At 69.9% G+C, this 53,220-nt stretch carries 56 protein-coding genes, 2 rRNA genes and 1 pseudogene (1 of these 59 only partly in view); 30 read left to right on the top strand and 29 right to left on the bottom strand.

Going from position 1 to position 53,220, the window contains the following annotated elements; all coding sequences use genetic code 11:
• Together Q8A52_RS07005 and rrf are read left to right on the top strand one after the other, a co-directional pair.
• Window positions 1–106 (top strand): 23S ribosomal RNA (locus Q8A52_RS07005); the annotation flags it as partial.
• A gap of 86 nt (window positions 107–192) precedes the next feature.
• A 5S ribosomal RNA gene (gene rrf / locus Q8A52_RS07000) occupies window positions 193–309 on the top strand.
• Between the two features lie 108 nt (window positions 310–417).
• Here rrf and Q8A52_RS06995 read toward each other — a convergent pair.
• On the bottom strand, window positions 418–978 hold the full coding sequence (locus Q8A52_RS06995; protein ID WP_316749933.1) for a cysteine hydrolase family protein: 561 nt from the start codon (window positions 976–978) through the stop codon (window positions 418–420).
• Window positions 979–1,067: 89 nt separating this feature from the next.
• Here Q8A52_RS06995 and Q8A52_RS06990 point away from each other — a divergent pair, with 89 nt between their 5' ends.
• On the top strand, window positions 1,068–1,631 hold the full coding sequence (locus Q8A52_RS06990) for a GNAT family N-acetyltransferase (protein ID WP_316749931.1): 564 nt from the start codon (window positions 1,068–1,070) through the stop codon (window positions 1,629–1,631).
• A 9-nt stretch (window positions 1,632–1,640) separates the two neighbouring features.
• Here Q8A52_RS06990 and Q8A52_RS06985 read toward each other — a convergent pair whose 3' ends face one another.
• From Q8A52_RS06985 to Q8A52_RS06955, 7 genes are all read right to left on the bottom strand, one after another.
• Complete coding sequence (locus Q8A52_RS06985; RefSeq protein WP_316749929.1) at window positions 1,641–3,140, bottom strand: type VI secretion protein; 1,500 nt, start codon at window positions 3,138–3,140, stop codon at window positions 1,641–1,643.
• A 10-nt stretch (window positions 3,141–3,150) separates the two neighbouring features.
• On the bottom strand, window positions 3,151–4,563 hold the full coding sequence (locus tag Q8A52_RS06980) for an ATP-binding protein (RefSeq protein WP_316749927.1): 1,413 nt from the start codon (window positions 4,561–4,563) through the stop codon (window positions 3,151–3,153).
• A 9-nt stretch (window positions 4,564–4,572) separates the two neighbouring features.
• A complete protein-coding gene (locus Q8A52_RS06975; protein WP_408649177.1) occupies window positions 4,573–6,114 on the bottom strand; it encodes an SCO6880 family protein in 1,542 nt (513 codons plus the stop codon).
• Window positions 6,115–6,128: 14 nt separating this feature from the next.
• Window positions 6,129–7,469: a hypothetical protein gene (locus Q8A52_RS06970; RefSeq protein ID WP_316749925.1), complete on the bottom strand. Its 1,341-nt coding sequence runs from the start codon at window positions 7,467–7,469 to the stop codon at window positions 6,129–6,131.
• Window positions 7,459–8,283 (bottom strand): hypothetical protein, encoded by an 825-nt coding sequence (locus Q8A52_RS06965; protein WP_316749924.1) that lies wholly within the window; start codon window positions 8,281–8,283, stop codon window positions 7,459–7,461. Before Q8A52_RS06965 ends, Q8A52_RS06970 begins: the two co-directional genes overlap by 11 nt.
• Window positions 8,284–8,461: 178 nt before the next feature.
• Window positions 8,462–8,770 carry a hypothetical protein gene (locus Q8A52_RS06960; RefSeq protein WP_014673544.1) on the bottom strand — a complete coding sequence of 103 codons (309 nt, stop codon included), beginning with the start codon at window positions 8,768–8,770 and terminating at the stop codon, window positions 8,462–8,464.
• A gap of 920 nt (window positions 8,771–9,690) precedes the next feature.
• On the bottom strand, window positions 9,691–10,293 hold the full coding sequence (locus tag Q8A52_RS06955; protein ID WP_316749922.1) for a TetR/AcrR family transcriptional regulator: 603 nt from the start codon (window positions 10,291–10,293) through the stop codon (window positions 9,691–9,693).
• 89 nt (window positions 10,294–10,382) lie between these two features.
• Between Q8A52_RS06955 and Q8A52_RS06950 the strand changes: the two genes are divergently transcribed.
• The 5 genes from Q8A52_RS06950 to Q8A52_RS06930 all read left to right on the top strand — a co-directional run bounded on the left by Q8A52_RS06950 (window position 10,383) and on the right by Q8A52_RS06930 (window position 15,242).
• Window positions 10,383–11,309: an oxidoreductase gene (locus Q8A52_RS06950; RefSeq protein WP_316749920.1), complete on the top strand. Its 927-nt coding sequence runs from the start codon at window positions 10,383–10,385 to the stop codon at window positions 11,307–11,309.
• A 74-nt stretch (window positions 11,310–11,383) separates the two neighbouring features.
• Window positions 11,384–12,148, top strand: a complete 765-nt coding sequence (locus Q8A52_RS06945; protein ID WP_316749918.1) for an SDR family oxidoreductase — start codon at window positions 11,384–11,386, stop codon at window positions 12,146–12,148.
• A gap of 201 nt (window positions 12,149–12,349) precedes the next feature.
• Window positions 12,350–13,123 (top strand): trypsin-like serine peptidase, encoded by a 774-nt coding sequence (locus Q8A52_RS06940; RefSeq protein WP_316749916.1) that lies wholly within the window; start codon window positions 12,350–12,352, stop codon window positions 13,121–13,123.
• Between the two features lie 242 nt (window positions 13,124–13,365).
• Window positions 13,366–14,310, top strand: a complete 945-nt coding sequence (locus Q8A52_RS06935) for a C40 family peptidase (RefSeq protein ID WP_316749986.1) — start codon at window positions 13,366–13,368, stop codon at window positions 14,308–14,310.
• Window positions 14,311–14,531: 221 nt separating this feature from the next.
• Window positions 14,532–15,242, top strand: a complete 711-nt coding sequence (locus tag Q8A52_RS06930; protein ID WP_316749914.1) for a phosphatase PAP2 family protein — start codon at window positions 14,532–14,534, stop codon at window positions 15,240–15,242.
• 34 nt (window positions 15,243–15,276) lie between these two features.
• Here the strand turns inward: Q8A52_RS06930 and Q8A52_RS06925 are convergent, their stop codons facing one another.
• Window positions 15,277–16,860: an FAD-binding oxidoreductase gene (locus tag Q8A52_RS06925; protein ID WP_316749912.1), complete on the bottom strand. Its 1,584-nt coding sequence runs from the start codon at window positions 16,858–16,860 to the stop codon at window positions 15,277–15,279.
• Between the two features lie 345 nt (window positions 16,861–17,205).
• Between Q8A52_RS06925 and pstS the strand changes: the two genes are divergently transcribed.
• From pstS to pstB, 4 genes are all read left to right on the top strand, one after another.
• Window positions 17,206–18,333 (top strand): phosphate ABC transporter substrate-binding protein PstS, encoded by a 1,128-nt coding sequence (pstS, locus tag Q8A52_RS06920; RefSeq protein ID WP_316749984.1) that lies wholly within the window; start codon window positions 17,206–17,208, stop codon window positions 18,331–18,333.
• Window positions 18,334–18,440: 107 nt separating this feature from the next.
• On the top strand, window positions 18,441–19,451 hold the full coding sequence (gene pstC, locus Q8A52_RS06915) for a phosphate ABC transporter permease subunit PstC (protein ID WP_316749910.1): 1,011 nt from the start codon (window positions 18,441–18,443) through the stop codon (window positions 19,449–19,451).
• Window positions 19,448–20,512 (top strand): phosphate ABC transporter permease PstA, encoded by a 1,065-nt coding sequence (gene pstA, locus Q8A52_RS06910; RefSeq protein ID WP_316749909.1) that lies wholly within the window; start codon window positions 19,448–19,450, stop codon window positions 20,510–20,512. Before pstC ends, pstA begins: the two co-directional genes overlap by 4 nt.
• A 65-nt stretch (window positions 20,513–20,577) precedes the next feature.
• Window positions 20,578–21,354 carry a phosphate ABC transporter ATP-binding protein PstB gene (pstB, locus tag Q8A52_RS06905; RefSeq protein ID WP_316749907.1) on the top strand — a complete coding sequence of 259 codons (777 nt, stop codon included), beginning with the start codon at window positions 20,578–20,580 and terminating at the stop codon, window positions 21,352–21,354.
• Between the two features lie 360 nt (window positions 21,355–21,714).
• On the opposite strand, the gene Q8A52_RS06900 is transcribed toward pstB, so the two are convergent.
• Window positions 21,715–22,713 (bottom strand): inorganic phosphate transporter, encoded by a 999-nt coding sequence (locus tag Q8A52_RS06900; RefSeq protein WP_316749905.1) that lies wholly within the window; start codon window positions 22,711–22,713, stop codon window positions 21,715–21,717.
• Between the two features lie 7 nt (window positions 22,714–22,720).
• On the bottom strand, window positions 22,721–23,341 hold the full coding sequence (locus Q8A52_RS06895; protein ID WP_053759661.1) for a DUF47 domain-containing protein: 621 nt from the start codon (window positions 23,339–23,341) through the stop codon (window positions 22,721–22,723).
• Window positions 23,342–23,529: 188 nt separating this feature from the next.
• Here Q8A52_RS06895 and Q8A52_RS06890 point away from each other — a divergent pair, with 188 nt between their 5' ends.
• Window positions 23,530–23,868: a metal-sensitive transcriptional regulator gene (locus Q8A52_RS06890; protein WP_316749902.1), complete on the top strand. Its 339-nt coding sequence runs from the start codon at window positions 23,530–23,532 to the stop codon at window positions 23,866–23,868.
• Between the two features lie 76 nt (window positions 23,869–23,944).
• Here Q8A52_RS06890 and Q8A52_RS06885 read toward each other — a convergent pair whose 3' ends face one another.
• Both Q8A52_RS06885 and Q8A52_RS06880 read right to left on the bottom strand, forming a co-directional pair.
• Complete coding sequence (locus Q8A52_RS06885; RefSeq protein WP_316749901.1) at window positions 23,945–24,121, bottom strand: hypothetical protein; 177 nt, start codon at window positions 24,119–24,121, stop codon at window positions 23,945–23,947.
• Between the two features lie 94 nt (window positions 24,122–24,215).
• A complete protein-coding gene (locus tag Q8A52_RS06880) occupies window positions 24,216–25,070 on the bottom strand; it encodes a hypothetical protein (RefSeq protein ID WP_316749899.1) in 855 nt (284 codons plus the stop codon).
• A 144-nt stretch (window positions 25,071–25,214) separates the two neighbouring features.
• On the opposite strand from Q8A52_RS06880, the gene Q8A52_RS06875 reads away from it, so the two are divergent.
• A complete protein-coding gene (locus tag Q8A52_RS06875; protein ID WP_316749897.1) occupies window positions 25,215–25,388 on the top strand; it encodes a hypothetical protein in 174 nt (57 codons plus the stop codon).
• Window positions 25,389–25,402: 14 nt separating this feature from the next.
• Here the strand turns inward: Q8A52_RS06875 and Q8A52_RS06870 are convergent, their stop codons facing one another.
• The 8 genes and pseudogenes from Q8A52_RS06870 to mshD form a co-directional block, all read right to left on the bottom strand.
• Entirely contained in the window at window positions 25,403–25,825 is a 423-nt protein-coding gene (locus Q8A52_RS06870) for an NUDIX hydrolase (RefSeq protein WP_316749895.1), read from the bottom strand.
• Window positions 25,826–25,853: 28 nt separating this feature from the next.
• Window positions 25,854–26,915, bottom strand: coding sequence for a CHAD domain-containing protein (locus tag Q8A52_RS06865; RefSeq protein WP_316749894.1), 1,062 nt, complete (start codon window positions 26,913–26,915; stop codon window positions 25,854–25,856).
• On the bottom strand, window positions 26,896–29,250 hold the full coding sequence (locus Q8A52_RS06860) for an RNA degradosome polyphosphate kinase (RefSeq protein ID WP_316749892.1): 2,355 nt from the start codon (window positions 29,248–29,250) through the stop codon (window positions 26,896–26,898). The genes Q8A52_RS06865 and Q8A52_RS06860 overlap by 20 nt, the downstream gene beginning before the upstream one ends.
• Window positions 29,251–29,417: 167 nt before the next feature.
• The gene (locus Q8A52_RS06855; protein WP_316749890.1) at window positions 29,418–30,275 is read right to left on the bottom strand and encodes an ABC transporter permease subunit; all 858 of its coding nucleotides are present in this window, start codon (window positions 30,273–30,275) and stop codon (window positions 29,418–29,420) included.
• The gene (locus Q8A52_RS06850; protein WP_316749888.1) at window positions 30,272–31,291 is read right to left on the bottom strand and encodes an ABC transporter permease; all 1,020 of its coding nucleotides are present in this window, start codon (window positions 31,289–31,291) and stop codon (window positions 30,272–30,274) included. The genes Q8A52_RS06855 and Q8A52_RS06850 overlap by 4 nt, the downstream gene beginning before the upstream one ends.
• A 392-nt stretch (window positions 31,292–31,683) precedes the next feature.
• Window positions 31,684–32,181: pseudogene (locus tag Q8A52_RS49420) on the bottom strand (ATP-binding cassette domain-containing protein); the annotation flags it as partial.
• Window positions 32,178–32,564, bottom strand: coding sequence for a GntR family transcriptional regulator (locus tag Q8A52_RS06840; protein ID WP_316749884.1), 387 nt, complete (start codon window positions 32,562–32,564; stop codon window positions 32,178–32,180). The pseudogene Q8A52_RS49420 and the gene Q8A52_RS06840, both read right to left, overlap by 4 nt.
• Before the next feature lie 89 nt (window positions 32,565–32,653).
• Complete coding sequence (gene mshD / locus Q8A52_RS06835) at window positions 32,654–33,634, bottom strand: mycothiol synthase (protein ID WP_316749882.1); 981 nt, start codon at window positions 33,632–33,634, stop codon at window positions 32,654–32,656.
• A 157-nt stretch (window positions 33,635–33,791) separates the two neighbouring features.
• Here mshD and Q8A52_RS06830 point away from each other — a divergent pair, with 157 nt between their 5' ends.
• The gene (locus Q8A52_RS06830) at window positions 33,792–35,594 is read left to right on the top strand and encodes a bifunctional metallophosphatase/5'-nucleotidase (RefSeq protein ID WP_316749880.1); all 1,803 of its coding nucleotides are present in this window, start codon (window positions 33,792–33,794) and stop codon (window positions 35,592–35,594) included.
• A gap of 31 nt (window positions 35,595–35,625) precedes the next feature.
• Here Q8A52_RS06830 and Q8A52_RS06825 read toward each other — a convergent pair whose 3' ends face one another.
• From Q8A52_RS06825 to Q8A52_RS06800, 6 genes are all read right to left on the bottom strand, one after another.
• Window positions 35,626–37,086, bottom strand: coding sequence for a sensor histidine kinase (locus Q8A52_RS06825; protein ID WP_316749878.1), 1,461 nt, complete (start codon window positions 37,084–37,086; stop codon window positions 35,626–35,628).
• Window positions 37,083–37,817 (bottom strand): response regulator transcription factor, encoded by a 735-nt coding sequence (locus Q8A52_RS06820; RefSeq protein ID WP_316749876.1) that lies wholly within the window; start codon window positions 37,815–37,817, stop codon window positions 37,083–37,085. The genes Q8A52_RS06825 and Q8A52_RS06820 overlap by 4 nt, the downstream gene beginning before the upstream one ends.
• A gap of 149 nt (window positions 37,818–37,966) precedes the next feature.
• A complete protein-coding gene (locus Q8A52_RS06815; protein ID WP_316749874.1) occupies window positions 37,967–38,179 on the bottom strand; it encodes a hypothetical protein in 213 nt (70 codons plus the stop codon).
• 32 nt (window positions 38,180–38,211) lie between these two features.
• Window positions 38,212–39,408 carry a S1C family serine protease gene (locus Q8A52_RS06810; protein WP_316749870.1) on the bottom strand — a complete coding sequence of 399 codons (1,197 nt, stop codon included), beginning with the start codon at window positions 39,406–39,408 and terminating at the stop codon, window positions 38,212–38,214.
• A 156-nt stretch (window positions 39,409–39,564) separates the two neighbouring features.
• Entirely contained in the window at window positions 39,565–40,587 is a 1,023-nt protein-coding gene (locus tag Q8A52_RS06805; protein WP_316749869.1) for a LacI family DNA-binding transcriptional regulator, read from the bottom strand.
• A gap of 86 nt (window positions 40,588–40,673) precedes the next feature.
• Window positions 40,674–41,453, bottom strand: coding sequence for a winged helix-turn-helix transcriptional regulator (locus tag Q8A52_RS06800; RefSeq protein WP_316749867.1), 780 nt, complete (start codon window positions 41,451–41,453; stop codon window positions 40,674–40,676).
• A gap of 165 nt (window positions 41,454–41,618) precedes the next feature.
• Between Q8A52_RS06800 and Q8A52_RS06795 the strand changes: the two genes are divergently transcribed.
• From Q8A52_RS06795 to Q8A52_RS06765, 8 genes are all read left to right on the top strand, one after another.
• A complete protein-coding gene (locus tag Q8A52_RS06795) occupies window positions 41,619–42,455 on the top strand; it encodes an alpha/beta hydrolase (RefSeq protein ID WP_316749865.1) in 837 nt (278 codons plus the stop codon).
• 53 nt (window positions 42,456–42,508) lie between these two features.
• On the top strand, window positions 42,509–42,763 hold the full coding sequence (locus Q8A52_RS06790) for a MoaD/ThiS family protein (protein ID WP_316749863.1): 255 nt from the start codon (window positions 42,509–42,511) through the stop codon (window positions 42,761–42,763).
• A gap of 3 nt (window positions 42,764–42,766) precedes the next feature.
• The gene (locus tag Q8A52_RS06785) at window positions 42,767–44,041 is read left to right on the top strand and encodes a hypothetical protein (protein ID WP_316749861.1); all 1,275 of its coding nucleotides are present in this window, start codon (window positions 42,767–42,769) and stop codon (window positions 44,039–44,041) included.
• A gap of 98 nt (window positions 44,042–44,139) precedes the next feature.
• Window positions 44,140–44,877: an LmeA family phospholipid-binding protein gene (locus tag Q8A52_RS06780; RefSeq protein WP_316749860.1), complete on the top strand. Its 738-nt coding sequence runs from the start codon at window positions 44,140–44,142 to the stop codon at window positions 44,875–44,877.
• Window positions 44,878–45,078: 201 nt separating this feature from the next.
• Window positions 45,079–45,159, top strand: a complete 81-nt coding sequence (locus tag Q8A52_RS48965) for an Ms5788A family Cys-rich leader peptide (RefSeq protein ID WP_350751515.1) — start codon at window positions 45,079–45,081, stop codon at window positions 45,157–45,159.
• A gap of 131 nt (window positions 45,160–45,290) precedes the next feature.
• Window positions 45,291–46,136, top strand: coding sequence for a sulfurtransferase (locus tag Q8A52_RS06775; RefSeq protein ID WP_316749858.1), 846 nt, complete (start codon window positions 45,291–45,293; stop codon window positions 46,134–46,136).
• 41 nt (window positions 46,137–46,177) lie between these two features.
• Window positions 46,178–46,465 (top strand): DUF1416 domain-containing protein, encoded by a 288-nt coding sequence (locus Q8A52_RS06770; protein WP_020122955.1) that lies wholly within the window; start codon window positions 46,178–46,180, stop codon window positions 46,463–46,465.
• Between the two features lie 122 nt (window positions 46,466–46,587).
• A complete protein-coding gene (locus Q8A52_RS06765) occupies window positions 46,588–46,845 on the top strand; it encodes a DUF3099 domain-containing protein (RefSeq protein WP_263210269.1) in 258 nt (85 codons plus the stop codon).
• A gap of 43 nt (window positions 46,846–46,888) precedes the next feature.
• On the opposite strand, the gene Q8A52_RS06760 is transcribed toward Q8A52_RS06765, so the two are convergent.
• Window positions 46,889–47,251 carry a DsrE family protein gene (locus Q8A52_RS06760; protein ID WP_263210268.1) on the bottom strand — a complete coding sequence of 121 codons (363 nt, stop codon included), beginning with the start codon at window positions 47,249–47,251 and terminating at the stop codon, window positions 46,889–46,891.
• A 148-nt stretch (window positions 47,252–47,399) separates the two neighbouring features.
• Between Q8A52_RS06760 and Q8A52_RS06755 the strand changes: the two genes are divergently transcribed.
• From Q8A52_RS06755 to ygfZ, 6 genes are all read left to right on the top strand, one after another.
• A complete protein-coding gene (locus tag Q8A52_RS06755) occupies window positions 47,400–48,167 on the top strand; it encodes a hypothetical protein (protein ID WP_316749852.1) in 768 nt (255 codons plus the stop codon).
• Window positions 48,164–48,982, top strand: a complete 819-nt coding sequence (locus Q8A52_RS06750; RefSeq protein ID WP_316749850.1) for a hypothetical protein — start codon at window positions 48,164–48,166, stop codon at window positions 48,980–48,982. The genes Q8A52_RS06755 and Q8A52_RS06750 overlap by 4 nt, the downstream gene beginning before the upstream one ends.
• On the top strand, window positions 48,979–49,872 hold the full coding sequence (locus Q8A52_RS06745; protein WP_316749848.1) for a hypothetical protein: 894 nt from the start codon (window positions 48,979–48,981) through the stop codon (window positions 49,870–49,872). The genes Q8A52_RS06750 and Q8A52_RS06745 overlap by 4 nt, the downstream gene beginning before the upstream one ends.
• A gap of 218 nt (window positions 49,873–50,090) precedes the next feature.
• On the top strand, window positions 50,091–50,666 hold the full coding sequence (locus tag Q8A52_RS06740) for an FABP family protein (protein ID WP_316749846.1): 576 nt from the start codon (window positions 50,091–50,093) through the stop codon (window positions 50,664–50,666).
• Between the two features lie 16 nt (window positions 50,667–50,682).
• Window positions 50,683–51,120: a Fur family transcriptional regulator gene (locus Q8A52_RS06735; protein WP_316749844.1), complete on the top strand. Its 438-nt coding sequence runs from the start codon at window positions 50,683–50,685 to the stop codon at window positions 51,118–51,120.
• Between the two features lie 10 nt (window positions 51,121–51,130).
• The gene (gene ygfZ / locus Q8A52_RS06730) at window positions 51,131–52,096 is read left to right on the top strand and encodes a CAF17-like 4Fe-4S cluster assembly/insertion protein YgfZ (RefSeq protein ID WP_316749843.1); all 966 of its coding nucleotides are present in this window, start codon (window positions 51,131–51,133) and stop codon (window positions 52,094–52,096) included.
• Window positions 52,097–52,115: 19 nt separating this feature from the next.
• Here the strand turns inward: ygfZ and dtd are convergent, their stop codons facing one another.
• Window positions 52,116–52,541, bottom strand: a complete 426-nt coding sequence (dtd, locus tag Q8A52_RS06725; protein ID WP_316749841.1) for a D-aminoacyl-tRNA deacylase — start codon at window positions 52,539–52,541, stop codon at window positions 52,116–52,118.
• Window positions 52,542–52,699: 158 nt separating this feature from the next.
• On the opposite strand from dtd, the gene Q8A52_RS06720 reads away from it, so the two are divergent.
• A protein-coding gene (locus tag Q8A52_RS06720) for an RsiG family protein (protein WP_316749839.1) crosses the window boundary here: on the top strand, window positions 52,700–53,220 show its 5' portion. 127 nt of this gene lie beyond the right edge of the window; 521 of the gene's 648 nt are visible here — the first part of the coding sequence; it begins with the start codon at window positions 52,700–52,702; its stop codon lies off the right edge, out of view.

Here is a 53,220-nt window from a genome sequence, read left to right as displayed (position 1 = left end):
CTTGATGGGGTAAGGCTCCCAGTAGACGACTGGGTTGATAGGCCGGATATGGAAGCCAGGTAACTGGTGGAGTTGACCGGTACTAATAGGCCGAGGGCTTGTCCTCAGTTGCTCGCGTCCACTGTGTTGGTTCTGAAACCACGAACAGCCCCGCCCGTGATGGGTGGTGCGGCGTTCACAGTTTCATAGTGTTTCGGTGGTCATAGCGTGAGGGAAACGCCCGGTTACATTCCGAACCCGGAAGCTAAGCCTCACAGCGCCGATGGTACTGCAGGGGGGACCCTGTGGGAGAGTAGGACGCCGCCGAACAAATCTTGAGAGAGAGCCCCAACTCCGGTTGAAAAACCGTGAGTTGGGGCTTTTTCGCATTCACGCCATGGTCATGGCCACGTCACCTCGGTTCCCTGACTGACGGTGTCAGTCGGCCGCGGTGAAGGTCACCTTCGCGGTGTCGACGGTCCCGCCCCGGCGACCGGGTGCGCTCTGCCACTTCCAGTAGAGGTTGGTGTGGGCGATCACCTGCTCCGGGGCGGGTGCCCCGTATGCGGAGAGATCCTCCGTGGTGTGGGCGTCGGCGACCAGCGTCGCGTCGTACCCGCGGACGATGGCACCGTGCAGGGTGGAGCGGATGCACGCGTCCGTCTGGGCGCCGGTGACGACGAGCCGGCCCACGCCGCGCTCGGCCAGGACGGACTCCAGGTCGGTGTCCTCGAAGGAGTCCGGGTAGTTCTTGTGGACGAGGGGCTCGGTGTCGTGACGCTTCAGCTCCGGGACGTACTCCCAGCGCTCGCTGCCGGACTCCAGCTGTTCGTCGGAGTGCTGCACCCAGATCACGGGGACGTTCTCGGCGCGGGCCTTGTCGATCAGGACGTTGATGTTCGCTATGACGCAGTCACGGTTGTGGGAGCCCTCCACCACCCCGTTCTGGACGTCCACGATGAGCAGTGCGGTGTTCGGCCGGTTCTGCAGAGTCGTCATGGCGACCACGGTAGACCGCGGCACTGACAACGAGCCCGGCACGCCTATTTCAGGTGAGCGGTCCGGTGGGCGGGTACTAGCGTGGCCGCATGAGCAGCTTGATCAGCGACGATTACGTGATCCGGGCGATACGGGCCGACGAGTGGCAGGCCGCCAAGCGGCTGCGGCTGGACGCGCTGCGGGACCCCGTGGCGCACCTGGCGTTCCTGGAGACGTACGAGAAGGCCGCGGCCGAGCCGGACGCCTTCTGGCAGGGGCGGGCCGAACGGTCCGGTGAGGGGGCGGCCGGTGCCCGGCAGTTCATCGCCGAGGGGCCGGACGGTACGTGGGTCGGCACGCTGACCGTGCTCGTGGAGGAGGCGGGTTCCACCGACTGGGCCGGCTTCGCGGTCGACCGGAAGCAGGGGCATGTCGTAGGGGTGTTCGTGCAGCCCGGGCACCGGGGGATCGGGCTGACGGAGGCTTTGTTCGCGGCGGGGCTGGAGTGGGCCTGGGGGGTCGGGGCCGAGCGGGTGCGGCTGATCGTCCACGAGGACAACGGGCGGGCCCAGGGCTTCTACCGCAAGGTGGGGTTCGCACCGAGCGGGGTCACCGTGCCGTTGGAGCAGGCCTCCGGGGAGTCCGAGTTGGAGTTCGTGCTCGAAAAGTCGTAACGAGGCTTCTCAGACCGGCAGTTCGTGGTGCGGCCAGCGGGCGCGGCCCTGTTCCCGGGAGCGGAGCAGGGCCAGGGCCGGCAGGCCGCGGTCCGCTCCGCCGGTCAGCAGCTCGGGAAGCTGGGGGAGCGGGGCGACGGCCGCGATGTCGTCGAGGACGAGGGTCAGTGGTGGGTCGAGCCGACCGGAGGATGACCGTTCGGCCATGCGCCGGCCGTGCTCGACCACGCTTGAGACAAGTGCCGTCAGGAGGGGCATCGCACCTGGATTGGTCCTGGGATCCTCGATGGATTCACCCAGCACATAAAGCGTGCCCCCTTCGTCGACGAAGGAATCCAAGGCAAGCGCATCAGTTCGGTTCGGAGTGCATGCCTCGCGGATGTTGACCGTGGAGAGGGCGGCCAGTGCGCGGCTCGTCAACTCCTGGGCGATGTCACGGCGTTCGGGGTGCCCGGTGAGCGCGGCTTCCAGTTCGCCCGCGGCGCCGGGGGCCGCCTTGGGGTTCGTACGGAGGGTTCGTACCGCGTCCTGGATCTGGGCGCCCTGGGTCCAGCGGTGGACGTGGCGGATGGTGCGGCCGTCTATGGCGGCGGCGTGCAGATAGCTGCGGAGCAGGGTTTCGGCGGTGTCCGCGAGAGCCTGGTCGATCTTGGCTGTCGGTCTGACCGGGGCCAGGAGGGCCGTGGCTCGTTGTGCCGCCGTCTGCTTGTCCTCGCAGCCCGCCGTGGGGGACCAGTGGAGGCGGGCCGGGGTGTCGCACAGGTGGGTGGGGTCGTAGAGGAGGACGGGGCCGAGCTTGGCCCTCGCGTCCTTGGTCTCCGACCAGAGGGTGGGGTTCGAGGTGACGACGAGCGCGGGGCCTTCCGCGTCTCGGATGGCCCGGGCCGCGGTTGCCCGGCGGGCCGCGGGTGGGGCGTAGAGCACCGCGCCTTCGGCGCGGTTCGCTTCCCACCCGCCCACCGGTTTGCTGTCGGCCAAGAGGCCCGGCCCCTCCGCGGGCCCGGACTCGGTACGAGGTGCCGGCACCTCATGCGCCGGAGCGGCCGTCGCCGCCTCATACGCCCCAGGGGACGCCGGAGCCTCCGCCGCGCCCGCAGCCGAGGCCGCCTTCGCCTTGGCCGCCCCCTTGTCGAAACTCCGTCTGACTTTCCCCGCCCGCCACCGCGCCAGCGTTCCCATCACGAACACGGTCAGGACGAACAGCACCATCAGCTGGCCGATGAACAGGCCCCAGAACAGCCCGTACCCGGAGAGCTGCCCGGCCGGTGTGTCCGGCCAGGCGCCCGTGATGTCGTGCGGTTCGCCGATGAGGTGCCGCATGGCCGGCGGGGTGCGGGTGAAGGTGACCGCGGACGGCCACGAGCCCTGGGCGAACCAGCCGGCCAGTCCCGTCGCCGTCCACACCAGCAGGGTCATGCCGAGGAGGAACGCGAGTATGCCGATCAGCAGTCCGTCGGGAATACCGCCCTGGTTATCCCGCCGGGGGTCTCGGTGGTCGTCGGGTCTCACGGGTTCCTCCCTACGCCACCGTCGATTCGGAGTCGCCGAGGTGCTGTTCCACGAAGGCCGCCGCGCGCTCCTCCGCCTCCAGCTCGGCCGCCCGCAACGCGTCGTCGGACTCCAGGTCCCGGGACGACTCGGTCATCGCGCGGTCGGTGAAGACCAAGGGGCGTTCCGTCTCCGTCACCAGGTGCTTGACCACCTGGACATTGCCGTTGACGTCCCACACCGCGATGCCCGGGGTGAGCGTCGGGATGATCTCCACGGCCCACCTGGGCAGACCCAGCACCCGGCCCGTCGCCCGCGCCTCGTCCGCCTTCTGGGCGTAGATGGTCCGCGTCGAGGCCATCTTCAGGATCGCGGCCGCCTCCTTCGCCGCCGCGCCGTCCACGACGTCGGACAGATGGTGGACCACCGCCACGAAGGACAGACCCAGCCGGCGCCCGAACTTCAGCAGCCGCTGGAACAGCTGCGCCACGAACGGGCTGTTGATGATGTGCCAGGCCTCCTCGACCAGGAAGATGCGCTTCTTCCGGTCGGGGCGGATCCAGGTGTGCTCCAGCCACACGCCGACGATCGCCATCAGGATCGGCATGGCGATGGAGTTCCGGTCGATGTGGGACAGGTCGAAGACGATCAGCGGGGCGTCGAGGTCGATGCCGACCGTGGTGGGGCCGTCGAACATGCCGCGCAGGTCACCGTCGACCAGGCGGTCGAGGACCAGCGCCACGTCCAGGCCCCAGGCCCGTACGTCGTCTATGGCGACGTTCATCGCCTCGGCCGACTCCGGCTCCGGGTGCCGTAGCTGCTCGACGATGTCGGACAGCACCGGCTGGCGCTCGACGATCGTCTCGTTGACGTACGCGTGCGCCACCTTCAGCGCGAAGCCGGACCGCTCGTCGAGGCCGTGCCCCATCGCGACCTCGATGATCGTGCGCAGCAGCGCCAGCTGGCCGGTCGTCGTGATCGAGGGATCGAGCGGGTTGAGCCGGATGCCGTGGTCCAGGGCCGCCATCGGGTCCAGCCGGATGGGAGTTATCCCCAGCTCTTCCGCGATGAGGTTCCATTCGCCGACCCCGTCCTCGCCCTGTGCGTCCAGGACGACGACCTGGCGGTCGCGGAAGCGCAGCTGGCGCAGGACGTACGTCTTCTCCAGGGCCGACTTGCCGTTGCCGGACTCGCCGAGGACCAGCCAGTGCGGTGCCGGGAGCTGCTGGCCGTACAGCTGGAACGGGTCGTAGATGTAGCCCTTGCCGGAGTAGACCTCGCGGCCGATGATCACGCCGGAGTCGCCGAGGCCGGGGGCGGCGGTGGGGAGGTAGACCGCCTGGGCCTGGCCCGTGGACGTGCGCACCGGCAACCGGGTCGTCTCGACCTTCCCGAAGAGGAAGGCCGTGAAGGAGTCGGTGAGGACGGACAGCGGATCCCGCATGTATGGCCCCTACCTTCGAATACCGGTGGCGAACGGGAGGGTGTTCACGAAGGCCCGGTGGTGCTCGCGGTCGCACCACTCCAGCTTCAGATACGACTTTCCGGCCGAGGCCCTTATGGTCCGCTTGTCGCGGTTGAGTGCCTCCGGTGAGCGGGAGGACACGGTGATGTAGCCCACGAGGTTGACCCCGGCCGCGCCACTGGCCAGGTCCTCGCCGCGCTGGTCGAGACGGTTGTGGGCGGCGATGTCGCGCGGGTCGACGGTGCGGTTCATCTTGGCGGCGCGGCTGGCCTCGGCCTCGTCGTTCGTCTTCTCGGTCAGCATGCGCTCGATGGCGATCTCGGTGGGTTCGAGGTCCATCGTCACGGCGACCGTGCGGATGACGTCCGGGGTGTGGACCAGCAGGGGCGCGAGGAAGTTGACCCCGACCGGCGTCATCGGCCACTCCTTCACCCAGGCGGTGGCATGGCACCAGGGCGCGCGGGTGGAGGACTCCCGGGTCTTGGCCTGGAGGTAGGTGGGCTCCATGGCGTCGAGCTCGGCCGGCCAGGCATTGCGTTTCGTCATCGCCTGGATGTGGTCGATCGGGTGGTCCGGGTCGTACATGGAGTGGATGAGGGAGGCGAGCCGGCCCTGGCCGAGCGGCTGGCGCACCCGCATGTCCGCCTCCTGGAGGCGCGAGCAGATGTCTGTCAGCTCGCGCGCCATGACGACCGCGAGCCCGGCGTCCCGGTCCAGCTTCCGGCCGGCCTGCGGCCGGGCGGCCCGGGCCATGGCCTGTGCCTCGGAGGCCAGCTCGCGGGTGTAGTGCATGCAGGCGACGAGGTAGGCGCGGTGCTGCTCGCTGCTGGTGGACACCATCGACTGCAGCTGGTCGTACGAGCGCGCCAGCCAGTCGGGCGCCTTCTCGTCCCCGCGCAGCGCGACGTCCTTGGCGTGGGCGTCCGGGTCGGCGGGGAGGGTGCGGGCGAGCATCTGGAGCCGGGTGACGAAGCCGTCGCCGTTGGCCACGTGCTTGAGCAGCGTGCCGAAGCGGTCGACGAGGGCCTCCTGGTCCTCGGAGTCGCGCAGACCGACGCCGGGCCCCTCGATCTCGATGGCTGCGGTGACGGTACGGCGGTCGGCGTGCAGCAGGACGGCGATCTCGTCCGGCCCGAAGGGTGCGGCCAGCCAGTTGATGCGGCCGATCCCCGGCGGCGGTCCGATCTCGATCTCACGCCCGTCGAACCGGGTGCCGGCTTCCATCGCCCCGCTGCGGTAGACGGTGCCCCGCCGCAGGGTGCGCTTGTAGCTGCGGTTGATCTCGAACCACTTGTAGAACGTACGGCGCTTGTACGGCACGTACACCGCCATCAGCGCCAGCAGCGGGAAGCCCATCAGCAGCACGATGCGCAGCGAGAGGACGGGAACCAGGAGCCCGCACATCATGCCGAGGAACGCGCCCGCGATGATCAGCGCGATCTCGCCGGACTCACGGTTCCGTCCGACGATCGCGTTCGGCCGGGCGCGGCCGATGAGATACGTACGGCGGGGCGTGACCGGATGGGACATGTGGGACTCGGTCGTCAACGCCCTTCACCTCCCGAGCGATTGCTGCTGTTGCGTGTGTTGCTGGCGTGCGGGCTGTTCGTCGGGCTGGGCGCGCGCGGCGCGGGGGTGGTGGAGGGGACGGATCCGCCGCCACCTCCGTTCGAGCTGCGCGAGCTGTGCGCGGCGACTCCGCCCTGGGCCGGGTTGGCCGGGCGGGGGGTGTTGGAGCCGCCGGACTGGCCGCCCCCTCCGTTGTTGTCGGCGCGGGCGCTGTGTGTCTTGATGCCCTGCGCGACCAGGGTGGCCGGGGAGCTGATGACCGCGGCGGCCTTGCCCTCGGCGCCCTGCATGATGCGGTTGTTGCGGCCGTTGGCGATCTCGTCGCCGAAGCCCGGGACGAAGCGGTAGATCATCGCGCTGGCGAAGATGGCGAGCAGGATGATGGCGAGGCCGGAGACCACGGCGGAGAAGGCGTTGGGCCCGTTGTCGCTGGACAGGGCCCCGGCGAGGCCGAGCACGATGACGATCACCGGCTTGACCAGTATGACGGCGATCATGATGCCGGCCCAGCGGCGTACGTGGCCCCAGAGGTTCTTGTCGACGAGGCCCGCGTAGACGACGGTGCCGAGGAGGGCGCCGACGTAGAGAAGGGCGGCCCTGATGACGAGCTCCAGCCACAGGATGCCGGCGGCGAGGATGCTGACCAGGGAGACGACGATCAGCATGATCGGGCCGCCGCCGATGTTCTCGCCCTTGTCGAGGGCGCCGGAGAAGGTGCCGAAGAAGGTGTCGGTCTGGTCGCCGGTGGCTTTTGCGAGTACGTCTGTGACGCCGTCGGTGGCGGAGACGACCGTGTAGAGGATCAGCGGGGTGAACGCCGACGCGAGCACGGTCAGCCAGAGGAAGCCGATCGCCTCGGAGAGGGCGGTGGTGAGGGGGACGCCGCGCACCGCGCGCTTGGCCACGGCCAGCAGCCACAGGAGGAGCGTCAGGATCGCCGACGCCGCGAAGACCACCGCGTACTGCTGGAGGAACTTGGCGTTGGTGAAGTCGACGTTCGCGGTCTCCTTCACGGCGCCGCTGAGCTTGTCGATGGTCCAGGAGGCAGCGTCCGCGCAGCCCTTGGCGAGCGAGGAGAGGGGGTCGAGGGTGGAGAGGGGGTCTTTGGGGGTGCCGGTGGATCCCTTGGAGCCGCTGTCTCGTTCGCAGTACTGCTTCGCGGGCCCGATCAGCAGGTCACACGGGTTGTTGCTCTTCGACGGAGACGGACTTGGAGTTGGTGCGGCGATGGCGCGGGTTGCCAGCAGCACGGCCGTTGCCTGTACGGCGGCCACCAAGCCGGTGAGCTTGAGTACGCGACGCGGGTTACCGGGCATACGTGAACCCTCCGTACTCCTCGATGGCTTTGCTGATCTCGTCAGAGCTGGCGGCCTTGTCATCACCGGGAACCGGCGCCGGGCCGTCCTGCTGGGTGTCCGCGGTGATCTTCCAGTCGCCGTCGGCCCATTGCAGGTCGAAGGTCCAGGTCTTCCAGGTCGAGCTCACGGGGTCGGTCGAGTTCTCCGACGACATACCGATGAGGCCCATGTACCAGACGGCGACCTTCGTGGTGCTCCCGCTGTACTGCTCGACCTTGGTGCCCACTGGGACGGTTCTGGACACGAAGGTGCTGCCCTGTGGCGGATTGCCGTTCGCGTCGAGACCCATCTTGCCGAGGAAGCTCGCCGAGTAGGCGGTGTCCATCGCGCTCTGGAGCTTGGCTGCCGCAGCTGCCGTGTAGATGCGGTCGACGATTCTGTGCCGGTTGTCTTTGTTGAACATACCGGTCGAGCCCAGCGTCACCGCGTAGTTAGCCGCCGCACTCTCCGCCCCCTGCCGACTATGCGCAAACCCCGCCGGAATCCCCCCCGCCTTCGACTCCACCGGCTTCGTCCCGCTTGCCGCTGTCGATGACGTGGCCGGCTTGTCGGTGGTGTTGTCGGTGGACGACGCCTCGTCACCCCCACGGTTCGCAAAGGCGATCGCGGCGATCAGGAGGACCACCACGCCGACGACCGTGACCAGGCTCCGGGAGGACGAGCGGCCGCCGCGCCGGGCGCCGCCGTAGGGGTCGCCCTCGGGGAGTCGCGTGCGTGTCTGACCCGTGTCGGCGTACCCGCCGGAGGAACCGTGCTCGTCTCCGAGACTCATGCCGCGTTAGCCCCCTCGTACCGGACCGCGTAGGTATACGACGGTAGCCGTGCTGGTTCCCGCGCGGGCGCGGTGTGGTGACTCGACATCAGGGAAACGCAACCTCAGCCGGTGGGCACGACGGGCGGGTGGGGTGGGGGGAGACGACAGGGCCGGACCGGGCGCGCCCGGGGCGCGGTTACACGGCCATTCCGTACACGATGGTGAACAGCGTGCCCAGGGAACCGATGATGAAGACTCCCGTCAGACCGGCGATGATGAGGCCTTTGCCCTGTTCGGCGCTGAAGGTGTCCCGGAGGGCCGTCGCGCCGATGCGCTGCTTGGCCGCACCCCAGACCGCGATGCCGAGGCAGAGCAGGATGGCCACGGCCATCACCACCTCGATCATCACCTTCGCCTCGTTGCCCAGGCTGCCGAAGGGGCCCCAGTCCGGAGCGATCCCGCCGATGATGGTGTTGATGTCTCCCTTGTCGGCCGCAAAGAGCATGTAAGTCACCGCCCCTGGTGGGTAGTTCTGAGAGGCCCCTGCGGTGTGCAGAGGTCACGCCTCATTCTCGCCGAGAATGTCGCTGTCGTATGTCGACTTGGCGTCATTGCTTGGCGGGTTTCGTACGAATGGCACGTACGGTCACTCTGTGTATCACGGCAGGTCACGCCGGGCAACGAGGCCTGAGCGGAACCTGTCGTGTGGTTCCGTCGTTGACCCCTATTACGACCTGGCACGGTTTCTGACGGCTGGTCGGGTGAGCCCTCGAGACGATGTTCTCACGGTACGCATGACGAACGGGCCCCGGCTGCGGCCGGGGCCCGCGCCATCTGCCGTGTACCTCCGGTCCGTTCGCCCGGGCAGGAAGAACGGGCCGCGGCCGGCTGCCGTGGCCCGTTCCCTTTCCGTGCCGCCGAGGGGACCCCACGTCCCCCTCACCGTGGCGGCTCCCCGTGACCCGACGGGGACGTCATGCCGTCCAAGTTGCCGTGGGAGAAGGGGACTTCGTGTCTGCGGACGGGGTGGCATGCGCCTGGACGGCGGTGCCCAAGCCTGAGAGGAGGAGTGCCGCCGTGGCCGTGGACGCGGAGCCCATGCGGCGTCATCTGCCGTGTATGTGGGGGGTGGTGGGGGGCGTGGGCAACGTACGGCCTCCTGGGAGTGGGTGGCAGAGGCCTGTGCGTGGGGGGCCGCCGGTGTGTGCCGGTGGGGGCTGCGGCCTGGAACAACCCTCGCTTGTTGAGTACGCGACAACAAGGCAGGTGGCGGAATTCTGACTTCCGCGTTACTGAAACGGCCGCCGGGCTTACCCGTCATTGGGGGCCGGATGGTGCCGGGGTGGGGGCGGCTTGACCCGGCGCACAGGCCGGGCACAGGCCGGGGGCAGGGCGGGTACGGCCTGACCGGCCGTGTTTCTCGGCTCAGCGGGGCTTGAGTCCGTGCAGCAGGTGGTGCACATGCTCGTCCAGGCCGGCCAGGGCCTGGTCCGCCGGGATCGAGCCGTTGGCGGCGAAGGAGGCGAGCCCGTGCATGCTCGCGGCCGCGACGAGGGTGATGCGCTCCGGGTCGCCCGCGACGATCTCGCCCCGCGTCTGCGCATCCGCGACCAGCCGCATGAAGGACCCGACGGACCGGTCCACCTCGGCGGCGAGCTGTGCGGAGGCCTCGGGGTCGTGCTTGCGCGTGAACATCAGCTCCAGCAGCGCGGCGTTCTCCGCGGCGAACCCGACGTACGCCTTGGCCAGCGCGCACAGCCGCGGCTCCAGCGCGAGCGCGGGATCGTCCGCGGACTCCAGCGCCTGGGCCAGTCGCTCGTACCCGGCCAGGGCCAGGGCGTCGAGCAGTGCCTGCTTGTCCTTGAAGTGGCGGCCGGGGGCGGCGTGGCTCACCCCGATCTCGCGGGCCAGTTCGCGCAGGGACAGCGCGCCGGCGCCCCGGTCGCGCAGGGTGCGCTCGGCGGCCTCGAGGAGGGCGGCGCGCAGGTCTCCGTGGTGATAGGGGCGGCTCTCGGGCATGCGGACCATCGTATCGGGGTGTAGACGGCGGCAGCATTGTTGGCGACGTCACCATTGTTGTCATTGACAGCATTGTAGGCGACGCCTACATTGAAGCCATGGCTGACAAGAACGACGCGCTCAAGGCGCGCACATGGAACGCGACCCACCTCCCCGACCTCCGTGGCCGTACGGCCGTCATCACCGGCGCCAACAGCGGCATCGGCTTCGCCGCGGCCGACGCGCTGGCCCGTGCGGGAGCCCATGTGGTGTTCGCCGTACGAGACCTCGAGCGCGGCCGGGCCGCCGCAGTGAAGGTGACCGGCAGTACGGAGGTACGCCGCCTGGACCTGGCGGACCTCGCCTCCGTACGGGAGTTCGCCGAGGCGTGGCAGGGTCCGATCGATCTGCTGATCAACAACGCGGGCGTGATGATGCTCCCGGAGCAGCGGACGAAGGACGGCTTCGAGATGCAGTTCGGCACGAACCACCTCGGCCACTTCGCCCTGACGAACCTGCTGCTGCCCCACGTCAGGGAACGGGTGGTGACGGTCTCCTCCGGTGCCCACCGCATGGGCGACCGCGCGATCTCCTTCGAGGACCCCAACCTCACGGGCCGCTACACCCCGCAGCGCGCCTACTCCCAGTCCAAGCTGGCGAACCTCCTGTTCACCCTGGAGCTCCAGCGCCGCCTGACCGAGTCCGGCTCGCCCGTCCGTGCCCTCGCGGCCCACCCCGGCTGGGCCGCCACCAACCTGCAGAGCCACGCCGCGAACCCGGTCGCCCGTGGTGTCATGCTCGTCGGCAACCGATTCCTGGCCCAGGACGACCGGGCGGGCGCGTTGCCCACCCTGTACGCCGCGACCCAGGACCTGCCAGGGGCCAGCTATGTCGGCCCGGACGGCCTGGGCGAGATGCGCGGCGCGCCGACCCTGGTGGGCCGTATCGCGGCGGCGAGCGACCCGGCGGCCGCGCAGCGGCTGTGGGCCCTGTCCGAGGACATGACCGGCATCAGGTGGGGTCTCAAGATCGCCGAGGCGGTGTGACAGGGGCTGTCCGAATGGCGTGAAGAGGCGGCGGCTACCGTGAGCGGAATCAATCGCTTCAGGGAGGTGGCCGGATGGACGCAGACCCCGTGGACTTCACGCTCGGCGGCCGTACGGCCCTGGTCACCGGCTCGGTACGCGGCCTGGGCCTGGAGATGGCCCGAGGGCTGGCCGGAGCCGGCGCCCGAGTGATCCTCAACGGGCGCGACCCCGCCGCCCTCGACGCCGTGGTCGCGCAGCTCCGTGAGGACGGGCTGGATGTGCTGGCCGCCGCCTTCGACGTCACCGACCGCCGGGGCACCGACGAAGCGGTGGCCGCCCTCGGCGACATCGATGTCCTGGTGAACAACGTGGGCCACCGCGAACGGCGGGGCATCGAGGATCTCACCCCCGACGAACTGGCCCATACCCTCGACGTCCATCTGACGTCGGCATACGCCCTGAGCCAGACGGTCGCCCGGGGCCTGTCCGAGCGCGGCACTCCCGGCCGCGTCATCAACGTCTGCTCGGCCGTCGGCCGGCTCGGCCGGGCCGGGCACGTCTCCTACACCACCGCCAAGGCAGGTCTGGACGGTCTCACCCGCGCCCTCGCCGCGGACCTCGGCCCCACTGGTACGACCGTCAACTCGCTGGCACCGGGCACCTTCGCGACCGACGGGAACGCGGACCCGGCCGATGACCCGGACCGGGACCGCTGGCTGCGCACCCGAACGGCCCTCGGCCGCTGGGGCCGACCGGCCGAGATAGCGGGCATCGTCGTCTTCCTGGCGAGCGATGCGGCGTCCTTCATCACCGGGCAGACGATCGCGGTGGACGGCGGGATGACGACGACGTTCTGACCGGGGCGGCTGCTGGTCAGCAGGTTGGCCCAACGGGAGCGGTACGCACGAGGCGGGGGAGAGACCCGCACAGTACGGTGGTCTCGAACCGGACTTGAGCCGGCCGGGGTGCGGTGGTCCGGAGCCGACAGGGCGGTTCACAGAAAAATCTCAGTGAAGTCGGGAACCGTTTCTCACCTTCGTGGGACAAAGTGGGGCCTGATGAAGCGCTTCTCACGCATCTCAGGTACCTCGCGTCCCGTCCTGCTCGGTGGCGCGATGGTGTTGCTGGCCGTCACCTCGGCTTCCGTCGCGGCGGCCGATGACGGGCCGGGACCGCTCGGGGTCACCGCCGTGGCCGCCGTCACCGCGCGCAGCGCGCGGGTGGGGGCGCTGTTCAGCGCGGACAAGGCCGACGATCTCACCGGGAATCACTTCTGCACCGCCTCCGTCGTGCACAGCGCCCAGCGGAACCTCATCGTCACCGCGGCGCACTGTGTGGACGGCGACGACTCCGCCTTCGTGTTCGTCCCGGGGTACCGGGACGGGCGGGCGCCGCACGGGGTGTGGAACGTCGGGAAGCGATTTCTGCCCGACGGGTGGTCCGAAGGGCAGGACGAGGACAGCGACATCGCCTTCGCGTTCGTGGAGGAGTTGGACGGGAAGCGGATCGAGGACGTCGTGGGCGGCAATCGCTTCGCGACGGGGATGGCGACCGGGGCAACGGCGGTGACCGTCACCGGTTACCCCGACACCCACGAGGCACCCATCAGCTGCACCAACAAGCCCTCCGCACACAGCGGTACGCAGCAGCGCATCGACTGCCCCGGCTTCAGCGGAGGAACCAGCGGCAGTCCGTGGGTGAACGGGGACCACGAGGTCGTGGGCGTGCTGGGCGGGCACGAGCAGGGCGGGTCCACGGACGACACCTCCTACAGCGTGGTGCTGGGCGCGGAGGCGGCGGAGCTGTACCGGGACGCGGTGACCGATCCCTGAGCGGACGCACATATGGGCACGCACACGCTGTCGGCGCGTGGTGCGGACGGCTCGGGCGGTACGAAGGGCGTACACGGCAAACGTAGGCTGCGGGAGCGTCTTGAATAGGCCGAAATGTTGGCCGGGCTGACGGACGCGACGCAAAAGCGGCCTTGAACGCGCCGTGGATGGGGGAGGGTTGAGCCGTGCGGAAAGTATGGGTGGCCGGTGGCGTCGCGGTCGGGCTCGGCCTGAGCTTCGTGATGCTGCTCGTCGTCGGGGTGTACATCGTCGCCGGGAACCTCGTCAACGGCGTCGGCGGGGGCCGCGTCGGGCTGGCCAAGGGCGCGGTGCCGGCCGCCTACCAGGCGCTGGTGCAGAAGTGGGGCAACCTGTGCCCCGCCCTCAACCCCGCCCTGCTCGCCGCCCAGTTGTACCAGGAGAGCGGCTTCAACCCGAACGCCAGGAGCCCGGCGAAGGCGGAGGGGATAGCACAGTTCATCCCGGGCACGTGGGCCACGCACGGTGTCGACGGCGACGGTGACGGGGACCGTGACGTCTGGGACCCGAATGACGCGATTCCGTCGGCCGCTTCGTACGACTGCGAGCTCGCGAAGTACGTCAAGGACGTGCCCGGAGACACCTCGGCCAACATGCTCGCCGCCTACAACGCGGGGGCGTACGCGGTCATCAAGTACGGGGGTGTGCCGCCGTACAAGGAGACCCAGGGCTACGTGAAGACGATCACGACTCTGCAGGACAGCTTCGCCGCTCCCGCGACCCGGGTCGATCCCTCCAAGCAGGCCGCCGGGGCCATTTACTACGCCCAGAAGAAGCTCGGCACCCTCTACCTCTGGGGCGGCAATGGCACCGCTGACCAGGGTGGGCGGTTCGACTGTTCGGGGTTGACCAAGGCCGCGTACGAGAGTGTGGGGGTCACGCTTCCGCGGGTCGCCAACGATCAGTACAACGCCGGTCCGCACCCGTCGCGGGACCAACTGCTCCCCGGCGACCTGGTGTTCTTCTCGGACGACCTCACCGACTCCCGTGCCATCCGGCATGTGGGTATCTATGTGGGGGGCGGCTACATGATCGACGCGCCGAGGCCGGGGGCCGTGATCAGGTTCGACCCGGTCGACACCCCGGACTACTTCGGCGCCACCCGCGTCACCGAAGATGGCGCGAAAGCGCTCCCGACGGCTGTGTGAACCGACTGTGAACCCATCCCCTGAGCTGCGGCGATGAGTCTCTCTTCGATAACGTCTGCGTGATCATTCGGTGGAGTGTGGAACGTATTTACGGGGACCGTGCGTTCCTGTTGACGTAGTCGAGCGGACGTTCAGCGGAAGCGGACCTACAAGCCACGGGGGTGGACAGGAGCGGCGCACGCGAGGTGCGTCCGGAACAACGACGAAGGGGCCGCAGCACCATGGCTGTACTCGCCGAATCCGGATCGAACCCCGACGTCGACCTGCTCTACGACATCAACGGCCTGGCCAAGGGCGCCCCGAACTGGTTCGACCGGGTCATGGAGTTCGTGGGTGAGTACGGACTGCTGCTCGCCATGGTGCTGCTGGTGGTGTGGTGCTGGTGGTCCGTCCGCCGGCGGGCCGTCGGTACGGACGAGGCGGCGTCCTCCGTGGCCGCGCTCGTCTGGGCGCCGCTCGCGGCCGCCATCGCCGTCCTCGTCAATGTGCCCATCCGCGGCTTCGTCGAGCGGCCCCGGCCCTTCCGTGATCATCAGGGCCTCGAGGTCCTCGTCTCCGGCAAGACCGACTACTCCTTCGTGAGCGACCACGCGACGATCACCATGGCCCTGGGCGTGGGGCTGTTCGTCGCCAACCGGAAGTTCGGCATCGCCGGGATCGGGCTCGCGCTGCTCGAGGGCTTCTGCCGGGTGTACATGGGCGTGCACTACCCGACGGACGTGGTCGGCGGCTTCGCCCTCGGCACGGCTGTTGTGCTGCTGCTGTCCCCGCCTGCCATGGCTCTGCTCACGCCGGTGACGAAGGCGGTCGCGCGGTCGCCGAGGGCGGGTCTGCTGATCCGACGCCGCCGGCCGGCCGGCGAGACCGGCGAGCCGCTGGTCCCGGGGGCCCGGACGCCGGCGGCGTCCGAGGAGCGGGACCTGGCGGCCTAGCGGATGCGGGCAGGGCCGACGTCTCCGGACGTCTCTAGAGTCCCTGCGGGTAGGTGAAGAAGCGGTTCGGGTCGTACTTCGTCTTGACCTGCTTCAGGCGCGCCGCCGCGTCTCCGTAGTACGCCTTGCGCCAGTCCCTCAGCGTCGGGTCCGTGTAGTTCTGGTACGCCGCTCCGGACGCGTACGGCTTCATCGCGTCGTGCGCCGTCGTCAGCCAGGACTGGGCCGTGCTGCCCGAGGCGCCGGCCCCCCAGGAGGCGATGTACTGGGCCAGCATGCGGGAGCGGCGGTGGACGAAGGCCGTCGCCGTGGGGGAGACGCGGTTGACCGCGCCGCCGAGGGCCGTCAGGGCGATGCTGCCCGAGCCGCCCCGGACCGTCTGCATCTGCTTGAGGAGCGTCTGGATGCCGGCCGCGGACAGGGAGCGGTCGAAGAAGTCCGAGCGGGCCGCGTACGTCTCCCTGCCCAGCGCGCCCTGCGGGGAGCGGCCGGGGGTGGAGCCGGGCAGATGGCACTGGGCCTGCGAGGAGAAGGAGGAGCAGCCCGCGTAGATCTCCATCGCCTCCTCGTAGCCGCGGCGGCGCAGCGACACGCTCCGGGCGTTCGCGCCCGCCATGTGCGCCAGGCGGTCCACCGCGTTCTGGAGCTCGCCGTAGGTGCCGAGGGAGAACGCGGCCACCGAGACGGTCGGGGTGCCGCCCGGCGAGTTCGCCAGGTGCAGGGAGGACCAGATCTCGTCCGGCTGGCTCGGGCCCCACTCCTGCCAGGCCTTGATCACCGCCGCCGCCTTCGCCCACGGCCAGGTCAGATAGCCGGTGACGGCCTGCGGTGCGGGGTGGGTCTTGAACTGGAGCTCGGTGACGACGCCGAAGTTTCCGTTGCCCGCGCCGCGCAGGGCCCAGAAGAGGTCCTTGTTCGTGGTGGCGTTCGCGACGAGCTGCTTGCCGTCCGCCGTGATCAGGGTGGCCTGGGTCAGGCTGTCGCAGGTCAGGCCGTAGGCGCGGGAGACGACACCGTGGCCGCCGCCGAGGACCAGGCCGGAGACGCCGACCGTGGGGCAGGAGCCCGCCGGGATCGTCACGCCCTTCGCGGTGAGCGCGCGGTAGACGTCGATCAGCTTGGAGCCGCCGCCGGCCACCGCCTGGCCGCCGCTCACGCGTATTCGGTTCAGCTTGGAGACGTCGACGATCAGGCGGCCGTTGCCGGAGGACCAGCCGGCATAGGAGTGTCCGCCGTTGCGTATCGCCACCTGGATGCCGTGGGCCTTGGCGTAGGCCAGCGTCGTGCCGATGTCGTCGGCGTGCGCGACATAGGCGACAGCCGCGGGCTTCAGACCGTCGAAGCGGGTGTTGTAGAGCCGATGGGCGGTCGTCCAGGAGGCGTCTCCCGGGCGGAGCAGAGGGCCGTCGAGGTCGCGGGCGAGGCCCGCCCAGTTCGCGGCGGCCGCCGCATGGGCGGTCTTGAGTTGCGTACCGGAGGATATGGACGTAGCGGACGAATCGGCTACATTGGCTGTGTCAGTCGAGGGGCCGGCAGTCGAGTCGCCCCCGCTGCACCCCGCTACCGCGGCCGCCGTCAGTGCGGCCGCGCCGCCTGAGATGAACGTGCGCCGTTCCATACCCGTGCCTTTCGTCGGCTCTCCTGGAACGAGACGAAGCCGGGGGACCGAGGGTTCCACCGGCTTCGCATACACGGACGCGCCGCTCGGGCGGGGCGCCGCGAGGACAACCGTATGTAACCCGGCCGTCGGAACCTCGGCGTGCCCTCCCCGTGAGCATTCCGTGACCTTACCGGGCCGACGGCAGGGGTTCACCCGCCGTTCACCTATGGCCATCGGCGGCTTCATCTGATCTGCCTAATTTCGGCCCTACACGGTGCGGAGAGCGGCCCTGACAGCACTCGCGCACTCATGACGACCTCGCACGCCGCCGACGGTGGCGGCTCCAGGAAGGAACTCCCGAAAGTGAAGCTTCAGCGCAAGAACCGGCTGCGCGCCATCTCCCTCGGTGCTGTCGCCGTCTCCGGAGCCCTGGCCCTGACGGCGTGCGGTTCCGACGACACCGGTAAGAAGACGACGGACAACTCCTCGTCCTCGACGAGCGCCAGCTCGATCAAGTGCGACAACGCCAAGGGCCAGCTGCTCGCCGACGGCTCCTCCGCGCAGAAGAACGCGATCGACGCCTGGGTGAAGGAGTTCTCCCAGGCCTGTGGCGTCCAGATCAACTACAAGGGTGGCGGCTCCGGCGCCGGTGTCACGGCGTTCACCCAGGGCCAGGTTGCCTTCGCCGGTTCCGACTCGGCGCTGAAGCCCGAAGAGGTCACCGCCTCCAAGAAGGTCTGCTCCGGCGGCCAGGGCATCGACCTCCCGATGGTCGGCGGCCCGATCGCCCTCGGTTACAACGTCCCGGGTGTCGACAACCTGGTTCTGGACGCGCCGACCCTCGCCAAGATCTTCGACAGCAAGATCAAGACCTGGAACGACCCGGCGATCAAGAAGCTGAACCCCGACGCGAAGCTTCCCAGCCTCAAGATCCAGGCGTTCCACCGCTCGGACGAGTCCGGCACCACGGACAACTTCACCAAGTACCTGATCGCCACCACCCCGGACAACTGGAAGTACTCCGGCGGCAAGGCCTGGCAGGCCAAGGGCGGCCAGGCTGCTCCGCAGTCCGCGGGTGTGGCCCAGCAGGTGAAGCAGACCGCCGGTGCCATCGGTTACTTCGAGCTGTCCTACGTCACGGACGGCATGAAGGCCGTCTCCATCAACACGGGTGCCAGCAAGCCGGTCGCCCCCAGCACCGACAGCGCCACCGCCGACATCGCCGCCGCGAAGGTCATCGGCACGGGCAAGGACCTGTCGCTCCAGCTGGACTACAAGACCAAGGCCGAAGGCGCCTACCCGATCACCCTGGTCACCTACGAGATCGTCTGTGACAAGGGCAACAAGGCCGACACTCTGCCGGCGACCAAGGCGTTCCTCCGCTACATCGCGAGCGAGGACGGCCAGAAGGTCCTCTCGGGCATCGACTACGCGCCGGTCCCCGACGAGATCATCGCGAAGGTCCGTACCACCATCGAGGGCCTGAGCTGACCTGAGAGTGCGGTTCGGTCCCGGCCTCCCGGGACCGGACCGCACCGTCCGGTGCACCGCCGCCAGGAGCCGTACAACCCATATGGCTCCGCAGACCGGAGAACCCGATGGACATATCCACACAGAACACCGAAGAAGCACCTCCCCCCACCCCACAGCCGACCGCGGGTGCGCAGAAGCGCATCTCCCGTGGCGCCACCCGACCCGGCGACCGGATCTTCCTCGGTCTCTCCCGCGGGTCGGGCATCTTCCTGTTGGTGATCATGGCCGCCATCGCGGTCTTCCTCGCCTACCGTGCCTCCCTCGCCATCAGCAAGGACCACGGGAACTTCCTCACCGCCTTCGAGTGGAACACCAACCTCCAGCCGCCGGTCTTCGGTATCGCCGTGCTGGCCTTCGGCACGGTCGTCTCGTCGGTCATCGCCATGCTCATCGCGGTGCCGGTCGCGGTCGCGATCGCGCTGTTCATCACGCACTACGCGCCGCGCAGGCTGGCAGGCCCCGTCGCGTACGTGATCGACCTGCTCGCCGCGGTGCCGTCCATCGTGTACGGCCTGTGGGGCGCGCTGATCCTCGTGCCGCACATGACCGGCCTCTTCGGCTGGCTCAATGACTACTTCGGCTGGACCGGCCTGTTCAGCTGGGACGAGGGCGCCCCGCGCTCGATGCTCACGGTGGGCATCCTGCTCGCGATCATGATCCTGCCGATCATCACCAACGTGAGCCGTGAGGTCTTCCGCCAGGTCCCGCAGATGCACGAGGAAGCGGCCCTGGCCCTCGGCGCCACGCGCTGGGAGGTCATCCGCATGTCGGTGCTGCCCTTCGGCCGCTCCGGCGTGATCTCCGCCTCGATGCTCGGCCTCGGCCGTGCGCTCGGCGAGACCATGGCCGTCGCCACCGTGCTCTCCCCGGACTTCATCATCCACGCCAGCCTGCTCAACCCGGGCGGCGGAACCTTCGCCCAGAACATCGCCAGCAAGTTCAGCGAGGCGACGCAGTTCGGCCGTGACGCGCTCATCGCCTCCGGTCTGGTCCTGTTCGTCATCACCCTGCTGGTCAACGGCGCGGCCCGCCTCATCATCGCCCGCCGCGCGGAGTACTCGGGGGCCAACGCATGAGCCACGCAGCCGTCGTCAGCGACAAGCGCCCCAGCACGCTGCGTGGCGCCAGCCTCCCCAAGTGGTCGCCGTGGGCGATCGCGGGCGGCTCGATCGCCCTCGGGATCGGCATCGGCCTGGCCGCCGACCTGGGCAGCAAGATCCAGTGGGGCCTGATCGCCGCACTCCTCTTCGTCTTCGGCACGTACGGCATCGCCGCCCGCGTCGAGGGCCGCCGCCAGGCCAAGGACCGCATCGCGACCAGCCTCGTCTGGGTCGCCTTCATCCTCGCCGTCGTCCCGCTGGTCTCCCTGATCTGGGTGACCATCGCGCGCGGCGTCAAGGTCCTGGACGTCTACTTCCTGACCCACTCCATGGGTGTGGTCGCCGACACCGAGCCGGGCGGTGGTATCTACCACGCCATCATCGGCAGCCTCGAGCAGGTCGGCCTGGCCACCCTCATCGGCGCCCCGATCGGTGTGATGACCGCGATCTACCTGGTCGAGTACGGACGCGGGAAGCTCGCCAAGGCCGTCACCTTCTTCGTCGACGTGATGACCGGTATCCCGTCGATCGTCGCCGGTCTGTTCATCCTCAGCCTGATGCTGATGTGGGACATGCAGCCCTTCGGCTTCGCCGGCTCCCTCGCCCTGGCCATCCTGATGATGCCGGTCGTGGTCCGCTCCACCGAGGAGATGCTCAAGCTCGTCCCGAACGAGCTGCGCGAGGCGTCCCTGGCGCTCGGCGTCCCGAAGTGGCGCACCATCCTGAAGGTGGTCCTGCCGACCTCCATCGGCGGCATCACCACCGGCATCATGCTGGCGGTCGCCCGTATCGCCGGTGAGACCGCGCCCGTGCTGCTGCTGGTGTTCGGCAACCCGTTCATCAACACGAACCCCTTCGAGGGTGCGCAGGCCTCGCTGCCGCTGTACATCTACCAGCAGTTCGCGAACAGCGCGGGTTCCGGTGCGGCGTACGACCGGGCCTGGGCGGCCTCGCTGACGCTGATCGCCTTCGTGATGATCCTCAACCTGGCGGCCCGCGCGATCGCGCGCTGGAAGGCCCCGAAGACCGGTCGCTAAGGCGACGATTTCCGGCTCCGCCGGGCGGGGCCCCTCAGCGACTGATTTCTGGAAGTGAAGTAGACATGGCCAAGCGAATCGACGTAAGTGGGCTCACCGCCTACTACGGCTCCCACAAGGCGATCGAAGACATCTCCATGACCGTCGAGCCCCGCTCGGTGACGGCCTTCATCGGCCCCTCCGGCTGCGGCAAGTCGACGTTCCTGCGCACGCTGAACCGTATGCACGAGGTCACCCCCGGCGGTCGGGTCGAGGGCAAGGTGCTGCTCGACGACGAGGACCTGTACGGCGTCGGCATCGACCCGGTGTCGGTCCGCCGCGAGGTGGGCATGGTGTTCCAGCGCCCGAACCCCTTCCCGACGATGTCGATCTTCGACAACGTGGCGGCCGGTCTGCGGCTGAACGGCAACTTCAAGAAGAGCGAGCTCAGCGACATCGTCGAGAAGTCGCTCAAGGGCGCCAACCTCTGGAACGAGGTCAAGGACCGGCTGAACAAGCCCGGCTCCGGTCTCTCCGGTGGTCAGCAGCAGCGTCTGTGCATCGCCCGCGCGATCGCGGTGGAGCCGAAGGTTCTGCTCATGGACGAGCCCTGCTCGGCCCTGGACCCGATCTCCACCCTCGCCATCGAGGACCTGATCGGTGAGCTGAAGGAGCGCTTCACGATCGTCATCGTGACGCACAACATGCAGCAGGCGGCGCGTGTCTCCGACCGCACGGCGTTCTTCAACCTCGCCGCCGTCGGCCAGCCCGGCCGGCTCATCGAGATCGACGACACGGAGCGGATCTTCTCCAACCCGTCTGTCCAGGCCACGGAGGACTACATCTCCGGCCGCTTCGGCTAGGCCGTTGCCGGTATAGAACCCCTCGCGGTGCTGCATGGCGGTGCCACCGCGAGGACGGAAAAGGGCCCGCCCCCGGCTCCCGGGGGCGGGCCCGTTCCTATTGCCCACCCGGTGGGGCCCTGGTGGGCGCTGCGGGCAACCGGTGCGCTGGAAAGCGAGCTCCCCGACCTCACCCTGGGGCCTGCTTTTCAGCCGACCGAGACGGGTGGGCGGGCGGGAAGCGGGGGTCTGGGGGCGGAATCCCCAGGTACGGCGGCTCGGTCGACCGACAACGGCCCCGCCGCGCCCCGGGGGGCGACTTCTCCGCCGACCGAGACGGGCGGGTGGGTGGAAACACACCCAGGGGCAGACGGCCCGCCCCTACAGGAACGCCAGGTTGACCACCCCGAAGGCCAGCGCAGCGACCAGCGCTGCGGCCGGCATCGTGATGAACCACCCCATGACGATGTTCTTGGCCACACCCCACCGCACGGCATTCACCCGCTTCGTCGCCCCGACGCCCATGATGGCCGAGGTGATGACGTGGGTCGTGGAGATCGGCGCCTTGAAGAGGAACGCCGTGGTGAACATGATCGACGCACCGGTCGTCTCCGCCGCGAACCCCTGCGGCGGATCCAGCTCGATGATCTTCCGCCCCAGCGTCCGCATGATGCGCCAGCCACCCGCGTACGTACCGAGCGACAGCATCACGGCGCAGACGATCTTCACCCACACCGGGATCGGATCGCCGTAGGTCTCGTGGCCGGAAATGACCAGGGCCATCACCACGACACCCATGGTCTTCTGCGCGTCCTGCAGACCGTGTCCGAGCGCCATGCCGGCCGCGGACACCGTCTGCGCTATCCGGAAACCGCGCTTGGCCTTGTGCGGGTTGGCCCGCCGGAAGATCCACATGATCGCCGTCATGACCAGGTAGCCGACGATGAGACCCACGACCGGCGACAGGAACATCGGGATGACGACCTTGTCGAGCACCCCGTTCCACAGCACGGTCGTGCCGCCCGCGAGCGCCGCCCCCACCAGGCCGCCGAACAGCGCGTGCGAGGAGGAGGACGGCAGGCCGAAGTACCAGGTGATCAGGTTCCAGGTGATCGCACCGAACAGCGCGGCGAAGAGGATGCCCATCCCCCTGCCGCCCTCGGGTGTCTCGATCAGCCCCTCACTGACGGTCTTGGCGACCCCGGAGCCCAGGAAGGCACCGGCGAGGTTCATGACCGCGGCCATCGCCAGCGCGGCCCGGGGCGTCAGCGCACGCGTCGACACCGACGTCGCGATCGCGTTCGCCGAGTCGTGGAAGCCGTTGGTGTACGTGAAGAAGAGCGCGACCGCGATGGTCACGACCAGAGCGAAGGTGTCCATCGACGCCTCAGGACTCCTTGACGGCGATGGTCTCCACCGTGTTCGCCACGTGCTCGAAGGCGTCCGCCGCCTCCTCGAGCACATCCACGATCTGCTTGAGCTTCAGGACCTCGATCGCGTCGTACTTGCCGTTGAAGAGGTGTGCAAGAAGCTTTCTGTGGATCTGGTCCGCCTGGTTCTCCAGCCGGTTGACCTCGATCCAGTACTCGGTGAGGTTGTCCAGGGTGCGCAGATGCGGCATGGCCTCGGCGGTCAGCTCGGCCGCCCGTGCCAGCACCTCGATCTGCTGCTCGACGCCCTTCGGCAGTTCCTCGACGTTGTAGAGGACGACCAGGTCGACGGCCTCCTCCATGAAGTCCATGATGTCGTCGAGGGAGGACGCCAGGGAGTAGATGTCCTCACGGTCGAACGGCGTGATGAACGAGGAGTTCAGCTGGTGGAAGATCGCGTGCGTGGCGTCGTCACCCGCGTGTTCCGCTGCCCTCATACGCTCTGCGATCTCGGCCCGGGCGGATGCGTCCGCCCCGAGCAGTTCCATCAGGAGTTTCGAGCCGGTGACGATGTTGTCCGCGGATGCGGCGAACATGTCGTAGAAGCTCGTCTCCCTGGGGGTCAGACGAAAGCGCACGTGGGGTCCTCGGGGTGCTTCGGTTTCGGTCAGGCTGATGCTAGGCGCAACATCCGGCCACGGCTATCGGGCCGTCCTCCAGTGTCGCCCATCGGACAGATCGATCATCACGGGGGCGTACCAAGGGCCCTATACCCAGCAAAGTTCGTTACGATATACCCACTAGGGGTATATGTCTGGAGGACGCGATGACGACCACCGAGGCCGGCGGCACGGCGCCCTCCGAGGGCACGCACGAGGGCGCGACGCACGGTTACCACAAGCAGAAGGAAGAGCACCTCAAGCGGCTGCGCCGGATCGAGGGGCAGATCCGCGGGCTGCAGCGCATGGTCGACGAGGACGTCTACTGCATCGACATACTCACGCAGGTGTCCGCCTCCACCAAAGCCCTGCAGTCCTTCGCGCTGCAGCTCCTGGAGGAGCACCTGCGGCACTGCGTCGCCGACGCGGCGGTCAAGGGCGGCAGCGAGATCGACGCGAAGGTGGACGAGGCGACGAAGGCGATCGGACGCCTGCTGCGCACCTGAGCGCGTACAGGACAAGTACGGGACAAGAGGAGCCACGGGGCGGGCGGTCCCCCCACCCGCCCGTGGGACGCCCGGCCTACTCGCCGGAGGCGTCACGCTCCTGGGCCACTTTCAGCACCTCGTCGATGCTCTCAAGGCTGAGCCGGTCCTCGTGGGCGGCCGAGGCCGCGATGATCAGGTCTCCGCACAGCTCGATCTCGGCGAGGGCCACGTGGTCCTGAACTGCCGTACCGCCGACCGGAGCCACGTGCATCACCTCTTCTCTGCCGTCACCGACTTCCTAGAGTAGGCAGTGGTCTACACACCGCGCATGGCACGGACGGGCTAGTTCGCGAGATGGTTACCGGCTAGTTCTCTGGCCGATTTTCTGCGATCCGGCCCGCGTAGATGTCCTTCTCGCGCGGCAGCCGGACGTCCGCGGGGGCGCCGAAGTCGTACAGCAGCGTCGTCGAGGCGACCGCCACGGTGGCCTTCTGCTCCCCGTTGACGAAGCTGAAGTGCTGTCTGAGCTTGCGGATGCGGCCCTGGTCGTCGAGGTAGGCGTCGAACGGCACACGGGCCGTGGCGAACCCTTTCGCCGCCGCTGCCAGAGCGTCCCGGTTGCCTGCCGAGGCGGTCCTGGCCGCCTTGCCGAGATCGGCGGTGCCCCGGAAGTGCCGGACCTCCGTCCCGCCCACCTCGGTCCGCCCCACGAAGGTCGCCGTGCGCGTCCCGCGCAGCAGCTCCGCGGCCGCGTACGGATCCGTCGCCCCGCCCGTCACGAGGTTTCCGTCGGAGAGCGTCGCGGTCTCGACCCGGACCCACTTGTCGGCGGGCACCCCGGCGCCCCGGTTCTTCATGAACAGCGCGCCCGGGGCGAGCAGCTCCGTGATGGGCCGGTGCTCCACCGTCCCCGCCGGGTCCTGCGGCAGCTGCACGGTGAGCCGGCCGAGCTGTCTGCGGTAGTCGTAGACACCCTTGCCGCGGATGGTGACCCGGGTGCCGCCGGTGGCCATCTCCATCGACGTGCTCGCCTTCGAGCTGCCCGACTGCCGCAGCAGATCGGCGGCGTGGTGCAGCGCGACGACCGGATCCACCGCACCGCGCACGTCCTCGGCGGCGACCCCGCTCCCGGAGCACCCCGTGCCGCACACACCCAGCACGAGCGTGATCCCCACCGCGACGACCGTGCCTCCCGAGCGCCTGTGCTGCCGCCGATCCATCGCCTGCCTACCCCCAGCCGGTACGTCCGTCACGGGCCCCCTGTCGCTTCGGCTAACGACGAGCAGGGGCCCGCCGTCACGCGCTGCCGAGGGCATACCGCGGGCATGGGAGCGCTTTACCCGGAGGCCGGTAACGTTGCCACCGTGACACAGCAGGACGGTCCGGATCGGGTCCGACAGGGGCAGGAACACCACACGACGACCCACGAACAGGGCCGCTTCTGCGTGGCCCGCTGCACCTGCGGCTGGCGCGGCCCGGCCCGCCGGGCCAGAAGCCAGGCCCGGACGGACGCGGAAGGTCACGCGGCGGACCGCTGACCGCTACGCGTGTTCTACGTGTGTTCGAACTGTCGTAGCAGCACATCGACCAGGTCCCGGTCGCGCGGCTGGGTCAGGCGGCTGCGGGCCGCGGCGGGGGAGAGCCACAGGATGCGGTCCACCTCGTCGTTCGGGACGAAGCGCCCCGACCCGGCCTCGGCCGCCCAGTAACGGACCTGCTTGGGGCGGCCGTTGGCCAGATAGTGCAGGGTGGGCAGCTCGGCTCCGAGCAGGGCGTCGTAGCCGGTCTCCTCCGCGACCTCGCGCAGCGCACCGGCCCGCGGATCCTCGCCGCGCTTGAGCTTGCCCTTGGGATGGGACCAGTCGTCGTACTTGGGCCGGTGGACGAGACAGACTTCCAGGTCGCCGTCCACCGGAGAGCGGCGCCACAGAACGCAGCCCGCGGCCTGGACGATGGTTTCCTTCGCGTGCGTCACCGGTGCTCTCACCGCCTCTTCGGGAGGGTCAGGGTGCGCTGACCACCTGTTTCTGCCACGACTGCTGGAACGCGAACCTCGCCGCCTCCACCTCGTGCCGCTGGTCGGCGTGCAGCACACCGAGGGCGTACGCCGTCGCCGGGGCGATGCGCGGGGTGCGCGCCGCCTGTGCCGCCGCCGCGGCCGCCTCCGAGGCGTCCCGGTGCCGGTTCAGGGCCTGGCCCGCCGCGAGGAGCCGTACGTCCACGGGAGCGCCGGGCCCGAGGAGAACCTCGCGGGCGTAGCGGTGCAGCCGCAGCAGCAGGCGGACCTGGTGCCAGGGACCGTCCTGGGGGTGCGGGGACGGGTCCGGCGAGAGGCCGTGGATCAGGGCCTCCGCGTTGTACGGATGGCCGGCGGTGACCAGGGGCAGGCCGGCGATCGCGGCGGTGAGCCGCTCCTCGGCCGCGGCGGCCGCCGGGCGCAGCTCGGTGGTGGCCGCGGCGGGGGTGAGCGGGACCTCGCTGGCGAGTACGGCGATCTTGTCGGCGACCGCGTGGAAGCGGGAGGAGCCGAGGGCCTGGAGGGCCGTGGAGTGGGCGCGGGTCCGGGCGAGGGTGAGCTGGCGTTCGAGCAGGGCACCGGCCTTCGCCGCGCCCACGGTGAGGTTGCCGCGTTCCGGGGCGGCCGTGGCCGGGACACCCCGGCCGCCCGCGCCCGGACCGTTCGGGTCGATGGCCTGGGCGGGAAACGCCGTCGAACCCGACAGCCGGTGCAGCGCGAGCAGCAGCCGTTCCAGCCGGGCCTCGCACGCGTGCTCCAGCCCCAACGTCCCCGAGAGCCAGGCCAGTTCGGGGCGCATCTCCTCCGACCAGTCGGCGTCGAGGAGCGGGCGGAAGGTGTGCAGGCTGCCGCTGATGCGGCGGGCCGAGCGGCGCAGGGCGCGTGCCGCGCCGACGGACTCCTCCGCGGTCGCGGCCGCCCCGGTTTCCCGGTGCAGCCGCAGGGCACGGAGGAACTCCGTGGCCTGGGCGCGCAGGTAGCCCTCGAGGGCGTGCCCGGTCACAACCCCGGCCGTGGGGTCCGTCGGGTCAAGGTGTTGCTGTGCCACGCCGGCGCCTCCGGGCGTCTATGAGCATCTCCTGGACGTTGCGCAGGGGCTGGCCGTCCGCGTCGGTCGCGTGCCGGGTCCAGTCGCCGTCCGGGCCGAGGTGCCAGGAGGACGTGGTGTCGGACATACCGGTTTCGAGCAGTCGGTTCAGGGCCGCCCGGTGGGCCGGGTCGGTGACCCGGACCAGGGCCTCTATCCGGCGGTCGAGGTTGCGGTGCATCATGTCCGCGCTGCCGATCCACACCTCGGGCTCGCCGCCGTTGCCGAAGGCGAAGATGCGGGAGTGCTCCAGGAAGCGGCCGAGGATGGACCGTACGCGCATGTTCTCGGACAGGCCGGGGACGCCCGGACGCACCGCGCAGATGCCGCGCACCCACACGTCGACCGGCACACCCGCCTGCGACGCGCGGTAGAGCGCGTCGATGAGCGCCTCGTCGACGATCGAGTTGACCTTGATGCGGATGAAGGCCGGACGGCCCGCACGGTGGTGCTGGACCTCCTTGTTGATCCGCGAGATCAGGCCGTCGCGCAGGGACTTGGGCGCGACCAGCAGGCGTCGGTACGTCTCCCGGCGCGAGTAGCCCGACAGCCGGTTGAACAGGTCGGAGAGGTCCGCGCCGACCTGCGGGTCCGCCGTCAGCACGCCCAGGTCCTCGTAGAGCCGGGCCGTCTTCGGGTGGTAGTTGCCGGTGCCGACGTGGCTGTACCGGCGCAGCGTGTCGCCCTCCTGACGGACCACCAGCGACAGCTTGCAGTGCGTCTTCAGGCCGACCAGGCCGTACACGACATGGCAGCCGGCCTCCTCCAGCTTGCGCGCCCACTTGATGTTGGCGTGCTCGTCGAAGCGGGCCTTGATCTCGACCAGGACGAGGACCTGCTTGCCGGACTCGGCGGCGTCGATGAGCGCGTCCACGATCGGGGAGTCGCCGGAGGTCCGGTACAGGGTCTGCTTGATCGCGAGCACGTCCGGGTCGCCGGCCGCCTGCTCCAGGAAGGCCTGCACGGACGTCGAGAAGGAGTCGTACGGGTGGTGCAGTAGCACGTCCCGGCTGCGCAGTGCCGCGAAGATGTCGGGCGCCGAGGCCGACTCGACCTCCGCCAGGTCGCGGTGGGTGCCCGCGACGAACTTCGGGTACTTCAGCTCGGGCCGGTCGAGGCCGTGGATGCGGAACAGACCGGTGAGGTCCAGCGGGCCGGGCAGCGGGTAGACCTCGGCCTCGCTGATCTTCAGCTCGCGCACCAGCAGGTCCAGGACCTCGCGGTCGATGGACTCCTCGACCTCCAGGCGTACCGGCGGCCCGAAGCGGCGCCGCATGAGCTCCTTCTCCAGGGCCTGGAGCAGGTTCTCGGCGTCGTCCTCCTCGACCTCGAGGTCCTCGTTGCGGGTGAGCCGGAAGGCGTGGTGCTCGAGGACCTCCATGCCCGGGAAGAGCTCCTCCAGGTGGGCGGCGATGACGTCCTCGAGGGGGACGTACCGGCCCGGGGCGGCCTCCAGGAAGCGGGACAGCAGCGGCGGGACCTTCACCCGGGCGAAGTGCTTGTGGCCGCTGACCGGGTTCCGTACGACCACGGCCAGGTTCAGCGACAGGCCGGAGATGTAGGGGAAGGGGTGCGCCGGGTCGACCGCGAGGGGCGTGAGGACCGGGAAGATCTGGTGCCGGAAGAGCGTGAAGAGCCGGGCCTGCTCCTTCTCCGTCAGCTCGTTCCAGCGGACCAGGTGGATGCCCTCCTCCGCGAGGGCGGGGGCGACGTCCTCGTGGTAGCAGGCGGCGTGCCGGGCCATGAGCTCGCGGGAGCGGGCCCAGATCATCTCCAGCACTTCACGGGGCTGTAGCCCGGAGGCGGAGCGGGTGGCGACGCCCGTCGCGATACGGCGCTTCAGACCGGCCACCCGGACCATGAAGAACTCGTCCAGGTTGCTGGCGAAGATCGCCAGGAAATTCGCCCGTTCGAGAAGGGGCGTATTCGGGTCCTCGGCCAGTTCGAGGACCCGCTCGTTGAAGGCGAGCCAGCTGCGCTCCCGGTCGAGGAAACGACCCTGCGGCAACTGGACCCCTTCAACCTTCGACTCCTCGTACGCGTCGAGGTCGGCATCGATGTCGGGTTCCAGGTCGGAGACCGCGGCAGCCACCGTGTGCGGGCGGTGCGCGGCTATGGAGCCCACGGAGGGCTGCGCGTGCTGGACCTGTGCCTGGGTGTCTGACTGGCTCATAAACCCATTGTTCCGCGCCACGAGCGAGACGGGCGCGTCGGAACGTGCGGGTGGGAGCGTCACGGCCCCGTTTCCCGTGAACCCCTCGGGGGGCGGGGAAGGCTCTGGCACGGCGGGCTTCATTGGCTGAGCGTCGCAAGTTCGTCTGAACCGATGGTTACGGAGACATGGCGTGCGGGATATGTGGGAGCGGCTCCCGGGCGTCTACGCCGACCGGGTTCCCGTACGACCCCGAAGGTGGCGGCGCGTACGTCCCTCCCCCCGTGGAAGGGACGTACGCGCCGCCGGTCTCATGCGGCCCGGCGGCGCAGCACCGCATAGGCCGCCGTGGTCGCGAGGGCCGCAAGGGTGAGGACGATGCCGGTCTCCACCAGGTGGAGGGGCCAGTAGTGGGACTCCGGGTGGTAGACGGCGAAGCGGCCGCCGGCGTTCCGGCCGGAACTCACCTCCCAGACGTCATGGGGCAACTTGAACGGCTTTGGCGAGGTACGGGTGACGCCCGGCCACAGAGCCGCTCGGTTGAGCTCCAGCACCAGGTTCAGCAGCCACATCACCGCGACGGCCGCGGCCGCGGCGGCCAGGGCGCGCCGCAGCAGCAGTGCGAGGAGCGTGCCGACCGCGAGGGCGCACAGGGCGTACGCCACCGCCAGCGGGCCGCGGGCCACGAACACGTCGTCGAAGGTCCAGTTGTCGCCCATCAGGTCGTGGTTGGCTCCCCAGCCCCAGCGGAACGCCAGCACCTGGGCGGTACCGCCCACGGTGAGTGCCAGTGCGGGCACCGCGAGCTTGGCGGTCAGCCAGCGCGCCGGGGTGACGCCCTGGGTCCAGGCGAGCCGCGCGGTGCCGGACTCCAGCTCGCGGCCGATCAGGGCGCCGCCCGCGAAGACGGCGACGGCGAGGAATCCGCGGCAGATGAAGGTGCCGATGTGACCGACCGGGTCGCTGTAGTCCAGGCTGGCGAGGAGGTCGGCGCAGGCCATGACTCGGTCGCACTTTCCCACGGCCGCCCGGACGTGGTCCGCGGTCACCTCGTTCAGCCAGACCAGCCGGCCGATCAGGCCGGTGACGAGCGCGGTCCAGATGAGCAGGGCCGGCCGGTGCAGGCGCAGGACGACCCGGGGCAGGCCCTGCAGCGCGGCGGAGGTCATGCGGTGGGCTCCTTACGGGTGGGTGCCGTGGCGGTCCGGTGTCTGAGCAGCAGGAACGCGGCCACGGTCAGCAGGGCGGTGACGGCGAGGAGGAGGCCGGTCGCGGTCAGTTGCAGGGGCCAGAAGTGGGAGGCGGGGTGGTAGTCGCGGTACGCGCCCACGGCGTGGAGCCGGGCGTACGCGGCATCGCAGCTCGCCTCACCGGAGCAGCCGGGGGTCTGGAGACGGGTGCCGTCGGCCCTGACGAGGCCACCGCCGACGGTGAACTCTCCGAGTGGCGGTCCCGAGTGGCCGAAGGGGACGACGCGGCTGACCGGCGGCCAGAGGTGGGGCACGGCCAGGGCGAGGGCGATCCACAGTCCGGCCACGCCGGCCGCGGCCGTGACGAGCGCGGCCAGGGCCCGGCGCCAGAGCAGACCCGCGAGGACGCCGACGGCGAGCCCTGCCAGGGCCATCGCCACGGCGGTCGGGCCGTTGGCGTGGAAGGTCGGCCCGTCCCACCAGCTGTCGGTGGTGTCCAGCCGGCCCCGGCCCGCCGACCAGGCCAGTCGGTGCAGCAGTACCAGAAGGCCGGTACCGGCGGTGACCAGAGCGGCCGGCAGCGCGAGCCGGGCGGCCAGCCAGCGGGTGGGGGAGGCGGTCTGGGTCCAGGCGAGGCGGGCCGTGCCGCTCTCCAGTTCGCGGCCGATCAGCGCGGCGCCCGACCAGATGGCCACCAGGAACGGGACCAGGAGCACGGCGAGGGTCGCGTCCAGGTACACGTCCTTGTAGAGCCGGACCGTGTCCAGGTCGTAGGAGCAGCTCGGTGTGGGGCAGGCGTCGTACCGCCGCCAGGCCGTGGCGGCGGCGTCGATGAGCGGGCCGCGCAGCCATAGCAGGACGCCGCCGACCGCGAGCACCAGCGCGGCCCAGACGCACAGCGCCGGGCGGTGCAGCCGCAGCAGCCAGCGGACCAGGTGCGGCCCGCCCGCCGGGCGCCCGGTGGCCGCCGTGCCGGGGACGGTGAGGGCGGTCATGCGCAGGTCTCCTCGGTCGCGGCCGGGGTCAGGGACGCCGCCCGCGGATTGCGCAGGTAGGACAGGACCAGTTCGTCCAGCGAGGGGGCCGCGGTGCGCCAGTCGGCGGGCAACGGGCCCGCCGGGCGGATCAGCGCGCTGAGCTGGCGGCCGGTGACCCGGGACTCGACGACCGTGTGCGGGGCGAGGCCGGCGGCGCCCGCGGCCGCGCTCACGCGGGTGTGGGCGGCCAGCAGGTCGTCGATCTCGCCGGCGAGACGGATCCGGCCGTTCCCGACCAGGAGCAGGTGGTCGCAGGAGTTCTCCAGCTCGGCCACCACGTGCGAGGACATGACAATCGTGGTGCCGTGCTCGGCCGCCTGGGCCATCAGCGTGCCCATCAGCTCGTGCCGGGCCAGCGGGTCCAGGTCGGCCATCGGCTCGTCCATGAGCAGCAGTTCGGGCCGCTTGCCCAGCGCGAGGGCGAGGGCCACGCGGGTGCGCTGCCCGCCGGAGAGGGCACGGATGCGGGTCTTCGGGTCCAGGCCGCCGGCGGCCACGACGCGCCCGGCGATGGCCGTGTCCCAGCGTTCGGGGTTGAGGTCGGCGCCCATCCGGAGCGTCTCGGCGACCGTGAGCTGGTTGTACAGCGGCTTGTCCTGGGCGACGTAGCCGATACGCGTGCGGGCTCGGGCCGGATGCGTCCCGAGGACGGTGAGCGTGCCCTCGGTCGGCGCGAGCAGACCGGCGGCCAGGGCAAGGAGCGTGGACTTGCCCGCTCCGTTGGGGCCGACGACGGCGCAGACCCGCCCGGCGGGCAGCCGGAAGCCGCACGCACGCAGCGCCCATCGGCCGCGCCCGAAGCGTTTGCCGAGCGCGATCGCCTCTATGGCCGCTCCGGTGTCGGTCATGACTGGTCTCCCTGGAAGTGCTTGTCGAGGACGGCGGTGAAGAGTGCGGCCACGTCGTCCCGGTCCAGCCCCGCTTCGCGGGCCTTCGCCGCCCATTCCTCCAGCTCCGCCCGCAGCGGGGAGTCGGCCGGGGCGGTGCTGAGCGTGCCCCGTACGAAGGTGCCCAGTCCGCGCCGGGCTTCGACCAGTCCCTCGCGTTCGAGCTCGCGGTAGGCCTTGAGGACGGTGTTCGGGTTGATGGCGGTCGCCTCCACGACCTCGCGGGCCGTGGGCAGCTTGTCGCCGGGCGCCAGCAGGCCCAGGCGCAGGGCCTGTTTGGTCTGCTGGACGATCTGCAGATAGGTGGCGACCCCGCTGTGCCGGTCGATGCGGTACTCGACCATCGGTGCACCACCCTTTCACTAATTGAGTAGTGAAAGGGTGGTCAAGAAAAGGGACGGCGTCAAGCAGGCCGTCCCTTGTGAGTGGTATGTCAGGTTTCGGTCCGGTACATCAGATCGGTCTCGTGCGTCACGAACCCGAGCCGCTCGTACACCGACACCGCGGACTTGTTGTCGGCGTCGACATACAGCATCGCCGTGGGCAGACCCTGCGCGGCCAGGTACCGCAGGCCGATCGTGGTGAGGGACTTGCCGAGCCCGCCGCCCTGCGCGCCCGGGGCCACCCCGAGGACGTACACCTCGCCGATGCCCTCCTCGGCGTGCACCTTGGTCCAGTGGAAGCCGACCAGCCGGCCCTCCCGCTCGGCGAGAAAGAAGCCCGCCGGGTCGAACCACGGCTCGGACTTGCGGTCGTCCAGGTCGCGCTGGGTCAGGGAGCCCTGCTCCGGGTGGTGCGCAAAGGCGGCCGCGTTCACCGCGAGCCAGGCCGCGTCGTCCTGCCCCGGCACGAAGGTGCGCACGGTCACGCCGTCCGGCAGCTTCGGCTCCGGCAGCTCCAGATCGGTCAACGACCGTCGCATCTGCCGGAGTTCACGGAACAGGGTCAGTCCCAGGACCTGGGCGAGGTGCCGGGCCGCGGAGTGCCCGCCGTGCGCCCACACCCGCAGCCGTTTGCCCGACGCGGCCAGCAGGGCCGAGCCGAGCGCCCGCCCGTGTCCGTGCCCACGGTGCGAGGGATGGACGACCAGCTCGGCGGCCGGCGCCTCCACCGGATCGGTGTCCTCCAGTTGGGCGTAGCCGACGAGTTCGCCGTCCACGCTCAGCAGCAGGTGGGAGACGCCCTCGCGCGCACCGCCCGCCCGTCTCCCGCCACCACCCTCGACGGAGTCGCTGCGCGACGCCATGAAGTTCCGCAATTGCAGCCGCCCCTGCTCGGACACCGGCTGCTGACCGTCGGACCGGGCAGCCTCCGCGAGCAGCTCGACCACGGCCTCGGCCTGGTCCGGGGAGAGCACGGAGTAGGTCTCGATGGAACGGGAGTGGAAGGGCCGTACGGTGTCGTCGCTGGTCATGCGTATGAGGGTACGGCGCGGTCACCGCAAAGTGGCGGCAAAGGAATAGGCAAAGGGAAACCTGGATGTAACCGTGAACCCCCTGTCGCGCTACGCGCGTTGACCCTAGGCTGCGCCCGATCGGACACTCACCACAGCCGACCTACAGGGGGGTCCCATGCCGGCCACGTCCCAACCGCCACGCCCCGCCAGACGCCGTACCTACGCGTTGCTGGCGGCCGCGGCGAGCCTCGCCACCGCCGCCGCCCTGGCCGCCGCGCTGCCCGCGGACGCGCACGACAACCAGGGCGGCGGACATCTGCCGAGCCGTTACCAGGACGTCCAGCTCCTCTCCTTCAACGACCTGCACGGCAACCTCGAACCGCCGTCCGGTTCCTCCGGCCGGGTCACCGAACTCCAGGCGGACGGCACGACGAAGAACATCGACGCGGGCGGTGTCGAGTACCTGGCCACCCACCTGCGCCAGGCCCGCCAGGGCCACCCGTACTCCATCACCGCGGCCGGCGGCGACATGGTCGGCGCCTCCCCGCTCATCTCCGGCCTGTTCCACGACGAGCCGACCATCGAGGCGCTCAACAAGCTGGACCTGGACGTCACGTCCGTGGGCAACCACGAGTTCGACGAGGGCGCCAAGGAACTGGCCCGGCTGCAGAACGGCGGCTGCCACCCGACCGACGGCTGCTACACGGACGAGGAGTTCGGGGGCGCGGACTTCCCCTACCTGGCCGCGAACGTCCTCGACGAGAAGACCGGCAAGCCGATCCTCAAGCCGTACTGGGTCTGGAAGAAGAAGGACGTCCGGATCGGCTTCATCGGCGTCACCCTGGAGGGCACCCCGAACATCGTCTCCGCCGACGGGGTGAAGGGCCTTCAGTTCAAGGACGAGGTCGAGACGATCAACAAGTACGCCAAGGTGCTCCAGCGCCAGGGCGTCCAGTCGATCGTGGCGCTGATCCACGAGGGCGGCTTCCCGGCCTCCTCGGCCTACAACTACAACTGCGACTCGCCCGGCGCCGGTGACGGCATCTCCGGCCCGATCGTCGACATCGCCAAGAACGTCACCCCGGCCGTGGACGCGCTGGTCACCGGCCACACCCACACGGCGTACGTGTGCACGGTCAAGGACCCGTCGGGCAAGCCGCGCATGGTGACCTCGGCCGCGTCCTTCGGCCGTCTCTACACGGACACCACGCTGACGTACGACCGCTGGACGGGTGACATCGCCCGTACGGCCGTGAAGTCGGCGAACCACGTGGTCACCCGGGACGTCCCCAAGGCGCCCGACATGACCGCGCTGATCGGCAAGTGGAACACCCTGGCCGCCCCGATCGGCAACCGCGCCATCGGCTACATCTCCGCCGACATCAACAACACCGGCACCGAGTCCCCCATGGGCGACCTGATCGCGGACGCGCAGCTGGCGTACGGCAAGGAGCTGGACCCGGAGACCGACCTCGCGCTGATGAACCCGGGCGGCGTCCGGGCGGGCCTGACCTACGCGGCCAAGGGCAGTGAGGGCGACGGTGTCGTCACCTACGCCGAGGGCTTCACCGTCCAGCCCTTCTCCAACACGGTGAACCTGCAGAACTTCACCGGGGCCCAGCTGATCCAGGTGCTCAAGGAGCAGGTGAGCGGCCCGAACGCGGCGGCCCCGAAGATCCTCCAGCCCTCCTCCGGCCTGACCTACACGCTGGACCTGACGAAGACGGGCGCGGACCGGGTGGTCACCGACTCGATCCGGCTGAACGGCGCCGCCATCGACCCCGCCGCCACCTACCGTGTCGCCACCAACAGCTTCCTCGCGGGCGGCGGCGACGGCTTCCCCACCCTCGGACAGGGCACGGGCGACCTCGTCGGCACGGACGACCTGGCCGCCCTGGAGAAGTACATGACGGCCAACTCCTCCGCCACCGCGCCGATCGCGCCTCCGGCCGCCAACCGGATCACGATCGTGCAGTAGCGGTCGCTGCCGGGGGCACGACGGCGGCCGGTCACGGAACGTCGGGCGGAGCCGTCGGTGCCCCCGGCAGCCGTACCGTCGCCACCGTGCCGCCGCCCTCCCCGCGGGACAGGGTCACCTCGCCGCCGGCCTGCTGGACCGTGCGGGCGACGATGGACAGGCCCAGACCCGAGCCCGGCAGGGCCCGCGCGCTGGGGGAGCGCCAGAAGCGGTCGAAGACATGGGGGAGTTCGTCCTCGGCGATGCCGGGGCCGTGGTCGCGGACCGTGAGCACGCCCTTCTCCAGGACCACGTCGATCGTGCCGCCCTCGGGGCTGAACTTCACCGCGTTGTCCAGGATGTTCACCACCGCGCGCTCCAGCGCGGAGGGCTCCGCCCGTACGTACCAGGGCTGCACGTCCGCCGTGATCGTCAGCTCCGGGCCGCGCAGACGGGCGCGGTCCAGGGCCGCCTCCACCGTGTCCTGGAAGGCGACCACCTGGACGCGTTCGCCACGCTGCCCCTCGGAGCGGGACAGCTCCTGCAGGTCGCCGATGAGCGACGCCAGTTCCGTCATCTGCGCCTTCACCGAGGCGAGCAGTGCCTTGCGGTCCCCCGGCGGGAGGGGGCGGCCCGTCTCCTCGCTCCGGGTGAGGAGTTCGATGTTCGTCCGCAGCGATGTGAGGGGGGTGCGCAGTTCGTGGCCGGCGTCCGCGATGAGTTGTTGCTGCAGTTCGCGGGAGCTGGCCAGGGCCGTGGTCATCGAGTTGAACGAGCGGGACAGGCGGGCGATCTCGTCGTCGCTGTCCTCCTCGACCGGGATGCGGATGCCCAGGTCCTCCGTGCGGGCGACGTGTTCGACCGCCTCGGTGAGCTTGTCGACGGGGCGCAGGCCCGCCCGGGCGACGGCCAGACCGGCGGCTCCGGCGCCGATGACTCCGATTCCGGAGACCAGGAGCAGGATCAGGGCGAGGTCGTTGAGCGTGGACTGGGTGCTCTTGAGAGGTACGGCCGCCATGATGGCGTAGCTGGTACTCGTGCCGGTGTTCCGGTCATTCATGGTCAAGGGCACGGTCATCACGCGCACCGCGTTGCCGTCCTGGTCCGTACCGTTGCGGTAGATACCCTGACGGCTGCTCGCGTTCTTGATCACGTCCTTGTCGGCCTGGGTGACCTTGATCCTGCCCACCGAGGTCAGGAAGAGGCAGGGCGTCCCGTCCGGCTGGACCACCTGGGAGTAGGTGTTCCGGTAGCCGCCGTTGAACAGGTTCTGCGGAGTCTGCGTGCAGTTGTTGAGCGCGTCCGCGAGCTGGGCGACCTGTTGATCAATGGGCCCCCTCATGAACTGGGCCTTCCGCAGGTCGCCGTTGAGCTGTTCGTACAGCTTCTCCTGCACGATGAACCAGCAGGTGACCGCCACCGCGGCCACCGCGAACGCCACCGCCGCCGCCACCAGCATGGACAGCCGTGCCCTGATCGGCAGCGCCCGGAAACGGCGCGCGAGCTTGTTCACTCCGCGCCGCCCTGTCGCAGCACGTACCCCACGCCCCGCACCGTGTGCACCAGTCGCGGCTCGCCGCTCGCCTCGGTCTTGCGGCGCAGGTACATGACGTAGACGTCCAGGGAGTTCGAGGACGGTTCGAAGTCGAAGCCCCACACCGCCTTCAGGATCTGCTCACGGGTGAGGACCTGGCGCGGGTGTGCCATGAACATCTCCAGCAGGGTGAACTCCGTGCGGGTCAGTTCCACCTGGCGGCCGGCACGCGTCACCTCACGCGTCGCAAGGTCCATGCGCAGGTCGGCGAAGGTGAGTGCCTCGTCCTCCTGGGCCGCGCCCACCACGGCCGCCGCGTACGAGCTGCGCCGCAGCAGCGCCCGGATACGGGCGAACAGCTCGTCCAGCTCGAAAGGCTTGACCAGGTAGTCGTCGGCGCCCGCGTCGAGCCCGGTGACCCGGTCGCCGACCGTGTCGCGGGCCGTCAGCATCAGGATCGGTGTCGTCTCGCCCGCGCCGCGGATGCGGCGGGCGGCCGTCAGGCCGTCCATCCGGGGCATCTGGATGTCCAGGACCACCAGGTCGGGCTTGTACCCGGTCGCCTTCTCCAGGGCGTCCGCGCCGTCGACCGCGACCTCGGTGTCGTACCCCTCGAAGGCAAGGCTGCGCTGGAGTGCTTCGCGCACGGCCGGCTCGTCGTCGACGATCAGGATGCGCTGGGGGTCACGGTCGCCATCGGCGGGGCTCATCGCTCGCGGTTCCTCGGGGTGCGGTGGGGTGGTCGTCGGTGGGGCATCGCTGGGGCGTCTATCAGCGTCGCATGATTCCGGGCTGTGGGGCATGCGGGATCACGGCGGTGAGCACAGCGGTCATCACGGGGGTGAGCACGGGCGCGGGATCAGCCGCGCATCGCGGTCAGCCGCTTCAGCGGAACCTTGTGGCGGTGCGGGCGGGCCGCGGGCAGCCGCAGGCCCATCATCTGGGGAGCCGCGACCTCGGGCGCCCGGGGCGGTGCCGCCGGGGCGTGGAGCTCGTACGCCACCTGGAGGGCCAGCGCGATGCCGGCCGGGTCGTGGGAAACGGCCACGGGGTGCGAAACCTGCTTGATCATGACGTACTCCCTACTCCCCGCGTGGGGGCCTGTCAGCTGGTGGAGCCCGACCGCAGCTTGGCCAGGTCGGACTTGACGGTGTTGATGGGGATCGCGAAGCCGAGGCCGACGCTGCCCGCGTCCGCGGACGACGAGCTCGAAGCGGCCGAGTACATCGCGGAGTTGATGCCGATGATGTTGCCCGCGGCGTCGATCAGCGCGCCGCCCGAGTTGCCGGGGTTGAGGGACGCGTCGGTCTGGATCGCCTTGTAGGTCGTGGTGGACGAGCCCGTGTCGCCGTTGAACTCCCGGCCGCCGAACTCGAACGGCCACTGGCCGTCGCCGCCCTGGTTCTGGCCCTGGTTCTCGCCGGTCGAGACGGTCACGTCACGGTTGAGCGCGGAGACGATGCCGCTGGTGACGGTGCCGGTCAGGCCCTCGGGGGAGCCGATCGCCACGACCGTGTCGCCGACCTGGACCCCGTCGGAGTTGCCGAGGGTCGCGGGCTTCAGACCTGAGGCGTTCTTCAGCTTGATGAGGGCCAGGTCCTTGGAGCTGTCCGTGCCGACGACCTCGGCCGTGTACTGCTTGCCGTCGCTGGTCCGCACCTTGATCGACGAGGCGCCGGAGACGACATGGTTGTTGGTGACGATCTCGCCACCGGAGGTGATGATCACGCCGGAACCGGTGGACGAGCCGTTGCCGAGCGTCGCGATGACCTCCACCACGCTCGGGCTGACCGCGGAGGCGATGGCGGCGACGTCGCCCTTCTTGCTGGACGGCACCACGTGGGTGCTGGTGCTGCTGGAGGCGACGGTGTCCTTGCCGGTCAGCTCCTGGAAGGCGTAGGCCGTGCCGCCGCCCACGGCCGCCGCGACGATCGCCACCGCGGCGAGCAGCGCCATCGGGCCCCGGGTGCGCTTCTTCTTCGGCTCGGCGACGGGGGCGGCGCCGGCCGGGACGGGAGACAGGAGAGCGGTGTCGCCACCGTGGCCACGGTGGCCATCGTGACCGTCATGACCGCCGTGACCGCCGTGACGGTCGTAACCGCCATGACCGGCGTAAGCGCCATGAGCGTCATAAGTGCCATGACCGTCGACGGTGACCGGCTGCACCGCCTGGTACGCCGACGGGGGCGGCCACTCGGGGTTCACGGGGGCGGAGGCGTGCTGCTGCTGGGGGTACGCGCCCTGACGGGCGTCACCCTGGGGGTTCTCGTACTCGCCGCTGCGGCGGAAGCTCTCGGTCATGGATAGAGCTTTGCCCGCAACCATGAGAGCTTCCTGAGTGCTCCCTGAGAAGCCCAGCAGAACCTCGTTTGCCCGATATAAGGAAGCTTCCCGCAGCTCGGCGAGGGCTCTCAGCGAGTCTTCATGGACGCCTGAGGAACACCGCTCACGCCCGCGTCATTCACAGCCGCAGGACTTGCGGACCACCAGCCGCGACGGGAAGGTCTTCAGCCGCTCCCGCCGGGACCCCGCCACCCGCAGACCGTCGTCCAGCACGAGGTCCACGGCGGCCCGGGCCATCGCGGACCGGTCCGAGGCGACCGTTGTCAGGGGCGGGTCGGCCAGCGCCGCTTCCTTGATGTCGTCGAAGCCGGCCACGGCCAGCTCCCCGGGCACGTCGATGCGCAGCTCGCGCGCCGCCCGCAGCAGACCGATCGCCTGGTCGTCGGTGGAGCAGAAGACCGCGGGAGGGCGGTCGGGGCCGGAGAGGAGCTCCAGGGCGACCCGGTACGCGTCATAGCGGTTGTACGGCGCCTCGAAGAGCCGGCCCTCGGTCGGGAGCCCCGCCTCCTCCATCGCGCGCCGCCAGCCCTCGACGTGGTCCGAGACCGGGTCGCCGACGGCCGGGGTCTCCGCCGTGCCGCCCACACAGGCGACGTACTCGTAGCCGTGCTCCAGCAGGTGGCGTACGGCGAGGTGGGCGCCCCCGAGGTCGTCCGTGACGACGGCGACGTCGTCGATGGCCTCGGGTCGCTCGTGGAGCAGTACCACCCGGGCGTCCCAGGCCTCGATCTCGGCGGCGGCGAGGTCGTTGAGCGCGTGGCTGACCAGGATCAGGCCCGAGACGCGCATACCGAGGAAGGCGCGCAGATAGTGGACCTCGCGCTCGCCGACATAGTCGGTGTTGCCGACGAGAACCATCTTTCCGCGCTCGGAGGCGGCCTGCTCGACCGCATGCGCCATCTCCCCGAAGAAGGGCTGGCGGGCGTCCGGGATGATCAGGCCTATGAGATCGGTGCGCCGTGAGGCCATGGCCTGGGCGACCCGGTCGGGCCGGTACCCCAGTTCCTTGATCGCGGCGAGGACACGCTCGCGCGTGGCCGGGGCGACCGGCCGGGGTCCGTTGTTGATGACATAGCTGACCACGGCGGTGGAAGTCCCCGCCAGCCGCGCCACATCATCCCGAGTCACCTTGGCCACGCGCGGAGTCTACGCGGATGGACCCGCTCTGGGCAGGGCGTATCGGAGCTTCGCTGTGCGGAAGCAATGCCCTGCCCGAGCGTCGGCTATGCGTCGGCCGGGACCTCTGTGGCACCCAGGACGGCCGACGAGTCCGCATTCTCGGGCTTTGACCGGTCCGCCTTGGCCTTCGCCTCGTCCGAGGAGCGGTCGCCCTTCTCAGGAGTAACGAATCGATAACCGACGTTCCGGACGGTTCCGATCAGCGATTCGTGCTCCGGGCCCAGCTTGGCGCGCAGCCGTCGTACGTGGACGTCCACGGTCCTGGTGCCGCCGAAGTAGTCGTAGCCCCAGACCTCCTGCAGCAGCTGCGCGCGCGTGAAGACACGGCCCGGGTGCTGTGCGAGGTACTTCAGGAGCTCGAACTCCTTGAAGGTGAGGTCGAGGACCCGGCCCTTGAGCTTGGCGGAGTAGGTCGCCTCGTCCACGGACAGGTCGCCGTTGCGGATCTCCATGGGGGAGTCGTCGTTGACGATCTGCTGCCGGCCCATGGCCAGCCGCAGCCGTGCCTCGACCTCCGCCGGACCCGCGGTGTCGAGCAGGACGTCGTCGATGCCCCAGTCGGCGGTGACGGCGGCGAGACCGCCCTCCGTCACGACGAGGACGAGAGGGCAGCCGGGGCCCGTGGAGCGCAGCAGCTGGCACAGGCTGCGGACCTGGGGGAGGTCACGGCGGCCGTCGATCAGGATGACGTCGGCGCCCGGAGTATCGACCAGTGCGGGTCCCTCTGCCGGGGCGACCCGCACGTTGTGCAGGAGCAGGCCGAGAGCCGGAAGCACCTCCGTCGACGGCTGGAGGGCGTTGGTCAGGAGTAGCAGAGAACTCATACGTCTTGTTCCTCCTCGGTCCCTGCGAGGACGTTTGCGGTACTGCTCTGCGATCCCGGGGCCCGTACACCTGCGGTTCCCCGCTTCGTATACAACGCTTCCGAAAGCACAAAAGGACCCGGGGGCTACGCTGCCCGAGTCCTCATGCCAAGCAGAATAGCCCACATGAGCAACGGTCCGGCAGGTCATACAGCACGTTCCACCGTTTGTCCGAATCCCGAGACGGCTAGACGTGCACCTATGCGGACGTTTCTGCACACGGCCGACGGGATTCCGATCGATTCCGTATACAACCCGGGCACGGTCGTATACGACGCCTCCCTGCCACCCTCCCGTGACCTGGTGTTTGTCGTCGCGCACGGTTTCACGGGCGACGTCGACCGTCCGCACGTGCGCCGCGTGGCGGCCGCGCTGGCGCGCCACGGCGCCGTCCTCACCTTCTCCTTCCGCGGCCACGGAGCCTCCGGCGGGCGCTCGACGGTGGGCGACCGGGAGGTGCTGGACCTGGCGGCCGCGGTGGAGTGGGCGCGGGAGCTGGGCCATGCGCGCGTGGTCACCGTCGGCTTCTCCATGGGCGGCTCGGTGGTGCTGCGGCACGCGGCGCTGCACGGGGGTGTCGACGCGGTGGTCTCGGTGAGCTCGCCGGCCCGCTGGTACTACCGGGGTACGGCCCCCATGCGCCGGCTGCACTGGCTCGTGACGCGCCCCGAGGGCCGTCTGGTGGGCCGGTACGGTCTGCGCACCCGCATCCATCACCGCGATTGGCATCCCGTTCCGCTGTCCCCGGTGCAGGCGGTGCCGGAGATCGCCCCCACCCCGCTGCTGATCGTGCACGGCGACCGGGACGGCTACTTCCCGCTGGACCACCCCCGGATGCTGGCCGCGGCGGCCGGTGACCACGGCGAACTCTGGGTGGAGCCGGGTATGGGCCACGCCGAGCACGCGGCGGCCGAAGCTCTGCTGGCCCGGATCGGGCACTGGGCGGCAGCCCGGGCGGGCTAGCCTGACGGTGTTGATGTGCGGATGCCGATCCGCCGAGGGACTTGAGGGACGAGATGGCAAAGGTCACGGTGCGCTATTGGGCCGCCGCGAAGGCCGCGGCCGGGGTCGCCGAGGAGCCGTACGACGCGGCGACCCTCGCCGAGGCGCTGGACGCGGTGCGTGGGCGACACCCCGGTGAACTGGCGCGCGTGCTGCTGCGATGCTCGTTCCTCATCGACGGTGACCCCGTGGGCACCCGCGGACATGAGACGGTACGGCTGGCCGAGGGCGGCACGGTCGAGGTGCTCCCGCCGTTCGCAGGAGGGTGAGCGATGACCGATCAGCCGTATGAGGGCGGGCCCTACGAAGGGCAGCCGGGGCAGCAGGGGTATCAGGGATACGGGGGCCACGACCCGTATCAGCAGCAGGCACCACAGGCGGCTCCGCAGGCGTGGCCCGAGCAGAACGGGTACGACCAGGCCGGGCATGGCCAGACGGGCCAGGCCGGTTACGGCCAGACCGGATATGGCCAGGCCGGTTACGACCAGGCGGGGTACGACCAGCAGCAGTACACGCAGCAGTGGCAGGGCCAGACCTGGGAGACGCAGTCGCACGCGCCGGTCCAGCAGCCGGTTCAGCAGCCCGTCCAGCACCCTGCCCAGCCGCCGGTGTCCGCCGCGGAGACGTCGTACCTGCCGCCGCAGAGCTACGAGCAGCCGGCCGCGGCGCCTGCCGCTCCCACCGCCCCCGCAGCTCCCGTTCGACCCGCTCCCGTTCGACCGGAGCCCACCACCGGCCAGGCCGAAGGGGAACCCGCCTACGGCCCCGCCACCCTCGCCGGCAACTCCCGTGTCACGGACGCCCAGCGCGCCCGTATGGAGGGCCGGTCCCCGGTCATCGAGCCCGGTATGCAGCCGGCCGCGCTGACGGCGCTGCTCGGGCTGCTCCTCGCCGTCACGGCGGGCATCGGCTCGTACGCGCTGGTCGTGCCGCTGGTGCTGCTCCAGGCAGTCACGGCGGCGGGCTGGTTCCGGCTGAACGGCATGTGGCCGGCGCGCCAGGGCATCGCCCTGGCGTTCGCGGGCGCGCTGACGGCGGACGTGGCGGTGCTGGCGGCGGGCCGCGACCACGCGCCGGCCGCGATCCTCGGCCCGCTCGGCGTGTGGGTCCTGCTCTCCCTCGTCCTTCAGCTCCGCTCGCACGCCTCTCCGGACGAGCGGATGTACGGCCTGATGGCGACGGTCGCCTCGTCGGCGCTGGCGATCATCGCCACCGGTTATCTGGGAGCCGACGCGCACGCGGCCTCGGTGGGCGCTGCCGCGGTGGCGGTGGCCGTCCTGGCCCGGGCCCTCCCCCTGCCCACCCCTGCCTCCGTGGCCGTCTCCGTCCTCGCGGCGGCGGGCGCGGGCATCGCGGTGGGCGGGATGACGGGTATGGGCGCGAAGGGCGCGCTGCTGGGAGCGGCCGCGGCGGTCTGCGCCCTGATCGGCCACCGGGTCGCCGCCTACGACTACCCGTCCCGCTTCGTCCACTTCACCGCGGGCGTGGCCCTCCCCCTGTCGGCGGCGGCACCGGTGGTGTGGGTGCTGGGCCGGGCCCTGGCCTGACCCCACGTCACAGGTGATCGACAATTTCCCGGCTCCCGAGCCCCGCAGGGTTAGCGTTGAGGACCGTTGAAGTCCGTCGACCCGGGGGAACACCACCAATGCGAGCCCTGCGAATATTCCTGATCGTCGTCGTGATCCTGGGCGGCCTCTTCGTGATCGCGGACCGGGTCGCCGTGCACTTCGCCGAGGGCGAGGCCGCGGACAAGCTGAAGGCGACGGAGAGCCTCGCCGACACCCCGGACGTGTCCATCAAGGGCTTCCCCTTCCTCACCCAGGTCGCGGGTGGCTCCCTGGACGACGTCGAGGTCGGCATCAAGGACTACGAGGCGGCCACGGGCAACGGCGCCGAGAAGATCCGTATCGACGACCTGAAGGCCGATATGAAGGGCGTCGACTTCTCCGGCGACTACAGCTCCGCCACCGCCGCCACTGCCACCGGCACCGCGACCATTGCCTACGACGAGCTGCTGAAGACCGCCAAGTCCCAGCCCACGCGGATCGCCCCCGGCGTCACCGCCCGTGTGATCGGCCTTTCCGACGGCGGCAACGGCAAGATCAAGGTCGCGGTGGAGGCGACGCTCTTCGGCGCCAAGCTCCCCAATCCGGTCTATGTGCTCAGCTCGGTCGCCGTCCAGGGCGACAGCGTGAAGGTGCACGCCGATAACGTGCCCAGCCTCGGCGGCGCCGACATCGCCGAGGGCCGCGTCCGGCAGATCACCGACTTCCAGCAGGCCATCGACCAGCTGCCCGGCGGCATCAAGCTGGACAAGGTGCAGGCGGCCAAGGACGGTGTGGAGATCACGGTGAAGGGTTCGAACGTCAAGCTGGCCGGGTAGGACGAACACCGTCCCGGACACCCGTCCGTCCGAAAGGCGAGACGGCCGCGTCCGTACCGCAGATGTGACGACCGATACAGGTGCCCGGAGACCGTGCGGGCATGGCCCGGGCGCTCATCTGTTCTCATAACGTGGACGATCGCGTCTCAAGATACGACACACCGGTGACACGCCCGCCTGTCCGTCCCTACGATCGAGCCCATGAAGCGACAGGCGGATCTCACGAAGCGGCGGGCAGTAGACCTGTGCCGCGTTGCCGCCATGCTCTGTCGCCCCTTCTGAAGCGGGAGCGGCCGTTCGGCCCCCCGCATTCCCAGCCGCCCAGCTCAGGGCACCCGTGCGTCACTCCGCTGGAGTGCGCACACCCCTCTCACTTGCACGCCCCGCCGCAACTGCCCCGGAGGAGAAAGAGCATGAGCCGCAGCGACGTCCTCGTCGACGCCGACTGGGTCCAGGAGCACCTGGACGACCCGAGCGTCGCCCTCGTCGAGGTGGACGAGGACACGTCCGCCTACGAGAAGAACCACATCAAGAACGCGATCCGCATCGACTGGACCAAGGATCTGCAGGATCCGGTCCGCCGTGACTTCATCGACCAGGAGGGCTTCGAGAAGCTCCTGTCGAAGAAGGGCATCGCCAACGACACCCTCGTGATCCTCTACGGCGGCAACAACAACTGGTTCGCGTCCTACGCCTACTGGTACTTCAAGCTGTACGGCCACGAGAACGTCAAGCTCCTCGACGGCGGCCGCAAGAAGTGGGAGCTGGACGCCCGCGAGCTGGTCGACGGCTCCGAGCTGCCCGAGCGCGCCACGACGGACTACAAGGCCAAGCCGCAGGACACCTCGATCCGCGCCTTCCGCGACGACGTGGTCGCCGCGATCGGCGCGCAGAACCTGGTCGACGTCCGCTCGCCCGACGAGTTCTCCGGCAAGCTGCTCGCCCCGGCGCACCTGCCGCAGGAGCAGTCGCAGCGACCGGGCCACGTCCCGACCGCCCGCAACATCCCGTGGTCGAAGAACGCCAACGACGACGGCACCTTCAAGTCGGACGACGAACTCAAGGAGCTCTACGCCGAGGAGAACGTCGACCTGGCCAAGGACACCATCGCCTACTGCCGCATCGGTGAGCGCTCCGCGCTGACCTGGTTCGTGCTGCACGAGCTGCTCGGCGTCCAGAACGTCAAGAACTACGACGGTTCCTGGACCGAGTACGGCTCCCTCGTCGGCGTGCCGATCGAGCTCGGCGCCAACAAGTAGTCGACCCGACCGACCTCTCAAGACCTCTTCAGGAGAAAGACATGTGTGGAGCGAAGGCCGGCGGCCCGGACGCCTCGACGATCAAGCCCGGTGAGACCACGATCCAGGGGCAGGTGACCCGCGACGGCGAGCCGGTGGTGGGCTACGTCCGCCTCCTCGACTCGACCGGTGAGTTCACCGCGGAGGTCCCGACCTCCGCCACCGGACAGTTCCGCTTCTACGCGGCGGAGGGCACCTGGACCGTGCGCGCCCTGGTGCCCGGCGCCACCGCCGACCGCACGGTCGTCGCCCAGCAGGGCGGCCTGGCGGAGGTCGCGATCGCGGTCTGACGAAGACCCCGTACGGCCGAGGGCCGCACCCCACCGGGTTGGACGCCCGGGGTGCGGCCCTCCGGCATGTCCGGGCCCGCGACGATCGTGCCGGGCGGTCGTCTGCGACCTACCCTTGACGTATGTACGCACGGCGGCGGCACCTGTATTTCGCCATGATGGGGACCTGCGTAGGGCTCTTCGTCCTGGCGTGGGCCGTTGTGCGCCTCTGGTCGATTCCGGCGGCGGTGGGCATGTGCGTGGTGGCCATGGTCATCCCGCCGCTCGCCGCGATCGTCGCCAACCGCCGCGGACCCGAGGACCGCTGGTGGGACGATCCGTCGGGCGACCCGCAGTCCGACGAGTGGTGGGACGAGCTGGACGGAAAGAAGCGCCACTAGAGACCGCGAGGGACCCCGGGCGCCTCCCCCTCCCGCTCCCGTCTCAGTAGACGAGCGCCTGCGTCTCGTCGCCGAGTGCCTCCTGCACGAAGACCTGCGCGCCCGCGATCCGTACGCCCTTGAGGACGTCCTTCTCCGTGATCTCCCGGCGGGCCGCGCACTGCGTGCACAGGGTGACCGTCCCGCCCGCCAGGATCGCGTCGAGCAGATCGGGCAGCGGAGCCGCATGCGGCAGTTCGAACTCGGCGGCCCGCCCCGGCAGCGCGAACCACGAGGACTCACCGGTCAGCCACAGGGAGACGTCGACCCCACTGGCCACGGCCACCGAGGCGACCGTGAAGGCCTGCGAACAGCGTTCGGGAGCATCGGCCCCGGCGGTCACCTTGATCACGAGCTTCTTCGCCATGCCTGAATCGTAATCAACTCCCATGCAACCTCGGATGTTACCCATGGGTCTCCTGTGAGGCGCGGTGACGGAGGCCGCGATTCCTGTCCTCTGGGGGGATCTCTTGGAAGTGCCAGAAGCATCCGAACCAGCGGTGCCTGAGCGGGTAATGACTGAGACGGCAGTACCTGGGACGGCAGTACCTGAGCCGGCAGTACCCGCACCTTCCGTTCGGCGGCGCGGCCGCACCGCGCTGCTGATCGCCGGAGCCGCCGCGCTCGGCCTGGTGGCCGGTACCTGCGCCGGCTATCTGGTCCAGGCCGACCGCGCGCCCACCAAACTGCCCTCGCTGTCGCAGCCGGCGCTCGCGCAGGCGAAGGGCAACGGCCCCCAACCCCTGTCGGCGGCCCAGGACCACAAGGCCATCACCGACGGAGACCTGCGCGAGCTGCTGCTCAAGCGGCCCGGCAACGCCCGCAAGGCCCTGTACACGGTGGGCAACGACGGCTGGATGAGCCTCGCCGACTACGCGGACACGTTCAAGAAGCCCCAACACGCCTTCGGCAACCTCATCGGCGAGGAGTTCCGGCGTGCCGCCGTCACCAACTGGCGCGAGGGCAGCACGTACAACGTGGAGATCCGCCTGATCCAGTACCGCCAGGAGGAGAAGCTCGCGGCCCACGACGCGGCCGACGACGCCTATTACTGGGCGGAGCAGCAGGGCGACGCCGACAGCTGGCCCGTCCCCGGTACCGGCGACGGCATGGCGTACGTCCACCACAAGCCCGAGCGCGAGGCCGGCTACGTGGACGTGTACGAGGCCGAGGCGCACGCCTGGCGAGGTGACATCGCCATGGAGGTCTGGGTCTTCGACACGAAGCCGATCCCGAAGAAGAAGATCGTGGACCTGGCGAAGCGGCAGATGGAGCGGCTGTGAGCGACAACTCCGTGAACCCCGAGGCCACCGCTTCCCAGGAGCACCCCGCCGCGCAGAAGCCCGCCCGTAACCGGCGCCGTATCGCTGCCGTGGCAGGAACCGCCGTCCTGCTCGCCGCGGTCGTCGCGGGGGCCGGCTACACCGTCGTGACCGTGAACGGCGCCGACCGGGATCCGGGAGCCCCCGGCTGGCGCTTCCCGAAGACCGGCAAGGACAAGGAGAAGGCGGCCGAGGCCACCGGGCTGCAGGGCGTGCTCCTGCCCTACGGAACGGAGGGCTTCGGCCGCGGCCCGGACATCGGCGAGTTCGGCTCCGACGCCCGCCTGTCCGGCGGCCAGGCCACCGCCATGCGGAAGGAGTCGATCAAGGACCTGCCCCGTTCCCAGCGTCAGCGGCTGGAGCGGTTGATCGACAAGCAGAAGATCAAGGGCATGGCGATGCGCAGCTACCTGAGCACCGAGCACCCGGCCGATTCCACCGCCTACTCGGACCACGCCTACACGGTCGACATCGTGCTGTCGCAGATGGAGAACCGGCGGACGGTGCGCTCCATCGCCACGGTCCAGCAGGAGTTCTTCGACGCCATGAAGATCTTCCGCAAGGGCCCGGAGATCGAGGGCCACAAGAACGCCGCCTGCTTCCTCCCGCCGCTCGACTCGGACGAGAAGCTCGACATGATGATCTGCTCCGCGTACGTGGGTGACGTGCTGGTCAGCGCCACCGCGACCGGGGGCAAGCCGCTGGACAAGAAGGGCGTGGCGCTGTTGCTGCGCGAGCAACTGGACCGCATCAAGGACCCGGGGGAGGCGGTATGACCGAGCAGCAGCAGGCCGAACAGACGAAGCAGCAGGCCGAGGTTCCGGCGCCGGTTCCACAGCTTCCGCCGCGTCCCGAAGGCCAGCCCTTCGCGCCGCCCCGGGTGGACGCCCCCCGGCCGCCGAAGGACCGCCGCGTCCTGCGCGCCGCCCTGCGCTGGACCGCCGCGGTCGTCGCGTTCGCCGCGGTCGGGGCGGGGACGGCGTACGGCATCACGCGCATGGAGCGTACGGACGTACCCGGTCTCGCCACCGGGTCGGACGGCCGCTGGGACTACCCGGAACTGGTGAAGCCGCCGCTGCCGGCCGGCCGGCCGGGGCCCGTCGCCGAGGCGAACAAGTCGGGCACCCACTACGCCGACCTGCGCGAACTGGTGCTGCCCGCGCCCAAGGGAGCGAAGGCCGAGGGCACGCTGCGCGGCACGGACGGCTGGCTGGCGACGAAGGACTTCCTGGCGCAGTACACCAAGGAGGAAGACCGCAAGGAGCTCGGGCAGACACTGACCGACTACGGCCTGCGGCACATCGCGGCGCGCGGCTGGACGACGGCCGACGGTACGCACACACGCGTGTACCTCCTCCAGTTCGACACGGCGGAGGTCGCGGACCACGTGCTCAGCGACGAGCTCACGTCGTACGAGGCACCGAGGTACCAGGTGCGGGGCGGCGACGTGTACGAGCGGGACCTGGACTTCCCGGTGGCCGCCCATGTCAGCGACGTGCACACGGCCCCGATCCGCGAGACCAAGCCGTACGGGGCCGAGCAGGTCCGGGTGGCCTACCTCTCCTGCGGCGACACCGTCGCCGTGATCATCCAGTCCCGCAAGGGCAGGGCGCTCGCCGTCCCCTTCCAGCAGACGGTGACACTCCAGGGCGAACTGCTGAGCTGACCTCGCCAGGAGCCCGGGGTCCCGGCCGCGTAAGCTGGGCCCCGGCTCTGTGTATGTACGCCCACCCTCGCTCAAGGAGCACCCCGTGGAGATCTTCTTCGAAACCCTGTTGGTCCTGGTCTGCGTCGGCGTTCTCGCCTTCGCCGGGCTGACTGTGAAGAAGCTGTACCAGGGCCAGCGCTGACCCCCGTCAAGGAACTGGCTAGGAACTGCCGCTCATGATCGAGATTCCGTCCGACCTCCACAAGGACCTGGTCCCGCTCGCCTTCCTCCTGGGCAACTGGGCCGGCGCGGGTGTGCACGACTTCCCCGGCTCGGAGAAGTGCAACTTCGGGCAGGAGGTCACCTTCACCCACGACGGGCGCGACTTCCTGGAGTACCACTCCCACACCTGGGTGCTCGACAACGACGGGAACAAGGTCCGCCCGCTGGAGTCCGAGCACGGCTTCTGGCGGATCGACGCCGACCGCAAGGTTGAGGTGACGATGACCCGCGACGACGGCGTCATCGAGATCTGGTACGGCGAGATGGCCGCCAAGAAGCCGCAGATCGACCTGGTCACGGACACGGTGGCGCGCACGGCGGACGCGCGGCCGTACAGCGGCGGCAAGCGCCTGTACGGCTACGTGAAGAGCGACCTCATGTGGGTCGGCGAGAAGCAGACCCCCGAGGTCGAGCTGCGCCCCTACATGTCGGCCCACCTGAAGAAGGTCGTCACCCCGGAGGACGTCGAGCGCTGGGCCAAGGCCCTGCCCGACGACATGCCGGACGACGGGATCGCTTTCTTCAAGTAGTCCTAGACTCTCTGGTGTGGTGAGCACCGACTGGAAGAGCGACCTCAGGCAGCGCGGCTACCGGCTGACGCCGCAGCGGCAACTCGTGCTCGAAGCCGTGGACACCCTTGAGCATGCGACCCCCGACGACATCCTCGTGGAAGTGAGGAAGACGGCGTCGGGGGTCAACATTTCCACGGTGTACCGCACGCTGGAGCTGCTGGAGGAGCTCGGTCTCGTCTCGCACGCCCACCTCGGCCACGGCGCCCCGACCTATCACCTCGCGGACCGCCACCACCACATCCACCTGGTCTGCCGGGACTGCCAGAACGTCATCGAGGCGGACGTCGACGTGGCGGCCGACTTCACGGCCAAGCTCCGCGAGACCTTCGGCTTCGACACGGACATGAAGCACTTCGCGATCTTCGGCCGCTGCAAGGACTGCACGCTCAAGAGTTCAATTACCAAGTCGTAGGCTTACGGGTATGAAGAGCCCCCTGCTGTCCCTGCCCGGCGCCGTCCCCGCCGAGGGCGTGGACGAAGGCGTCGCCGCCCACTACGGCGACCTGTTCCGTGAGCAGCGCGCCCTCGCCGACGGCACCGGCTTCGTCGACCTCTCCCACCGCGGTGTCGTCACCGTCACCGGTGAGGACCGGCTGAGCTGGCTGCACCTCCTGCTCACCCAGCACGTCAGCGAGCTCCCCGTGGGCGAGGCCACCGAGGCGCTGATCCTGTCCGCGCACGGCCACATCGAGCACGCGCTGTACCTGGTGGACGACGGCACGACGGTCTGGGCCCATGTGGAGCCCGGCACCCAGCACGATCTGATCGCGTACCTGGAGTCGATGAAGTTCTTCTACCGGGTCGAAGTGGCCGACCGGACCGACGACTTCGCGCTCGTCCATCTGCCGGCCGGTTCGATCGCCGAGGTCCCCGAGGGCGTCGTCGTGCGCGAGACGGCGTACGGCCGTGACCTCTTCCTGCCCCGCGCGGACCTGGAGTCGTACGCCGGCAAGTCGGGCCCCGCGGCCGGGATCCTCGCCTATGAGGCCCTGCGCGTCGAGCAGCACCGCCCCCGTCTCGGCTTCGAGACCGACCACCGCACGATCCCGCACGAGCTGGGCTGGATCGGCACCGCGGTCCATCTGCAGAAGGGCTGCTACCGCGGCCAGGAGACGGTGGCCCGCGTCCAGAACCTGGGCAAGCCCCCGCGCCGGCTGGTCTTCCTCCACCTGGACGGCAGCGACGTCCATCTGCCGGTGCACGGCACCGAGCTCCGGCTCGCGGACGAGGGCCCCGACGGCCGCAGGATCGGGTTCATCACCACGTCCGTACGCCACCACGAGCTGGGCCCGATCGCCCTCGCCCTGGTCAAGCGGAATGTACCGGTGGACGCCCCGCTGGTGGCGGGGGACACGGCGGCCGCCCAGGAGACGGTCGTCGAGCCGTAGCGGCGCGGCCCGGACAGGCCTAGACCTCGATCAGGACGGTGAACGGGCCGTCGTTCGTCAGCGAGACCCGCATGTGCGCGCCGAACCGGCCCGTCGCCACCGTCGCGCCGAGCGAGCGCAGCTGGGCCACCACCTCGTCGACGAGCGGTTCGGCGACATCGCCGGGGGCGGCCGCGTTCCAGGTGGGGCGGCGGCCCTTGCGGGCGTCGCCGTACAGGGTGAACTGGCTGATCACGAGCAGCGGCGCGGCGATGTCGCTGCACGACTTCTCGTCGTGCAGCATGCGGACGGACCAGAGCTTGCGGGCGAGCTGGGCCGCCTTCTCCTCGGTGTCCTCGTGGGTCACCCCGACCAGGACGCACAGCCCCTCGCCCTCGATGGCCCCGACCGTCTCGCCGTCCACGACGACGCTCGCGCCGTCCACCCTCTGCACCACTGCACGCATGCGGACCATCATGCCGGGTGCCGCACCCGCGTTCCCGGGGGGTCGATTTTTGATCCTTAACCCCACATCTGGGGCCGTTCGGGGGCACTCGGTCACATAGCGGCCACTCGGGGTGGCACCATGCTTCCGTACGCCGGTCGAGGGGACGGTTGAGGCACATGAGCACACCGAGCACCGGGCAGCCGCCCGGGGCGGTCGCGGCCGCCCATGCGGGCGACCCGGACACGCACCGGCCGCCCGCACAGCGCAGCGACAGCACGCCGCTGCCCGCGGAGTCCGCTCCGAGTCCCTCGAGCGCGGGGTACCCCCAGTCGCACGACCTGACCCTGCTCAGCCTGCCAGAACTGCGCACCCTGCGCCGGGACGCCCAGCGCGACGAGGCGGATCTCAGCTATGTGCGGCGGCTGTTGCAGGGGCGCATCGACATCCTGCGCGCGGAACTGTCCCGCCGTGGAGCGGCGTCGCTGGTGGCCCCCGAGGACGCCTCCGTGGTGGCCCGGCTCCCGGAGATCCTCACCGACGCCCCGGCCCGCCACCGCTCCTCGGCCCGCCACGTGACGCTGGGGACGCCGCACAACGAGGAGTACCGGCAGCTGGCCGCCGAGATGCTCGCCGAGGTCGAGCTCTCCGATCTGCAGGCCCGCACCGACCTGGAACTGAACGCCGCGATGGGCCGCCT

Source organism: Streptomyces herbicida (assembly GCF_032656585.1).
Lineage (GTDB): Bacteria > Actinomycetota > Actinomycetes > Streptomycetales > Streptomycetaceae > Streptomyces > Streptomyces herbicida.
Note: the sequence above shows the minus strand (reverse complement) of the source record. Positions and strands in the feature narration are given on the sequence as shown.

Excerpts from the sequence above, each read along its gene's own strand:
- Q8A52_RS06820 (WP_316749876.1), bottom strand. The coding sequence starts at position 37,817 with ATGAGCCCCGCCGATGGCGACCGTGACCCCCAGCGCATCCTGATCGTC.
- Q8A52_RS06980 (WP_316749927.1), bottom strand. The coding sequence starts at position 4,563 with ATGCGGGATCCGCTGTCCGTCCTCACCGACTCCTTCACGGCCTTCCTC.
- Q8A52_RS48965 (WP_350751515.1), top strand. The coding sequence starts at position 45,079 with ATGAAGCGACAGGCGGATCTCACGAAGCGGCGGGCAGTAGACCTGTGC.
- Q8A52_RS06800 (WP_316749867.1), bottom strand. The coding sequence starts at position 41,453 with ATGAGTTCTCTGCTACTCCTGACCAACGCCCTCCAGCCGTCGACGGAG.
- Q8A52_RS06950 (WP_316749920.1), top strand. The coding sequence starts at position 10,383 with ATGGCTGACAAGAACGACGCGCTCAAGGCGCGCACATGGAACGCGACC.
- Q8A52_RS06760 (WP_263210268.1), bottom strand. The coding sequence starts at position 47,251 with ATGGCGAAGAAGCTCGTGATCAAGGTGACCGCCGGGGCCGATGCTCCC.
- Q8A52_RS06780 (WP_316749860.1), top strand. The coding sequence starts at position 44,140 with ATGCGAGCCCTGCGAATATTCCTGATCGTCGTCGTGATCCTGGGCGGC.
- Q8A52_RS06790 (WP_316749863.1), top strand. The coding sequence starts at position 42,509 with ATGGCAAAGGTCACGGTGCGCTATTGGGCCGCCGCGAAGGCCGCGGCC.
- Q8A52_RS06940 (WP_316749916.1), top strand. The coding sequence starts at position 12,350 with ATGAAGCGCTTCTCACGCATCTCAGGTACCTCGCGTCCCGTCCTGCTC.
- Q8A52_RS06815 (WP_316749874.1), bottom strand. The coding sequence starts at position 38,179 with ATGATCAAGCAGGTTTCGCACCCCGTGGCCGTTTCCCACGACCCGGCC.
- Q8A52_RS06890 (WP_316749902.1), top strand. The coding sequence starts at position 23,530 with ATGACGACCACCGAGGCCGGCGGCACGGCGCCCTCCGAGGGCACGCAC.
- Q8A52_RS06795 (WP_316749865.1), top strand. The coding sequence starts at position 41,619 with ATGAGCAACGGTCCGGCAGGTCATACAGCACGTTCCACCGTTTGTCCG.
- Q8A52_RS06990 (WP_316749931.1), top strand. The coding sequence starts at position 1,068 with ATGAGCAGCTTGATCAGCGACGATTACGTGATCCGGGCGATACGGGCC.
- Q8A52_RS06885 (WP_316749901.1), bottom strand. The coding sequence starts at position 24,121 with ATGCACGTGGCTCCGGTCGGCGGTACGGCAGTTCAGGACCACGTGGCC.
- ygfZ (WP_316749843.1), top strand. The coding sequence starts at position 51,131 with ATGAAGAGCCCCCTGCTGTCCCTGCCCGGCGCCGTCCCCGCCGAGGGC.
- Q8A52_RS06740 (WP_316749846.1), top strand. The coding sequence starts at position 50,091 with ATGATCGAGATTCCGTCCGACCTCCACAAGGACCTGGTCCCGCTCGCC.
- Q8A52_RS06765 (WP_263210269.1), top strand. The coding sequence starts at position 46,588 with ATGTACGCACGGCGGCGGCACCTGTATTTCGCCATGATGGGGACCTGC.
- Q8A52_RS06785 (WP_316749861.1), top strand. The coding sequence starts at position 42,767 with ATGACCGATCAGCCGTATGAGGGCGGGCCCTACGAAGGGCAGCCGGGG.
- pstC (WP_316749910.1), top strand. The coding sequence starts at position 18,441 with ATGGACATATCCACACAGAACACCGAAGAAGCACCTCCCCCCACCCCA.
- Q8A52_RS06810 (WP_316749870.1), bottom strand. The coding sequence starts at position 39,408 with ATGACCGAGAGCTTCCGCCGCAGCGGCGAGTACGAGAACCCCCAGGGT.
- Q8A52_RS06930 (WP_316749914.1), top strand. The coding sequence starts at position 14,532 with ATGGCTGTACTCGCCGAATCCGGATCGAACCCCGACGTCGACCTGCTC.
- Q8A52_RS06975 (WP_408649177.1), bottom strand. The coding sequence starts at position 6,114 with ATGTCCCATCCGGTCACGCCCCGCCGTACGTATCTCATCGGCCGCGCC.
- Q8A52_RS06995 (WP_316749933.1), bottom strand. The coding sequence starts at position 978 with ATGACGACTCTGCAGAACCGGCCGAACACCGCACTGCTCATCGTGGAC.
- Q8A52_RS06770 (WP_020122955.1), top strand. The coding sequence starts at position 46,178 with ATGTGTGGAGCGAAGGCCGGCGGCCCGGACGCCTCGACGATCAAGCCC.
- Q8A52_RS06970 (WP_316749925.1), bottom strand. The coding sequence starts at position 7,469 with ATGCCCGGTAACCCGCGTCGCGTACTCAAGCTCACCGGCTTGGTGGCC.
- Q8A52_RS06925 (WP_316749912.1), bottom strand. The coding sequence starts at position 16,860 with ATGGAACGGCGCACGTTCATCTCAGGCGGCGCGGCCGCACTGACGGCG.
- Q8A52_RS06745 (WP_316749848.1), top strand. The coding sequence starts at position 48,979 with ATGACCGAGCAGCAGCAGGCCGAACAGACGAAGCAGCAGGCCGAGGTT.
- Q8A52_RS06945 (WP_316749918.1), top strand. The coding sequence starts at position 11,384 with ATGGACGCAGACCCCGTGGACTTCACGCTCGGCGGCCGTACGGCCCTG.
- Q8A52_RS06855 (WP_316749890.1), bottom strand. The coding sequence starts at position 30,275 with ATGACCTCCGCCGCGCTGCAGGGCCTGCCCCGGGTCGTCCTGCGCCTG.
- Q8A52_RS06830 (WP_316749880.1), top strand. The coding sequence starts at position 33,792 with ATGCCGGCCACGTCCCAACCGCCACGCCCCGCCAGACGCCGTACCTAC.
- dtd (WP_316749841.1), bottom strand. The coding sequence starts at position 52,541 with ATGCGTGCAGTGGTGCAGAGGGTGGACGGCGCGAGCGTCGTCGTGGAC.
- pstA (WP_316749909.1), top strand. The coding sequence starts at position 19,448 with ATGAGCCACGCAGCCGTCGTCAGCGACAAGCGCCCCAGCACGCTGCGT.
- Q8A52_RS06935 (WP_316749986.1), top strand. The coding sequence starts at position 13,366 with ATGCTGCTCGTCGTCGGGGTGTACATCGTCGCCGGGAACCTCGTCAAC.
- mshD (WP_316749882.1), bottom strand. The coding sequence starts at position 33,634 with ATGACCAGCGACGACACCGTACGGCCCTTCCACTCCCGTTCCATCGAG.
- Q8A52_RS06955 (WP_316749922.1), bottom strand. The coding sequence starts at position 10,293 with ATGGTCCGCATGCCCGAGAGCCGCCCCTATCACCACGGAGACCTGCGC.
- Q8A52_RS06900 (WP_316749905.1), bottom strand. The coding sequence starts at position 22,713 with ATGGACACCTTCGCTCTGGTCGTGACCATCGCGGTCGCGCTCTTCTTC.
- Q8A52_RS06880 (WP_316749899.1), bottom strand. The coding sequence starts at position 25,070 with ATGGATCGGCGGCAGCACAGGCGCTCGGGAGGCACGGTCGTCGCGGTG.
- Q8A52_RS06965 (WP_316749924.1), bottom strand. The coding sequence starts at position 8,283 with ATGAGTCTCGGAGACGAGCACGGTTCCTCCGGCGGGTACGCCGACACG.
- Q8A52_RS06755 (WP_316749852.1), top strand. The coding sequence starts at position 47,400 with ATGACTGAGACGGCAGTACCTGGGACGGCAGTACCTGAGCCGGCAGTA.
- pstB (WP_316749907.1), top strand. The coding sequence starts at position 20,578 with ATGGCCAAGCGAATCGACGTAAGTGGGCTCACCGCCTACTACGGCTCC.
- Q8A52_RS06860 (WP_316749892.1), bottom strand. The coding sequence starts at position 29,250 with ATGAAGCCCGCCGTGCCAGAGCCTTCCCCGCCCCCCGAGGGGTTCACG.
- Q8A52_RS06775 (WP_316749858.1), top strand. The coding sequence starts at position 45,291 with ATGAGCCGCAGCGACGTCCTCGTCGACGCCGACTGGGTCCAGGAGCAC.
- Q8A52_RS06850 (WP_316749888.1), bottom strand. The coding sequence starts at position 31,291 with ATGACCGCCCTCACCGTCCCCGGCACGGCGGCCACCGGGCGCCCGGCG.
- Q8A52_RS06960 (WP_014673544.1), bottom strand. The coding sequence starts at position 8,770 with ATGCTCTTTGCGGCCGACAAGGGAGACATCAACACCATCATCGGCGGG.
- Q8A52_RS06840 (WP_316749884.1), bottom strand. The coding sequence starts at position 32,564 with ATGGTCGAGTACCGCATCGACCGGCACAGCGGGGTCGCCACCTATCTG.